The sequence below is a fragment of the Streptomyces sp. NPDC058880 genome, from assembly GCF_042742535.1.
Lineage (GTDB): Bacteria > Actinomycetota > Actinomycetes > Streptomycetales > Streptomycetaceae > Streptomyces.
In genome coordinates, this window is sequence record NZ_JBHYMC010000003.1 from 113,251 (window position 1) to 170,921 (window position 57,671).

Sequence of the window (57,671 nt, forward strand, 5' to 3'; positions counted from 1 at the left end):
GACCAGGAGCGCGTGGACAAGGGTGTGGGCTACGTCCACGCCGAGATCCAGAAGCTGCTCGGCAAGGGCCGCATCAACCAGGACAAGGCCAACCGCCTGACCGCCCTGGTGACCGGTGTCCTGGACAAGGCCGAGGGCTTCGCGGACGCGGACTTCATCATCGAGGCCGTGTTCGAGGAGATGTCCGTCAAGCAGAAAGTGTTCGCGGAGGTCGAGGCGGTCGCCCCGGCGCACGCCATCCTCGCCACCAACACCTCCTCGCTGTCGGTCTCGGAGATGGCCTCCAAGCTCCAGCACCCGGAGCGCGTAGTCGGCTTCCACTTCTTCAACCCGGTCGCGATCCTCCCGCTGCTGGAGATCGTCCGCGGTGAGCAGACCGACGACGCCGCGCTGGCCACGGCCTTCGGCGTCGCCAAGAAGCTGAAGAAGACCGCGGTCCTGACGAAGGACGCCCCGGCGTTCGTCGTGAACCGCATCCTGACCCGCTTCATGGGCGAGATCCAGAACGTCATCGACGAAGGCACCCCGGTCGCCACCGCGGAGAAGGCCATCGAGCCGCTCGGCCTTCCGATGTCCCCGCTGGTGCTGCTGGAACTGGTGGGCCCGGCGATCGGCCTGCACGTGTCCGAGACCCTGAACCGCTCCTTCCCGGAGCGCTTCACCGTCTCCCCGAACCTCAAGCGGGTCGTCGAGGCCGGCAAGCGGGGCTTCTACGTCTACGACTCCGGCAAGCCGGAGCTGGACCCCGAGGTCGCCGCGCTCCTGGTCCAGGGCGACTCCGTCCTGACCGAGGAGCAGGTCCGGGTGCGCGTCCTGGACGCGGTGGCGCAGGAGATCGGCCTGATGCTGGAGGAGGGTGTCGTGGCCGAGGCCCAGGACATCGACCTCTGCCTCATCACCGGTGCCGGCTGGCCCTTCCACCTGGGCGGCATCACGCCGTACCTGGACCGTGAGGGCGTCTCGGAGCGCGTGAACGGCAAGAAGTTCCTCGCCCCCGGCATCGCGAGCGTCCCGGCCTAGTCCGGGTCGCGGACGGTCGTTCGACGGCCGGGCCCGTCCCCCACGGGGGGCGGGCACCGGCCATTCGAATACCTGTCTAAGATTCACCCCCATGACGGAAAAGCACGTGCGGCCCAGGCGCCGCCGACGCCGCGTTCTGCGGATCACCCTGCTGCTGGTCGCCGTGCTGATCCTGGGCGCGGCCGGGGCGGGCTGGTGGACGTACAGCCACCTCAACAACAACATCGACAGCGTCGACCTCGATCAGGCGATCGGGGACAACCGACCCGCCAAGGTGGTCGCGAACGCGCAGAACATCCTGGTGCTCGGCTCCGACTCGCGGGCCGGGGCCAACGGGGACCTCGACCACGGCGATGTCAGCGGGGCCCGTTCGGACACCGCGATGCTGGTCCACATACCCGAGGGCCGGGCCAAGGCCACCGCGGTGAGCATCCCCCGCGACACCCTGATCACCCGGCCCGAGTGCAAGGACCGCGACGGCACGTCCGTGCCGTCCGCGAAGCGGGTCATGTTCAACTCCGTCTACTCGCTGGCCGGCCCGGCCTGTGTGGTCAACACCGTCGAGCAGATGTCCGGTGTGCGCGTGGACCACTTCGTCGAGGTGGACTTCGCCGGCTTCAAGGGCCTGGTGGACGCGCTGGGCGGGGTCACCGTCACCCTCGACAAGCCGATGAGCGGTGCCAAGGGCGGTCTGAAACTGGACGCGGGCACGCACCGGCTGAACGGCACCGACTCGCTGAAGTTCGTCCGTACCCGGTACGGCTACGGCGACGGCAGCGACCTCGGACGCATAGGCCTGCAGCAGCAGTTCATGCTGGCGATGCTGGCGGAGATCAAGAAGCAGGATGCCCTCGGCAACCCGGCACGGCTCTACAAGCTCGCGGACGCCGGCACCAAGTCCCTGACCACCGACTCCGATCTGGCCTCGCTCACCGCGCTGTCCGACTTCGCGCGGAGCATGAAGGGCGTGAACCCGGAGACGATGGAGACCATCATGCTGCCGGTCGCCTACGACAAGGTGGACCCCAACCGCGTGGTCGTGGCCGAACCGCAGGCCACCCAGCTGTGGGACGCCCTGCGCAAGGACGAGAAGGTCCCCGCCTCGGCGAAGGACTCCCCCGCCAAGGGCTGACCGGATCCGCACAACGGAGCCGGCCGTACGGGTGACCCGTACGGCCGGCTCCGGCGTTCGCGCGTCCGAACCCTTCGGTCGTTCAGTACTTGGCGTCCGCGCCGACCTTGCCCAGACGGCTGTTGCGGCGTCCGTAGGCGAAGTAGACGATGACACCGATGACCATCCAGACGCCGAAGCGCAGCCAGGTCTCGGCCGGCAGGTTGAGCATCAGCCAGAGCGAGGCCGCGATCGACAGGATCGGCACCAGCGGCACCCACGGGGTGCGGAAGGACCGGTGCAGGTCGGGACGGGTCTTGCGCAGGACGATGACACCGAGCGCGACCACCACGAAGGCGAACAGGGTGCCGATGTTGACCAGTTCGGCGAGGCTCTCCAGGCTGGTGAAGCCCGCGAGGACGGCGATGATCCCGCCGAGCAGCATGGTCGCCCGGTAGGGGGTGCGGTACTTCGGGTGCGTCACGGAGAAGACCCGGGGCAGCAGCCCGTCACGGCTCATCGCGAAGAACACGCGGGTCTGGCCGAGCAGCAGGATCATGCACACGGTGATCAGGCCGACGGACGCGCCGAGGCTGATGGCGCCCGAGAAGAACGGCTGGTTCACCGATTTGAAGGCCTCGGCGAGCGGCGCGGTCGCGGACATCTCCGAGTACTTCTGCATGCCGGTCACCACCAGGGTCACCGCGACGTACAGCACCGTGCAGATGAGCAGGGAGCCGAGGATGCCGCGCGGCATGTCCCGCTGGGGGTTCCTGGTCTCCTCGGCCGCGGTGGCCACCACGTCGAAGCCGATGAAGGCGAAGAAGATGAGCGAGGCCGCCGTGAAGATGCCCATGACGCCGAAGTTGGTGGGCTCGTAGCCGAAGAGCAGCTGGACGAGCGGGGAGTGCCAGCCGCTGACGCCCTCGGCCTGGGGCTGGGCCGGCGGGATGAACGGCGAGTAGTTGTCGGCCTTGATGAAGAACAGGCCCGCGACGATGACCAGCAGCACGACGGTGACCTTGATGGCGACGACGACCGCCGTGATGCGGGCCGAGAGCTTCGTACCGACGACCAGGATCCACGTCAGCACCAGGACCAGCAGGAAGGCCAGCAGGTCGAAGTGGCCGCCGGCGTCGGGGCCGGACAGGGAGGTCGGCAGGGTCCAGCCGAGGTTGGTGTCCATGAGGTGGCGCACGTAGCCGGACCAACCGACCGCGACCACCGCCGTGCCGAGCGCGAACTCGAGCACCAGGTCCCAGCCGATGATCCAGGCGGGCAACTCGCCGATGGAGGCGTAGCTGAAGGTGTACGCCGATCCGGCCACCGGCACGGTGGACGCGAACTCGGCGTAGCAGAGCGCCGCGAGGGCGCAGACGATGCCCGCTGCCACGAAGGCGAGGGCGGTGGCAGGTCCGGCGTTGTTCCGGGCCGCGATGCCCGTCAGGACGAAGATGCCGGTGCCGATGATGACACCGACACCGAACACCGTCAGGTCCCAGGCGGAGAGCGACTTGCGGAGCGCGTGTTCCGGCTCCTCCGTGTCGCGGATGGACTGCTCCACCGTCTTGGTGCGGAAGGGGCTGTTCGTATCCCTACTCACCGACGCACCTCCGAACAGGTGTCGACGCACGCGAGCGGGCCGGGAGGCCCACTCCTCAAGAGTGATCTCCCGGCCCGTGACGTGCAACCGCGCGGCGATCTAGCGCTGTGGGCGCCGCCCGTCCTAGTCGACGGTGGCGGCCGACTCGCTGTCGTAGCGGCCGTCCAGCTTGGCCACCAGCCCCGTGACGTGCCGGGCGATGTCCGGGGCGGTCAGCCCGATCTCGGCCATGACCTCCTTGCGGGAGGCGTGGTCGAGGAAGCGCTGCGGGATGCCGAAGTCGCGCAGGGGTACGTCGACCCCCGCGTCCCGGAGCGCCTGCGAGACGGCGGAGCCCACGCCGCCGGCGCGGCCGTTGTCCTCGACGGTCACGACGACGCGGTGGCGGTCGGCCAGCGGGGCCAGGGCCTCGTCCACGGGCTTGACCCAGCGCGGGTCGACCACCGTCGAGGTGATGCCCTGCTTGTCCAGCAGGTCAGCGATCTCCAGGCACATCGGGGCGAGCGCGCCGACCGAGACGAGCAGTACGTCCGTGGGGGCACTGCCCAGGTTCGAGGAGTCGAGGGACAGGGTGGCGTCGGCGGCCGGTGCGCGCAGCACGTCCATGCCGCCGATCCGGCCGACGGCCGGGACGGCCGGGCCGACGACGCCCTTGGAGAAGCGCACCACGGTCGGCGCGTCCTTGACCTCGACGGCCTCGCGCAGCTGCGCCCGCAGCTGCTCGGCGTCGCGCGGGGCGGCCAGGCGCAGACCCGGGACCACCTGGAGGATGGACATGTCCCACATGCCGTTGTGGGAGGCGCCGTCGGTGCCGGTGACACCGGCGCGGTCCAGGACGAAGGTGACTCCGCACTTGTGCAGCGCGACGTCCATCAGGACCTGGTCGAAGGCGCGGTTGAGGAAGGTGGCGTACACCGCGAAGACCGGGTGGGCGCCGCCGGTGGCGAGGCCCGCCGCGGAGGTGGCGCCGTGCTGCTCGGCGATGCCGACGTCGTAGATGCGGTCCGGGAAGGCGTCCGCGAACTTCTTCAGACCGACCGGCTGGAGCATGGCCGCGGTGATGCCGACGATGTCCTTGCGCTCCTTGCCGAGCCGGACCATCTCGTCGGCGAAGACGGAGGTCCAGCTGGCGGCGTCGGTGGAGACGGGCAGGCCGGTGTCGGGGTGGATGGGACCGATGCCGTGGAAGCGGTCGGCCTCGTCCTGCTCCGCGTGGGTGTAGCCGCGGCCCTTCTGGGTGAGGCAGTGCACGATGACCGGGCCGCTGAAGCGCTTGGCGCGCTGCAGGGCCGACTCCAGGGCCTCGATGTCGTGGCCGTCGATGGGGCCGATGTACTTCAGGCCCAGGTCCTCGAACATGCCCTGCGGGGCGATGAAGTCCTTGAGGCCCTTCTTGGCGCCGTGCAGGGTCTCGAAGAGCGGCTTCCCGACGACGGGGGTGCGCTCCAGGATCTCCTTGCCGCGGGCCAGGAAGCGCTCGTAGCCGTCGGTGGTGCGCAGGGTCGCCAGGTGGTTGGCGAGGCCGCCGATGGTCGGGCCGTAGGAGCGCTCGTTGTCGTTGACGACGATGACGAGCGGGCGGTCCTTGGCGGCGGCGATGTTGTTCAGCGCCTCCCAGGCCATGCCGCCGGTCAGGGCGCCGTCGCCGATGACGGCGGCGACGTGGTGGTCCTCGCGGCCCAGCACCTCGTTGGCCTTGGCGAGTCCGTCGGCCCAGCCCAGGACGGTGGAGGCGTGCGAGTTCTCGATCACGTCGTGGTCGGACTCGGCGCGCGAGGGGTAGCCGGACAGGCCGCCCTTGGAGCGCAGCCCCGCGAAGTCCTGGCGGCCCGTGAGCAGCTTGTGGACGTAGGCCTGGTGGCCGGTGTCGAAGAGGACCTTGTCCTTGGGCGATTCGAAGACCCGGTGCAGGGCGATCGTCAGTTCGACCACGCCGAGGTTGGGGCCGAGGTGCCCGCCGGTCTTGGAGACGGCGTCGACGAGGAAGGACCTGATCTCTGCGGCGAGCTGAATCAGCTCCTCCTGGCTGAGCAGGTCCAGATCGCGCGGTCCCTTGATGCGGGTCAGCAGCACCCGTGCCTCCTTGCAGTTGCTTGCTGGTCTGTCGAGTCTAATGTTCCGTTCGCGGGCGCGGTCATCGGGCCGTCCCGGCGGAGTCACAGCTTTGTCATACATGTACACACCGCCGCACGGCCACACATCACAAACGGGCGTATACCCGCACGGGAGTGCCTGCATTTGTACGCACGGATGCCCGGCGCCACGCGGAGTGGCGCCGGGCACTGTGACGGTTCTTACCGCCGCGGTCCGCCGCGGCGGACCGGTCGGGCGCGCGGTCAGGCGCGTCCGGCCGTCTTCTGGGTCTTGCGGGTGACCGAGTCGATCACCACGGTGGCCAGCAGGACCGCGCCGGTGATCATGTACTGGACCGGCGTCGCGATGCCCTCCAGGGCCAGACCGTACTGGATCGAGACGATGACCATGACGCCGAGGAGGGCGTTCCAGGTCCGGCCGCGGCCACCGAAGAGGCTGGTGCCGCCGATGACGGCCGCCGCGATCACGTTCATCAGCAGGTCGCCGGCGCCGGCGCTCTGGTTGGCCGCCGCGATCTTGGAGGCCCAGAACAGGCCGCCGATGGCGGCGAACGTGCTGGAGATGGCGAAGACCGTGATCCGGATCCGGGTGACCCCGATGCCCGCACGGCGGGAGGCCTCGACGCTGCCGCCCAGCGCGAAAACGTTTCGCCCGAAGGTCGTACGGCGCAGCAGGAAGTCCGTGACGACCAGGGCCAGCAGGAAGAGCACCACCGCCAGCGGCAGGCCCTTGTACTGGTTGAACAGCGCGGCGGGACCGAAGGTGCACACCGCGAGCAGGCCGGTGCGCAGCAGGATCTCGGTGAGCGGCCGGGAGGGCATCCCGGCGGCCTCACGACGCCGGGCGTCGAAGAAGGCCGCGAGGAAGTAGCCGGCCACCGCGAGCGCGGCCAGCCCGTAGGCGACAGCCACGTCCGAGAAGAAGTACGTGGTCAGCTGGCCGACCACGCCGTCGGAGTCGATGTTGATCGTGCCGTTGCTGCCGAGGATCTGCAGCATCGCGCCCAGCCAGAACAGCAGGCCCGACAGGGTCACGGCGAAGGCGGGGGCCCCGACCCTGGCGAAGAAGAAGCCGTGGATGGAGCCGATCAGGGCGCCGCCGACGATGGCGGCGAGGATGGCCAGCCATTCGTTCACGCCGTGGGTGACGGCGAGGACGGCAACGATCGCGCCCGACACACCGCTCACCGAGCCGACCGAGAGGTCGATCTCGCCGAGGAGCAGCACGAAGATGATGCCGATGGCGATCATCCCGGTGCCGGTCATCGTGATCGCGATGTTGGTGAGGTTCTCCGGGGTGAGGAAGTTGGAGTTCAGCCCCTGGAAGATGGACCAGATGACGATCAGGCCGATGACGACCGGGAGGGAGCCCAGGTCGCCGGCTTTCATCTTGTGCTTGAACTCGCCCCAGTAGCCGGCGAGCCCCTCCTCCCTGACGAGCAGGCGGGGGTCCACGGCCGGGATCGCGTCGTGTGCGGCCGCCGGGTTGACCGGGTCGATGTGCTCGTGCGCGACGGGGCCCTTGTCCAGTGGATCGGTGGCGGGGTTCTGGGTGCTCACTTGCCGGCCTCCGAGGTGCGGGCCGCCCGGCGGGTCACGGCGTTGTCCGTGGCACCGGTGATGGCGGAGATGATCTCTTCCTGCGAGGTGTCGGCGACGTTGAAGACACCGTTGTTGCGGCCCAGCCGCAGGACCGCCACCTTGTCGGCGACGGCCTTCACATCGGCCATGTTGTGGCTGATGAGGATGACCGCGTGGCCGCGCTCGCGCAGCCGCTCCACCAGGTCGAGCACCTGTGCGGTCTGCTCGACGCCGAGGGCCGCGGTGGGCTCGTCGAGGATGACGAGCTGGGGCTCGCCCAGCATCGAACGGGCGATCGCCACGGTCTGGCGCTGACCGCCCGACAGCGAGGCGATGGGGATCCGGACACTGGGGATCCGGATGGACAGGGTGGTCAGGAGTTCGCGGGCGCGCCGCTCCATCTCCACCTCGTCCAGGACGCCGAACCTCTTGAGCTCGCGGCCGAGGAAGAGATTGCCGACGACATCGATGTTGTCGCACAGCGCCAGGTCCTGGTAGACCGTCGCGATGCCCAGGTTCTGGGCGTCGTGGGGCTTTCCGATGGCGACCGGGCGCCCCTCCCATTCGATGACGCCTTCATCGATGGGGTGCACGCCGGCGATCGTCTTGACCAGCGTGGACTTTCCGGCACCGTTGTCGCCGACGAGGGCGACCACTTCACCGGAGTGGATCTCGAGTTCTACGTCGGTGAGGGCCTGAACGGCACCGAACCGCTTCGAGACCCCTCGCAACGCCAGCACGGGCGCAGCGGACACATGAACCATCTCCTTCGCCGCCTGACCGGCGGGGATGTCGTGCAAAAGAGCAGGAGCGGGACGAATGGGGGAGGAACGTTTCTGCCCGGCGCCCCGCCCGGTGGCGGGGATGAGGAGGGAGGGGCGCCGGTCAGGCACGGGGGCCGCCTCGCGCAGAGGCGGCGGGGGCCGCTACTTCAGGCCGGCGGCGGCGCAGGCCGCCGCGTACTTGTCGGTGCAGATCTCGTCGACCGAGTAGACGCCGTCCTTGACGACGGTGTCCTTGATGTTGGCCTTGGTCAGCGAGATGACCGGGATCAGCACGGAGGGGACGCCCTTGGTGGTGGGGCTGTCGACCGTGGACGTGGTGCCCTCGGGCTTCCCGCCCTTGGCGAGGGCGACGGCCATCTTGGCGGCGGCCTCGGCCTCAGGGGCGTACGGCTTGTAGACGCTCATGAACTGCTCGCCCGCGACGATGCGCTGGACGCCGGCGAGTTCGGCGTCCTGGCCGGTGACCGGGGGCAGCGGGGAGACGCCGGCGGCCTTGAGGGCGGTGATGATGCCGCCGGCCATGCCGTCATTGGCGGAGTAGACGCCGATGACCTTGTCCTTGCCGAGCGCGGAGAGCGCGGCCGCCATGTTGGTGTTGGCGTTCTCCGGCTTCCACTCGACGGTGTCGTACTCCTTGCCGACGTTCACCTTGCCGTCGAGCTCGGAGTGCGCGCCGGACTTGAAGAGCTTGGCGTTCGGGTCGGTGACCGAACCGTTCATCATGACGATCTGGCCGTCCTTGGCCTTGTCGCCCAGCGCCTCAAGCAGGGCCTTGCCCTGGACCTTGCCGACCTCTTCGTTGTCGAAGGAGGTGTACGCGTCGATCGGGCCCTCGGCCAGGCGGTCGTAGGCCACGACCGGGATGCCCGCGTCCTTGGCCTTCTTGACCGAGCCGGCGATGGCCTTGGAGTCCACCGCGTCGATGATCAGGACGTCCACCTTGTTGGTGATCATCGTGTCGACCTGGGAGTTCTGCGTGGTCGCGTCCTGCTTGGCGTTGGCGTAGACGACCTCGCCCTTGCCGCCGGTGAGCTCGGCGACCTTCTTCTCGATCAGCGGCTTGTCGAACTTCTCGTACCGCGCGGTCTGGTTCTCCGGCAGGAGCAGGCCGATCTTGATCGCGTCGCCCTTGGCGGCGCCGGACGACTCCTTCGCCTTGTCGCCGGCCTCCTTGGCGCTGCCACAGGCGGCAAGGGAAACGGCCATGGCGCCGGCGGCAACGGCTACGGCGGCTCTGCGCATACGCGTGTTCATTACTTGAACCTCCCTGACGAGGCCGCTACGCCGCGGCCGAGGTGGATGTGAGTCAACCCCGGCCGCGTTTTGCCGTCAAGGAGTGAATTCTTAACGAGATGACAACGGTGCCATTCGTTATCTACCTGAAGGCAAGACGGCTGGAGCTCGCACTCCACTTCCATGATCTGACAAAAGTGTCGAATCGCCCATCTCGCTCAGCACGAGAGCCAGTGCGCCCAGCACCTCGGCACGGCCGCCCAGGGACCCCGTCAGCACCGACAGCTGCCGGGCCGCGCTGGGGATCGCATACCTCCCCACTGATTCACGGATGGGGGCCAGGACCAGTTCACCCGCCTCCGCCAGCGAGCCGCCCAGCACCACCCGGCTGGGGTTCAGGAGGTTGCACAGGCTGGCCACGCCGCTGCCGATGTGGCGGCCGACATCGGTGATCACCCGACGGCAGCCGGGGTCCCCGTCGCGGGCCAGCTCGACCACCCGCTCCATCGTCAACTCCGGCCCGTGCGTGCCCTGGAGCAGCGGCAGGACGTACCGGGCCGCGGCGAAGGTCTCCAGGCAGCCGCGGTTGCCGCAGCGGCAGACCGGGCCCGATTCGTCCAGCGTGATGTGCCCGATCTCGCCCGCCGTGCCACCCGGGCCGCGGTAGATCTGGCCGTTGATCACCAGGCCGGCGCCGACGCCGCTGGCCACCTTGATGTAGGCCAGGTCCTTCACCCCGCGGCCACTGCCCCAAACGAGTTCGCCGAGCGCGCCGAGGTTGGCGTCGTTGTCCACGTAGACGGGCACTCCGAGGCGCTGCGAGAGCTCCTGGCGCGGATTGATCCCCGCCCAGCCCGGCAGGATCGCGGTGGAGCCCAGGGTCCCGGACTCCACGTCGATCGGGCCGGGGACGCCGAGCCCGACCCCGATGACCTTGTCCAGCCCGACCCCGATGCCCTCGATCAGGCGCCCGACCAGTGCTTCCGCCCGGTCGAAGCCGTCCGCCCAGGAGGCGTCCACGTCCAGCGGCTCGGTCTCCTCGGCCAGCACCTGGTGGGCGAGGTTACCGACGGCCACCCGGAGGTGGGTGTGGCCGAAGTCGACGCCGATCACGATGCCCGCGTCACCGCTGAGCGACACGCTCCGTGCCCGCCGGCCTCCGGCCGAGGTGTCGGTGACCTCGACGGTCCCGCCGTCCTTGAGCTCCCGGACGATGTTGGAGACCGTGGCCGCCGACAGTCCGGTGGTACGGGCGATCTCCGCCTGGGTCAGCGACCCCGCGAGCCGCACCGCCCGTACGACCCGTTCGAGATTCGCGCGGTGCAGCGACGACTGCGATCCGGGAGTCTGCACGACTCATCCACTCCTGCCCTGTAGCGACGGCCAGCCGTCGCCCCCCGGCCGGGTCACCTCGCGGCTGCGCGCTCCGAGTCCCCGGCTTCTCTCCAACTTGTGAACCTTAAGTCGAGCCTTTGCGCATCCGCACGTCAAGAGGCTGACATGACACGAAACGGGCCTACCGGCCGAAAGGGGGAGGGAGTAGCCCCGCCGATCGTGTTATGGTCGCTGGGGCGCCGGTCCTCTGCGGCCCTTCCGGCCGGACCGGGCGCCCGTCATGTCAGCGCGAGGCGAGGAGGTGTTCGGGATGAGTCCCGATCGAAGTCCTCGCAGCGCTCTGTGCGGCTGACCCGCCGAACGGCCCTTCGGCCGAACGGCTGAGCAGCCGGCCTTTCCCTGAGTGCGCGCGGCGGTGCACCACCGCGCCCGTGCGCTGCTGCGTGCATCCCGCGTCCCCCTTTTCCGCATGACCAGACGGCCTCGTCCGGCGTGCGTCACCCCAGTCCGTCGGCGTCCGGCCGGCCCGCAAGGCCGCCGCACACCGACTGTCGATCACTCCACGTGACCGTGTGGCTTCGCGCTGCCCGGAACCGTGGAAGGAGGTTATGTGCCATGACCATGCTCACCCCCCGTACGCCGGCCAAGCTCGCGCCGCCGGGCCGGTCCCGCCGCGAGCGCAAGGCCGCCGAGCTGGAGTCCCGTACCCGGCTCGTCGGCGAGCGCCTCGCCCGGATCAGCGCCGGACCCGGCGTAGGAGCCCTGCAGTCCGTGGACGCGTCCGCGGCGGGCCTCACCCACGCCGAGGCCGCCCTGCGCCTGGAGCGCCACGGCGCCAACGTCGTCGCCCACGAGCGCACCCCGCGCTGGTACGTCCAGCTGGTGAAGGCCTTCTGGAACCCCTTCATCGCGGTCCTGGTCTTCCTGGCCGCCGTCATGTACTGGCAGGACCCCGCGGACCCGGGCGTCGTCATCCTCACCGTGATGGTGGTGATCAGCGGGCTGCTGCGCTTCTGGCAGGAGTACCGCTCCGGTCGCGCCGCCGACGCGCTCAGGCAACTGGTCACCACCACGTGCGCGGTCCGGCGCCGTTCCCACAGCGGGTCCGCCGCCACCACCTTCGAAGTGCCCATGGACCAGGTGGTTCCGGGCGATGTGGTGAGGCTGGCCGCGGGCGACCTGATCCCTGCCGACCTGCGCCTGCTCACCGCCAAGGACCTGATGGTCGGCCAGGCCGCACTCTCCGGCGAGTCCCTGCCGGTGGCCAAGGCGGACACCCGCGCGGAGGACCTGGGTCAGCAGGACACGACCGACCCGGTCGAGGCCGACAACCTGGCCCTGATGGGCACCTCGGTCACCTCCGGCACCGCCACCGGGGTCGTCGTCGCCACCGGAGCGGACACCTACTTCGGCTCGATGGCCGGCTCCCTGGTCGGCGAGCGCCCGCAGACCGCCTTCGACACCGGTGTGCGCAAGGTCAGCTTCCTGCTGATCCGGTTCATGCTGGTCATGGTCCCGGTGGTCTTCATGATCAACGGCCTGACCAAGGGTGACTGGGACGAGGCCTTCCTCTTCGGTGTCGCGGTCGCCGTCGGCCTGACCCCCGAGATGCTCCCGATGGTGGTCTCCGCCAACCTGGCGCGCGGTGCCGTCGCTCTGTCCAAGCGCAAGGTGGTCGTCAAGCGGCTGGGCGCCATCCAGAACCTGGGCGCGATGGACGTGCTCTGCACCGACAAGACCGGCACCCTCACCGAGGACCGGATCGTCCTGGACCGGTACCTGGACGTGCACGGCAACGAGGACGGCGAGGTCCTGGAGTACGGCTACCTCAACGCGCACTTCCAGACCGGGCTGCGCAACCTCATGGACCAGGCGGTCATCGACCGCGTCAACGAGGCCGAGGAGGTTGTCGTCGACGCACGGTTCTCGATGGTCGACGAGATCCCCTTCGACTTCGCCCGGCGCCGGATGTCCGTGGTCCTGGCCCGCAACGCGCTCGTAGGGGGCTCCGGACCGGTCGAGCACGTCATGATCACCAAGGGTGCGGTCGAAGAGGTCCTCGCTCTCTGCACGCATGTCACCGACCGCGGCGAGACGGTGGAGCTGACCGAGCAGCTCCGGTGGCACGTCACCCGGATCGCCGAGGACCACAACCGGCGGGGCCTGCGGGTCCTCGCCGTCGCCACCCGCGGCTTCGACACCCCGCGCAACACCTACTCCGTCGCCGACGAGGACCGGCTGACCCTGGTCGGCTTCCTCGCCTTCCTCGACCCCGCCAAGGCGGACGCCGCCCGCGCCCTGGAAGGACTCGCCGACAAGGGCATCGCGGTGAAGGTCGTCACCGGCGACAACGAGCTCGTCGCCGCGCGGGTCTGCGCGGACGTCGGCATCGACGTGGGGACCGTGGTCCTGGGCGCCATGACCGACGACCTCGACGACGCCGAACTGCGCGCGCTGGCAGCCCGTACGACGGTCTTCGCCAAGGTCAACCCGGTCCAGAAGGCCAGGATCGTCCGGGCCCTCCAGGCGGACGGGCACACCGTCGGCTTCCTCGGCGACGGCATCAACGACGCGGCCGCGCTGCGCGACGCCGACGTCGGCATCTCGGTCGACACCGCCGTCGACATCGCCAAGGAGTCGGCGGACATCATCCTGCTGGAGAAGGACCTGACCGTCCTGGAGCAGGGCGTCCTCCAGGGCCGGACCACCTTCGGCAACACGATCAAGTACATCAAGATGACTGCGTCGTCGAACTTCGGCAACGTCTTCTCGGTCCTGGTCGCGAGCGCCTTCATCCCCTTCCAGCCGATGCTCGCGATCATGCTGCTGGTCCAGAACCTGGTCTACGACATCGCCCAGCTCGCGACCCCGTGGGACCGGATGGACGAGGAGTACCTGCGCCGGCCCCGCACCTGGGACGCCAGGGGCATCGGCCGCTTCATGGTCACCATCGGCCCGATCAGCTCGATCTTCGACATCGCGATGTTCCTGATCATGTGGCACGTCTTCGCCGCCGACAGCGAGGCGAGCCAGTCCCTCTTCCAGTCCGGCTGGTTCGTCGAGGGCCTGCTCTCGCAGACCCTGATCGTCCACATGATCCGTACCCGGAAGATCCCCTTCATCCAGTCCCGCGCCTCCTGGCCGGTCATGGTGATGACCGTCCTCGCCGTACTGACCGGGCTCTGGCTGCCCTTCTCGCCGCTGGCCTCCTCGCTGGGCTTCGTCGCCCTGCCGGCGAGCTACTTCCCGTGGCTGATCGGTGTGCTGCTCGCGTACTGCACGCTCACCCAGCTCGTGAAGACCTGGTACATCCGCCGCTTCGGCACCTGGCTGTAGCAGGAGGGGGTCCGATGCCGCCCACCGTGCGGCGGACGGCCGCGCACCCGGCCGCCGCGTTCGGACGCGGAGCGGTCATCGGACCCCGCCCCACGCGGGGCCGCTACTTCAGGGTCGCCGAGGTGAGGCCCGCCTGGATCTGGCGCTGGAAGGAGAGGTAGACCACCAGCATCGGGATCATCGCGATGGTCACGCCGGCGAAGAGCACGGGCAGGTCGGTCTCGTAGCCCTGCTGTTGCTGGAGCTGGATCAGGCCCTGGGTGAGCAGATAGCGCTCGGGGTCCGATCCGGTCTGGGGCTGCATCAGCACGGAGGGCAGGATGTACTGGTTCCACTGGCCCAGGACGTTGAAGATCCCGACGCTGATCAGGCCGGGCTTCGCCATCGGCACCATCACCTGGAAGAAGATCCGGGTGTCGGAGGCGCCGTCGATCACCGCGGCCTCATGCACCGCAGTCGGCAGGGTGCGGAAGAACGAGTGCATGAAGAAGACGGTGAACGGCATCGAGTACGCCACGTACACGAGGATCAGGCCCTGGTACGTGTTGAGCATGTCGAACCGCTTGACCATGAAGAACAGCGGGACGAGTGCCAGGAAGACGGGGAACATCGCCCCGCTGACGAAGAAGTAGTAGATGAACCGGTTGCCCGGGAAGGGGTAGCGGGCCAGGACGTAGGCCGCCATCGAGCCGAGCAGCATCGTCAGCGGGACCGAGAACACCATCACGATGAGGGTGTGGGCGAAGTAGTCGCCGATGCCCTTGTCCCAGGCCCGCCCGAAGGCGTCGAGGTTCCAGTTGGTGGGCCAGCTGAGGGCCGAGCCGCCGATCTGCGCGTCGGTCTTGAAGGAGCCGAGCGCCAGCCAGATCAGGGGCAGCACGATCAGTACGGCCCACAGGACGAGGAAGCCGTGGGAGAAGACGTTGAGGACCATGCCCTCGGAGCGCCCCGCACCCCGTTCCCCGCCGGGGGCGGCTCCCCCGGACCGCTCCGCAGCGGATTCGCCCGGGGCCTTGATCACTGTGGTCATGACGGTCTCCCGCTCAGAACTCGATGCGCTCGCGGCGGGTGGCGCGCAGCGTGATGACGGAAAGGATCATGGTGAGGACGAGCATGACCACGCCCATGGCGCAGGCGTAGCCGCTCTTGCCGAAGTAGAGGAAGTTCCTCATGAGCACCGTGGCCATGACCTCGCTGTGGTGGTCGGGGCCGCCGCCGAACTGGCCGGAGGTCATGGTCGACACCAGGACGAACATGTCCATCGCGGCGATGCCCAGGTAGACCGCGGAGGTCTGCACGGAGTCCCACAGCAGGGGCAGGGTGACCCTGAAGAACGTCTGGGCGCGGCCGGCGCCGTCGAGGAGGGCCGCCTCGTAGATGTCCTTGGGGACGGACTGCATGGCCGCGGAGAACAGGACCAGGTAGAAGCCCACTCCGTGCCAGACCACCACCAGGAGCAGGCACCACAGGACGAGCCTGGGCTCGTTCAACCATTCGATCGGGTGCATCCGGTCGACGATGCCGAGCCGGATGAGGACGCCGTTGAGGAGGCCGCCCTCGTCGGTGCGGTACACGGCGCCGAAGAGCACCGCGAGGATGGCGAGGGAGAGGACCTGCGGGAAGAAGTAGACGACCTTGTAGAGGCGTGAGCCCGCCACGCCCTGCACACCGCCGGCCCCGCCCCGCCCGCCCGCGTTCACCATGAAGGCGAAGAAGAGGGCGAGCAGGATGGTGACCACCGGCACGAACACCAGGAGCAGCAGGTTGTTCCAGAGGGCCCCGCGGAAGACCTCGTCCTTCATCAGGGCGGAGTAGTTGTCGATGCCGACGAAGTCGAACGTCGGCGACTGGCCCGTCCAGTTGGTGAAGGAGTAGCCGAACGTCTGTACGTACGGCCAGATGACGAAGGTCAGATAGAGCGCGAGGGGTGCGATGAGGAAGCCGGCGATGAAGCCGGTCCGCCCCCTGCCCTGGACTACTTGGCTCATGGTGTCCGTCCCTGGTGTGCCGGTGACCGGTGGGGCCTGCTGTCAGCTGCGACGGTTGTTCTTGGCGTTGGGATCCTGCGCCGCCTTGTCGACCGCCGCCTGGGCCCGCTTGATCCACTCCTTCGGCTGAATCCGCTTGGCCATCAGCTCGTTGGACGCGTCCTGGATCGCCGTGTCCATCTCGCTGTACCAGTCGGGGTAAAGGTAATTGAAGGTGTTCGTTCCCGCCGCCTTGAGGGCGGCCACCGCCGACTGGGTGCCGGGCCGCAGCGTGACGCCCGGGTCCACGCCGTCCTTGACGACGGTGAGCGAGTTGGCCTGCTGGGCGAAGATGGTCGACCATTCCCGGGACAGCATCGAACGGATGAACTCCAGGCCGCCCGGCTTGTTGGCCGCCTTCTCGGGGACGATGAACGGCTCGCCGGCACCGGCCCGGATGGCCTCGAAGGGCAGCTTGCTGTCCGCGAGCAGCGGGACCGGGAGGAACTGCATGTCGAAGTCGTCGGGCGTCTGCTTGAGCTGCTCGTTCTCCAGCCAGGAGCCGGACGGGATGAAGGCGGCCTTGTACTGGTTCCAGGCGGTCTGGGACTCGGTGTGGGTCAGGCCGTTCGTCCCCGGAAGGAGCAGGTCTTTCTCGACCACCTCGTAGACCGCCTCGACGGCGGCGAGGGCGGCCGTGCTGCCCTCGAAGGCGTTGGGCTCCAGGTTGTCGATCGCCTTCATGGCGTCCAGGCCGCCCTTCTTGGCGATCAGGTCCATGATGACGACGTTGATGTAGTACGGGTACTTGCCCTGGTGGGCGAGGCCGCCGAGGCCGGCCTCCTTCGCCTTGGCGCAGATCGCGAGGAACTCGTCCCAGGTCCGGGGCGGCGTCCAGCCCTTCTCCTTGAAGAGCTTCCCGGAGTACCAGAATCCGTAGACCGTGTAGACGTAGTTCAGCGAGACGAACTTGCCGCCCTGCGTGCCCTGTTCGATGGTGCCCGCGATGAGCGTGTCCCGGACCTTCTTGCTCGGGTCGTCGAGGGAGGGGGCATCCAGCACCGGCGTGAGGTCCGCGAGCTGGTTGCTCTTGAAGAGCACGTCCAGCTTGATCTTCTGGGCTCCGGAGTTGTCGACCACGTCCGGCGGATTGCCGCCGTTGAAGCGGGTCTGCAGCTTTCCGGTGATCTCCTGGGTGCCGAGGTGGGAGCTGGTCGTGCCCCACTTCTTGTCGAAGGCGGCCTCCCAGGCCTTCGCGTAGTCGTCGCCGAAGCCGCCCTTGAAGACGACGACGTCCATCGTGCCGCCCTTCGCGACACCGAAGGGGTTCTCCTTGGACACGACCCCCTTGTCGGGACCCTTCGTCGTGTCCTCACCGCCGGAGGCGCAGGCGGACAGGAAGCTCATCGTCGGCACGCTGATCAGTCCGAGCGCTGCGGAACGCTTGATCAGATCACGGCGGCCGAGGCCCTCACCAGTGGATCCCATGCTCATGTCCTCGCCTTCGTCAGGAGTGTGAAGGAGGCCGGAAAACGCGGCAGTTACCGTGCATGCGGGCATCACCGCAGGTCCCCCGGCATCCCCCGGCCCGGAGCCGCTCGTCACGCGGCGGCCCGGACGGGCACAGGTATAGTCCACTTCCGCTCGGCTGAGCAAGATCGTGCACAAGGATCGTTCCCGGCTTTTCCGAGTTGAGACCTGTCCGTCACCTGAGGCCGTCGCCGCCGCCGCACGGAACGACAAGGGCCGTACCCCCTCGTCGGGGGTACGGCCCTATGGTGCCGACAGACGGCGGATCGCTCCGCCTGGCGCGCCCTTAGCCGCGGATGAGGTTCCGCAGGACGTACTGCATGATGCCGCCGTTGCGGTAGTAGTCGGCCTCACCCGGCGTGTCGATGCGGACGACCGCGTCGAACTCCACACCGGTGTCGGTGGCGACCTTGACCGTGCGCGGGGTGGTGCCGTTGTTCAGCTCCTCCACACCGGTGAAGGAGAAGGTCTCCTCGCCGGTGAGGCCCAGGGAGGCCGCGGTGGCGCCCTCGGGGAACTGCAGGGGCAGGACGCCCATGCCGATCAGGTTGGAGCGGTGGATGCGCTCGTAGGACTCGGCGATGACGGCCTTGACGCCGAGCAGCGCGGTGCCCTTGGCCGCCCAGTCGCGGGACGAGCCGGAACCGTACTCCTTGCCGGCCAGGATGACCAGCGGGATGCCGGCGGCCTGGTAGTTCTGCGAGGCGTCGTAGATGAAGGAGACCGGGCCGCCCTCGACGGTGAAGTCGCGGGTGAAGCCGCCCTCGGTGCCCGGCGCGATCTGGTTGCGCAGGCGGATGTTGGCGAACGTACCGCGGATCATGACCTCGTGGTTGCCGCGGCGGGAACCGTACGAGTTGAAGTCGCGGCGCTCGACACCGTGCTCGGTGAGGTACTTGCCGGCCGGGGTGTCGGCCTTGATCGCACCGGCCGGGGAGATGTGGTCGGTGGTGACCGAGTCGCCCAGCTTCGCCAGGACTCGGGCGCCGGCGATGTCGGAGACCGGGGTGGTCTCCATCGTCATGCCCTCGAAGTAGGGGGGCTTGCGGACGTAGGTGGACTGCGGGTCCCACTCGAAGGTGTTGCCGGTCGGGATCGACAGCGCCTGCCACTGGGCGTCGCCCGCGAAGACGTCGCTGTAGGACTTGCTGAACATGTCCTCGCCGATGGCGTTCGCCACGACGTCGTTGACCTCGGCCTCGGAGGGCCAGATGTCCTTCAGGAAGACCGGGTTGCCCTCGGTGTCGGTGCCGATGGCGTCCTGGGTGATGTCCACCTTCATGGAGCCCGCGATGGCGTACGCGACGACCAGCGGCGGGGAGGCCAGGTAGTTCATCTTGACGTCGGGGTTGATCCGGCCCTCGAAGTTGCGGTTGCCGGAGAGCACCGAGGTGACCGCGAGGTCGTGCTCGTTGATCGCCTTCGAGATCTCCTCGTCCAGCGGACCGGAGTTGCCGATGCAGGTGGTGCAGCCGTACCCGACGAGGTTGAAGCCCATCTTGTCGAGGTACGGGGTCAGGCCGGCCTTGTCGAAGTAGTCGGTGACGACCTTCGAACCGGGGGCCAGGGTGGTCTTGACCCACGGCTTGCGGGTCAGGCCCTTCTCGACCGCCTTCTTGGCCACGAGGGCGGCGGCCACCATGACGTAGGGGTTCGAGGTGTTGGTGCAGGAGGTGATCGCGGCGACGGTGACGGCGCCGTGGTCGATCTCGAAGGAGGTGCCGTCGGCCAGGGTGACCTGGGTCGGGCGGGTCGGCACGCCGTTGGTGGCGGCCGGGGCGTCGGAGGCCGGGAAGGACTCCTTGCCCGCCTCGTCGGCGTCGTCGACGTAGTTCAGGACGTCGACCGCGAACTGCTGGGAGGCGTTCGCCAGGACGATGCGGTCCTGCGGGCGCTTCGGGCCGGCGATGGAGGGGACGACCGTGGAGAGGTCGAGCTCCAGCTTCTCGGAGAAGTCCGGCTCGGCGGCCGGGTCGAGCCACAGGCCCTGCTCCTTGGCGTACGCCTCGACGAGCGCGACCTGCTGCTCGGAGCGGCCGGTCAGGCGCAGGTACTTCAGGGTCTCGCCGTCGATCGGGAAGATCGCGGCGGTGGAGCCGAACTCCGGCGACATGTTGCCGATGGTGGCGCGGTTCGCGAGGGAGGTGGCGGCGACGCCCTCACCGTAGAACTCCACGAACTTGCCGACGACACCGTGCTTGCGCAGCATCTCGGTGATGGTCAGCACCAGGTCGGTGGCGGTGGTACCGGTCGGCAGCTCGCCGGTCAGCTTGAAGCCGACGACGCGCGGGATCAGCATGGAGACCGGCTGGCCGAGCATCGCGGCCTCGGCCTCGATGCCGCCGACGCCCCAACCCAGCACGCCGAGGCCGTTGACCATGGTGGTGTGCGAGTCGGTGCCGACGAGGGTGTCGGGGTAGGCCTGGCCGTTACGGACCATGACGGTGCGGGCCAGGTGCTCGATGTTGACCTGGTGGACGATGCCGGTGCCCGGGGGGACGACCTTGAAGTCGTCGAAGGCGGTCTGGCCCCAACGCAGGAACTGGTAGCGCTCCTTGTTGCGGCCGTACTCCAGCTCGACGTTCTGCGCGAAGGCGTCCTTCGTGCCGAACTTGTCGGCGATGACCGAGTGGTCGATGACCATCTCGGCGGGCGAAAGCGGGTTGATCTTCGCCGGGTCGCCGCCGAGGGCCTTCACGGCCTCACGCATCGTGGCGAGGTCCACGACACAGGGGACGCCGGTGAAGTCCTGCATGATCACGCGGGCCGGCGTGAACTGGATCTCCTGGCTGGGCTGGGCCTGGGAGTCCCAGCCGCCGAGCGCCCGGATGTGGTCGGCGGTGATGTTCGCGCCGTCCTCGGTGCGGAGCAGGTTCTCCAGCAGCACCTTCAGGCTGTAGGGCAGGCGGGCGGAGCCCTCGACCTTGTCCAGCCGGAAGATCTCGTACGACTCGTCGCCCACCTGCAGCGTGCTGCGGGCGTCGAAGCTGTTCGCCGACACGACAGTCTCCTTCATGCATGAATTCGCGCGTATTACCGCATCCTGCCGCCACGCCCCTTGGCCAATCCGCTAAGGTAAGGCTAAGTTAGGTAGTCCTTACCAGCGGGGGCGGCTGCGGTACGCCTTGGGCAGATATCTCGATGTCGAGATAACTCTAGTACATGTCCGGGCGCGACGACGAGGCACGCCCCCGTGCCGTCTCGTCGAGGGTCGAGCGTTCCGGGCGGAGGCCGGTGGCGACTGGGCGACTGGGCGACTGGGCGACTGGGCGACTGGGCGGCGCCAACGAGACTCACAGCGTCGCGGAGCAGGAAGGGCCTGCGGTCGATCCGCCACTCCCTCTGCTGCATCACCCGTATCCGGACGCGCAACCACCGCGGCGACGGCACGTGGACCGAAGCGGACCGCACGCACCTGCGCCGCGGGCCGTCCCCCCCTCGGCGAGCCGGCCCGCCCTCACGCCGTGGGCTGCCGGAGGGCGCCGGGGGCGGCATACCCCCGCATCGACTCGCCGGGCGGCGCAGCGCCAGTCGGCGTGTCGCCCACCAGGCCCGCACCGCGCCGCCCCTTCCGGCCGAGGAAACGGGCGGGGCCGTGTTGCGTCGTCGCGGTTCAGCGGCCTGGACGGACCAGGCGTCAGAGATGCCTGGCAGGTGCGGTGGCTTCCGCTCGCCCGTCGGCCCGGCTTCGCCGAACCCACCAGCTCCACGCCGTGTGCCCGATGAGAGCCCCGGCCACGACACATGCTGCGACGCGCGTCACGTTCCAGGTCGCAGAGAAAGCCGGCCCCTGCACGTCCGCCTCCACGCTCAACCGCCGGGTCGCCTCGAAGAAGGCGATGAACGGAACGAGCAGACGGAACAGAAGGCCGCCGACTCCGGGCGTCCGCGCCATGTTCCCGACGAACCCCAAAGGCGCACCGAACACGAAAGCCGCTGTTCCCCACACGAGAATCCGCCCGTCCTTGAAGGCGCCGGATTCCCACTGCACTCCAGCAGGGACGGGGGTGGCAGCTTCCATTCCGGCTGGAATGGCGGGATTCATGCCCTTGAAAAGGTAGTAGGCGACCACACCCACGGCCAGGCCCGAGGATGCCAGCAACGCAGACTCGATGGTGGACCGACGGGAGCAACCCACCAGTAACGCATAGCAGGCCCAGGGCCAGCCACTGGAAAAGACCGTACTCATGACCACGCAAACGGCATTGCCCCCTTTCCCGGCAAAGGGGCCTACCAGGCCTAGCAGCAAACCCGCCCCGAGAGACACCGAGACCGGCACCACGTGAGCACGTATGAATCGTCGTGTGATGGCTCTTCCCCTGTTCCATGGACGCGTACGGGCAGGCCCGACCCACGCGATCGTAGGCGGAGCAGGCGCCTGGGCGAGACCCGCCGCACCACCGACGGCGACGGATCCGCCGACCGTTTTCGCGACCTTCCGCACCCCGCTCACCTGCGCGGAACGGGAGAGATCCGTCACACGCCCGGGCGGCCGGTGCCGGTGCCGGTGCCGGTGCCGGTGCCGGTGCCGGACACGATCGTCTGCGACCGCGGCCAGGTCTCCGACCCGAACACCTTCCGCGCATCCCGCTGCTCCTCGGGCACCAGCAGTCGGCTCCGGGGCAGGGCGGCGCCCTTCGAGGAAGGCCGCGACCACCGCGCAGGCCGGAGGGGGAAGCGGTCGTTCGCCTCCGTGACGGCCCTTGACCGGGACGACATCACTCCGTCGAGGCCAGAATGCGGTCGAGGGTCCGGCGCCCCGTGCCGCTCATCACCGGGTTGCTCTCGGCGTAGTACCAGACGAGGCCCATCGCCTGTTCAAAGGCCCACGCCGTGCCGCGCGCCCACTCCAGATCGTCGCAGGCCAGTGTCCGCCGAAGCACTTCCCGTGGACCGGGCTCCAGCAGGTGCCAGGCACTGACCAGATCCAGCGCGGGGTCGGCCGGGCCGAAGCCGCCGGTGTCGAGGACGCCACTGAGCCGGCCTCCCGCGACCAGTACGTTGCCGGGAATCAGGTCGCCGTGGCTCATCACGTCGGCGCCCGTGCGCGGCAACTCCCGGAAGCGGCTCCACAGCCGGCGCAGCCGGGGTACGTCGAGCAGCCCCTCGCTCTCCTCGAAGCACTGCGCCATCCACTCGTCGTGGTGGGCGAGAACGCCGCCCCGGTTGTCGCCGCTGAAACGCCGCCCCCGCGTCTCGGCGTTCCGCAGGGCCGCGATGAAGGCGGCGAGGTCCTCGGCGAATGCGTCCGACCCGCTCGGATCGGCATCGAGGGCGACCGTTCCCGGCAGCCATGTCTGGACCGACCACGGCATGGGGTAGCCCGCTCCGGGCTGTCCCGTGGCGACGGGTTCCGGGACGGGGAACCGGGACACCTGCGCCAGCTCCGCGCTCGCCCGTGCCTCCTGTTCCAGAACGGCCAGCGCCTCGGCGGCGTCGGTCGGGCGCAGCGGGAAACGCGCGGAGAGGCCCTCCCCGACGCGGAAGATGGCGTTGACCGTTCCGGTCGATGGCAGGGGCCGGATCGCCTCGCCGCTCCACTGGGGGAACTGTTCTTGAACCAGGGCCGCCACGATGTCGGTGGTCACGTCCACTTGGTCGACGTGCATGGTCAATCCCGCAGGCCCTTCCACTGGTCCGGTTCGACACGACGTGAGCGGTTCCGATCGACCGGCACACAGCCAGTATTCAGGCGCCAGGTTCCGGATCAACCGGGTTTCCTTCGGCCGACAGGCGCCTCGGACGTTCCGGCCGCCGCGGGCCGCATCCGCGGCTTCGGGGCACGGGATGCGGGATGCGGGATGCGGGATGCGGGATGCGGGATGCCGAGCGGTCGTCCGCGGTCACCCGGGCCGTGCCCTGACGGGCGGGCGCGTCCCCGGTGCACCCTCCGCGGCGCGACTCACCGGGCAAGCGCGTGGCGGACGGCCCAGGCGTTGACGGCCGCGGCGATCTCCGCAGGCCGGTCCTCCGGGCAGAGGTGGGCCGCGGAACCGCAGTACTCGCTCTCCAGCGCCGAGATGTTCCGCTCGCACCAGGCGGCGGCCTCGGCTCCGGTCATCAGGGCGGGCGAGCCGTCGAAGGTGAGCAGGAGCTTGGGCACCTCGGGGCTGTCGGCCAGCCAGGCGTCGTACCGCTCGACGACGGCGACGACGTCGGCCGGCTCTCCTCCGATGGGCAGCGAGCGGGCCCACTGCAACAGGGGCCGCCGGCTCTCGCGGGTGGGGTAGGGGGCACCGTAGACGGCGCGGTCCTCCTCGGCCATCGGGTGGAGCACCGTCTGCAGAATGCTGTCCTCGATGAAGATGTTCCGGTCGAGGACCATCTCCTCCCCCAGCCCCGGGGTGCGTATCGCCTCGAACCGGACGCGTGCGGCGGGCGGGTACTCGTCCCACTCCATCGGGCGCACGATCGTCTCCATGAAGGCGATCCCGCGGACCCGCCCGGGGTGGCGGGCGGCCCGGTCGAGGGCGAGCGCCCCGCCCCAGTCCTGGCCGACGAGCACCGCCTCGTCGAGTCCGAGCGCGTCGAACCACGCGTCCAGGTAGCGCGCGTGGTCGGCGAAGCGGTACTCGCCGTCCGGCTTTCCGGAGCGCCCCATGCCGATGAGGTCGGGCGCCAGGACGCGGACCGGGCCCTCAATGCGGGGCAGCACTCCCCGCCAGAGGTGGGAGGAGGTGGGGTTGCCGTGGAGGAAGACGAAGGGCACGCCCTCGCCGCGGTCCTCGTAGTACATCGTCGAGTCGAGTACGTCGATCGTGGGCACGGGAGCCCCTTCCGCAATCGTTGGCGTGACTAACGTTAGCAACACGAACGAAACTATACCGTTGGTGTCACTAACGCAAGCGGTAGCATCACCCCATGACCACCAGGGAGAACGGGGGCGCGGCCGTACCCGCGCGACTGCGCGAACTACCCAGCCGCCTGCTGGGACTGGCCTCCACGCATGCACAGCGACTGGTGGCCGAGACCCTCGGTCGGGCAGATGCCCACAAATGGCACTATGCAGCGATGGTCGCCTTGGAGGAGTACGGACCGGCGAGCCAGGCCGCGCTGAGCGACCGCACCGGCATCCACCGCAGCGACCTGGTCGCCGTCATCAACGAACTCGCCGAGCGCGAACTGGTCGAGCGGGCACCGGACCCCGAGGACCGCAGGCGCAACGTCATCACCCTCACCACGCCCGGTCGGCGGCGGCTGCGCCGACTGGAGCAGCTCCTCGACGCGGCCCAGGACGAACTCTTGAGCCCACTGTCGGCCGCGGAGCGCGAGCAGCTCACCCACCTGCTGGGCCGGATCGTCGAGCACCACACGCACGGCGGCCACGCCGCGGAACCTGACGGCCGGTAACGCGCGCGGGGCGCGAGGGCACCACCCCCAACACATTCCGAAATAGCCCATAACGCCGCCCCGACGCACACTCGACGCATGACCGCCACGGCGTTCGATTCACCCATCTGCCACACCCGACGCAGGAGTCATCTCATATCTGAGATACGGTGCCCCCATGGCAGACGACTACCTCGTACGCATCGGCAAGCTCATCCGTGACGCCCGGCAGCACCGGGGCTGGACACAGAGTCAGCTCGCCGAAGCCCTCGGCACCAGCCAGAGCGCGGTCAACCGGATCGAGCGCGGCAACCAGAACATCAGCCTTGAGATGATCGCCCGAATCGGTGAAGCTCTCGACAGCGAGATCGTCTCCCTGGGCTATGCCGGCCCGATGCACCTGCGCGTGGTCGGAGGCCGCCGCCTGTCCGGCGCCATCGACGTCAAGACGAGCAAGAACGCCTGCGTCGCGCTGCTCTGCGCCTCACTGCTCAACAAGGGCCGTACGGTCCTGCGGCGGGTGGCCCGCATCGAGGAGGTCTACCGCCTCCTGGAAGTCCTGAACTCCATCGGCGTCCGCAGCCGCTGGATCAACGACGGCGTGGACCTGGAGTTGGTCCCGCCGGCCCGCCTCGACATGGAGGCCATGGACGCGGACGCGGCCCGCCGGACCCGGAGCATCATCATGTTCCTGGGCCCCCTGCTGCACCGCATGGAGACCTTCCGCCTGCCGTACGCCGGCGGATGCGACCTCGGCACCCGCACCATCGAGCCGCACATGATCGCCCTGCGCCGCTTCGGCCTGGACATCACCGCGACCGAGGGCATCTACCACGCGAAGGTCGCGGCCGGCGTCATTCCCGACCGCCCGATCGTGCTGACCGAGCGCGGGGACACGGTCACCGAGAACGCGCTGCTGGCGGCCGCCCGGCACGACGGCGTCACCGTCATCCGCAACGCCTCCTCCAACTACATGGTCCAGGACCTGTGCTTCTTCCTGGAGGCGCTGGGCGTCAAGGTCGAAGGCGTCGGCACCACCACGCTCACCGTCCACGGCGTCCAGAACATCGACGTGGACGTGGACTACTCCCCCTCCGAGGACCCCGTCGAGGCGATGAGCCTGCTGGCCGCCGCGGTCGTCACGGAGTCGGAACTGACGATCCGCCGGGTGCCGATCGAGTTCATGGAGATCGAACTCGCGGTGCTGGAGGAGATGGGACTCGACCACGACCGCTCGGCGGAGTACTCGGCGGACAACGGCCGCACCCGGCTCGTCGACCTCACGGTCCGCCCCTCGAAGCTCGAGGCTCCGATCGACAAGATCCACCCGATGCCCTTCCCCGGGCTGAACATCGACAACGTCCCCTTCTTCGCGGCCATCGCGGCCGTAGCCCAGGGCCAGACCCTCATCCACGACTGGGTGTACGACAACCGCGCCATCTACCTGACGGACCTGAACCGCCTCGGCGGCCGCCTCCAGCTCCTGGACCCCCACCGGGTCCTGGTCGAGGGCCCCACCCGCTGGCGCGCCGCGGAGATGATGTGCCCGCCGGCCCTCCGCCCGGCGGTGGTCGTCCTGCTGGCGATGATGGCGGCCGAGGGCACCTCGGTCCTGCGCAACGTCTACGTGATCAACCGCGGCTACGAGGAACTGGCCGAGCGCCTCAACTCGGTGGGCGCCCAGATCGAGATCTTCCGCGACATCTGAGCCGCCCGCGCCCCGGGGCCCGGCGGACCGTCGGGCGCGGGTTGACGATCGTCACCGCCTTGGCGTGGATCGACCCGTCGTCAGTGCCCCGGAGTTCGGGCTGTGGCCGCCCGTCGAACCCGCCGGACGCCCCATCGCGGCCCGTCCGGGGATCTGCCGACCGGGGCTCAACGGTGATACGGGTGGAGGGGGTGGGTTAGCGTGGCGCGGTGGTGCGCATACGGGAGATGGACGAGGGGGACATCGAGGCCGTTTCGGCGGTCCGGGTCCGGGGTTGGCAGGCGGCGTACGCCGGTATCGTGCCGCAGGCTCACCTGGACGCGATGACGGTCGAGGACGATGCCGACCAGCGGCGTCAGTGGTTCGGCCGCCCCGGACGCCGCTCCAGGGACCTGGTGGCGGTCGGCGACCGCGGTCCGGTGGGGTGGGTCTGCTTCGGGCCCTCCCGCAGTGAGGTGTCCGGCGTGACGGGGCCGGTGGGCGAGGTCCACGCCCTGTACGTGGCTCCGGACCTCATCGGCACGGGCGTCGGCCGCACACTCCTCCGCGCGGCGCACGCCGCGATGAGGGAGCAGGGCTTCGAGAGCTCGGCCCTGTGGGTGCTCCAGGACAACCACCGGGCCCGGCGCTTCTACGCGCGGGCCGGCTACCGGGCGGACGGTGCGGCGCAGGACGACGTCTATGGCGACGTCACGCTGTGCGAGCTGCGCTACCGGCGGTCGTTCTGACGGCGTGTTTCGTGCACCACCGCGGAATCAACGTCCAGGAGAGCACCGAGGGCCGAAAGGCCGCGGGCGGGTCCGCGCTCCGACCGCGGGTGGTCGTGGCGTTACCGGCGGCAGGTGGCCGCATGCCGCGTCGCGGGACCGGCCGGACGCGGTCGCGGCCCAGGGCCGGCCCCTGCAACGGTTCCCCGTCGCCGCGCACCTGCCTAATCCGTACGAGCAGGGTGCCGGGCGGCCGGCCTCGCCGAAGGAATTCGGGTGCACCGGTCACCGAGCCCGTCGCCGCCCGCGCGGCCGCACGCGCTCTCGCCAGGAGCGGACGCGGACGGCAGAATCGGGCTCCGGCAGCAGGGGACCGGGGACGGGCGGGCGTCGGCATGACATTGGGCAGGAACGCGGGCAGCGCAGGTGCGGGTACGAGTGCGGGTACGGGGGTTCCGGTGCTTCCCGGGGCGCCGCTGCTCGGATCGCTCCACGACCTGAAGTCGGACTCCCTCGGCACCTATCTGCGGGCTCGGCAGTGGCTCGGTGACGTCGTGCGGGTCTCGGCCGGGCCGCCCGGGATGCGGGCCGACCTGTACTGCGTGTTCTCGCCCGAGGGCGTCCAGCAGGTGCTCGCCTCCCAGTCGGCCAACTTCCGCAAGGACAACCCCTTCTACCAGGAGGTCCGCGACTCCTTCGGCAACGGACTGCTGACCAGCCAGGACGAGGACTACCTGCGTCAGCGCCGGCTCGTGCAGCCGCTGTTCACGCGGCGCCGGGTGGACGGGTACGCCGGGGCCGTCGCCGCCGAGACGGCGTCGGTCGTCACCGCCTGGCAGGAGGCCCCGGACGGCGTCGTGGACCTCTCCGACGAGATGACGCACCTCGCGCTGCGTGCCGTCGCCCGGATCCTCTTCGGCACCGACGTCGAGGCCACCGCCGACGTCGTGGCGCGCTGCTTCCCGGTGATCACCGACTACGTGCTGCGCCGCGGGTACTCCCCCGCCACCGTCCCGCGCCACTGGCCCACCCCGGCGAACCGGCGGGCGGCCGCCGCGATGGACGAGCTGTACGGGGTCTGCGACCAGATCATCGGGCAGCGGCGGCGGGACCGCGCCCCCGCCCCCGCCCCGGATGGGCAGGCCCCGGCCGCCGGCGCCACCGGTGGGCAGGCCGCCGACGAGGACCTGCTGACGCTGCTGGCCGCCGCCCGGAGCTCGCAGGACGGCGCGTTCGACGCCGCCGAGCTGCGCGACCAGGTTCTGATCTTCCTGCTCGCCGGGCACGAGACGACCGCCACCTCCCTCTGCTTCGCCCTGCACCTGCTGGCCCGCCACCCCGAGCAGCAGGACCGGGCCCGCACGGAGATCACCCGGGTGTTGGGCGACCGTACGCCGCAGGCCCGCGACCTGGACCGGCTCCCGTACCTCTCGCAGGTGGTCAAGGAGGCCATGCGGCTGTACCCGGCCGCGCCGGTCATCGGCCGCAGGGCCGTCGCCGCCACCCGGATCGGGGAGCACACCATCCCCGCGGGCGCCGACGTGATCCTGGCCCCCTGGGTGACGCACCGCCATCCGGAGTACTGGCCGGACCCGGACCGCTTCGACCCGGAGCGCTTCACGCCGGAGGCGGAGGCCGGACGGCCGCGCTACGCGTGGTTCCCCTTCGGCGGCGGCCCGCGCGCCTGCATCGGGCAGCACTTCTCGATGCTGGAGTCGGTGGTCGCGCTGGCGATGATCCTGCGGACGTACGCGTTCGAGGCGGTGGACACCCGGATCCCGGTCGGGGCGGGAATCACCCTGCGGACGGAGGGTCCGGCGCGCTGCCGGGTCCGTCGCGTGGACCGCTAGCGGCCGCCCGGCCATCATGGCCGGATGGACGAGGAGATTGCGGGCCGGCTGTCGCCGTACGTACGCAGGCCGAAGCGCGCGTTGCTGCCCGGCTCGCCCGCCCCGCTGCCGCTGCGGCGCCGGATCGGCGACTTCTTCCTCTTCCGCTTCCTCACCGCGCTGCCCGACGACCTCGCCGACGCCGTGGCCGCGCTCCTCGACCCCTTCCAGCGGACCGCCCGCCTGGCCGGGCGGCTCCTGCACGGACCGGCCCTGCGCGGCGGCTGGGCGAGCCGGGCCGGGCGCTTCGCCCTGGCCCTGCACGGCTTCCACTGGGCGCACTGGCAGGCCGAGACCGAGGGGCCCGGCGGCCTGTTCACCGCGCGGCGCATCGACGGCCCGGTGGCCGCGGGCACGGTGACGGCGCGGCCGCCCTGGGGCCGCGGCGACCCGGCCCGCGGGGCGCACACCGCCGTCTGCTCGCTGCGCCGCGTCCCCCGGCTGCGCCGCCGGCCGGCCCGGGTGGACCTGGTGTTCACCGACGGCTCGTGGCTGGCCCTGCGGATGGGCAGCCGGGCGGACGCGGCCCGGCTGCGCGCCGCGCTCGGGCCCGCACGCAGCACGGAGGCACCGGGTGCGACGCCGCCGCCGTCCGCGCCGGCGGGTGCGCGCGGGGCCGGCCCCGGGCCGGAAATCGGGGTGCGGGCCGGCCGGGACACACCATAGGGTCGATGCCCGTGGAACCACTCAGCGAGAAACAGATCCGCACATCCTTCGTGAACTGCACCAAGGGCGAGGCGGCGCGCCTGCGCCTGCCCCTGGACTTCTCCGAACTTCCCTGGGAGGACCTGGACTTCCTGGGCTGGGTCGACCCGGGCGCTCCGCTGCGGGCCCACCTCGTGCTGCCCCGGGAGGAGGGCCCGCTGGGGATCTCGCTGCGCGTGCCGTCGGTGGGCCGCACCAGCGCGGTGAAGTCCAGCCTGTGCCAGATCTGCCTGACAGGTCACGCCTCCTCCGGGGTCACCCTGCTCGCCGCGCCGCTGGCGGGCGCCCGCGGCCGCGAGGGGAACACGGTCGGCACCTACGTCTGCGCGGACCTGGCCTGCCCCCTGTACGTCCGCGGGAAGCGGCAGCCGAAGCTGCGCGGCGGGCGGCAGGAGGAGTCGCTGACCGTGGGCGAGCGCCTCGCCCGCATGGAGGCCAACCTGAACGGCTTCGTCTCCCGCGTCACCGGGGTCACGGTCGGCTGAGCCGCCCGCGCCCGAACCTGCCGGATGTGGCCGTCAGATGCGGTCGGCCGCCGGTTTGTGGTTGCCCTGGAGGCGTTCGAGGTCGGAAGGGCGTACCTGGATGACGAACACCGCGATCGCCGCACCGACCAGGGTGAAGAGGGCCGCCACGACGAAGGCCGCGCTGATGCCGGAGGTGAGCACCTGGTCGCCCCACGGCTTCGGGAGCTGGCCGGTGCGCTCGAAGAAGGCCTTCTGTACGGGGCCGGCCGTGGCGAGGAAGTCCGGCACCAGTTCCTTGGCCTCGTTGCGACTGGCCGTGCCGTACACGGTCACCAGGATCGACAGGCCGAGGGAGCCGCCCACCTGCTGCATCGTGTTCAGCAGCCCGGATGCCGCTCCCGACTCTCGGTCGGGGACGTTGGACAGGGCCATCAGCGTCAGCGAGACGAACTGCAGGCCCATACCGAGGGCGAAGAGCAGCATCGGGCCGAGGATGCTGCCGAGGTAGGTGGAGTGGACGTCGGTTTGCGTCAGCCAGGCGAGACCGGCCGCCGAGGACAGTGCGCCGCCGACCATGAATGGTTTGGGCCCGAACTTCGGCAGGAGCTTGGCGGTGAGGCCCGCACCCACCGCGATCACCGCGCTGACGGGCAGGAAGGCGAGGCCGGCCTGGATCGGGCTGAAGCCGAGCACGATCTGGACGAAGAGGGTCAGGAAGAAGAACATGCCGAAGATCGCGCAGGCGAGCATGAGCATGATCCCGTAGGTTCCGGCCCGGTTGCGGTCGGCGAACATGTGCAGCGGGGTGATGGGCTGTGGCGACCGCCGCTCGTTGAGGACGAAGAGCGTCAGCAGGACCACGGCGGCTCCGAAGGAGCCGAGCGTCACCGGGTCGCGCCAGCCTTCCTGGGAGGCCCGGATGAAGCCGTAGACGAGCGCGACCATGCCGAGGGTGGACAGCAGCGCGCCGGCGAAGTCGAAGTGGCCGGGGTGGCGTTCGGACTCGCGCAGGACCTTGGAGGCCAGTACGGCGATCACCAGCGCGATGGGGACGTTGACGAAGAGGACCCAGCGCCAGTCGAGCCACTCGACGAGGACACCGCCCGCGAGGAGTCCGATCGCGCCGCCGGCCGCCGAGACGCCGGCGAACACCCCGAACGCCTTGTTGCGGTCGGGTCCTTCGCGGAAGGTGGTGGTGATCAGCGCGAGGGCCGTCGGCGAGGCGATGGCGCCGCCGACGCCCTGGAGGGCACGTGCGGCCATCAACTGTCCCTCGTTCTGGGCGAGTCCACCAAGGAGCGAGGCCAGGCCGAAGAGCAGCACGCCGAAGATGAAAACGCGCTTGCGGCCGAGGATGTCGCCGGTGCGTCCGCCGAGGAGGAGCAGGCCGCCGAAGGCGAGGGTGTAGGCGTTGACGACCCAGGAGAGGCTTTCGGTCGAGAAGTTCAGCGCAGTCTGGATGTGCGGCAGCGCGATGTTCACGATGGTGATGTCGAGAACCACCATGAGCTGGCAGGACGCGATGACGACCAGGGCGAGTGTGCTGCCGCCTCCCCGGACCGCGCCGTCCTTGCCGTCGGTCCGTCTGCTGCTCGGCGTTGCGTTCGGGTCCACCCTCCCGACGCTAAGCCCGCACCCCTGGGGCCACCACTCGAACGGCCTAGTGGTGGTGACATTTCACATGTCACACTACGATCATGGATGACTTTCTCAGGCTCTCCGCGAGCACGGCCCGATTCACCCACGGCGCCCCGCGGGCACTGTCTTTCGGGGACGACGGCCGCCTCCTCTGGTTCCTCCGGTCGACCGGACCCACCGACGCCTTCGACAGCCTCTGGGTGCTCGACACCGCCACCGGCGCCGAGATCCGGCTTGCCGATCCGCGCGACCTGTGCCCCGAGCCCGGCACCCTCCCCACCGCCGAACGCCGGCTGCGCGAGCGGACCCGCCTCGTCGCCGCCGGGATCGGCTCCTACGCCCTCTCCGGCGACGGGCGCCGCGCCGCCTTCGCGCTGTACGGCAGGCTCTACGAGGTCACCGCCGCGGGCGCTGGATCCGGGACCGTCAGGGAGATCCCCGCCGCCGGACCCGCGCTGGACCCGCGCCCCAACTCCGACGGCTCGCGCACCGCCTACGTCGCCGACGACGCCCTGTACGTCGCCCCGGGCGGCCGGGTCAGCCCCGACGACGGAGCCCGCTGGGGCCTGGCCGAATTCGCCGCCGCCGAGGAGCTCGGCCGCTCCCGGGGCCACTGGTGGTCGCCCGACGGAGTCACGCTGCTCGCCGCACGCGTCGACGAATCCGCCCTCCAGCGACGGTGGTTCGCCGACCCCGCCCACCCCGAGCTGCCGGCCGAGGACTTCGCCTACCCGGAGGCGGGCGGCCCCAACGCCGAGGTGCAGCTCTGGGTGCTCGGCGAGACCCGGGTACGGATCGAGTGGGACTGCGAGACCTACCCCTACGTCTCCGACGCGGGCTGGGAGTCGGCCTCGGAGATCCTGCTGACGGTCCAGGACCGGCTCCAGCGCACCGTGCTGCTGCTCTCCGCCGACCCGGCCACCGGCCGCACCCGGGAGCTGTCCCGCACCACGCACCCCCAGTGGGTGGACCCGCTGGTCCCCGGCACTCCGGCCCGCCTGCCCGACGGGCGGATGTTGACCGCGGCCGACACCCCCGACGGGGCCGCCCGGGCCCTCGCCGTGGACGGAGCACTCCTCACCGGGGACGACGTCCAGGTCCGCGGGGTGGCCGGGGTCCACGAAGGCCGGCTGCTGGTCGAGGCCGGACTGCGCGATCCGGCCGAACAGCAGGTGCTGCTGCTGGACACCGCCACCGGGGAGGTGACCCCGCTCGCCGACGGTCCCGGCGTCCACAGCGCGACCGCCTCGGCCGGCTTCCTGCTGCTGACCTCCGCCGACGCCGACGGCGTGCGGCGCGTCGTACGGACCCCCGACGGGCGGGAACTGGTCCCGGCCGACCTGTCGCAGCCACTGCCGTACCGGGTGGCCCCGGTCCTGGAGCGGGTCACCGAGTACGGCGTGCCCACCGCGCTCGTACTGCCCCGCGGGCACGTCCCCGGGCGGAAGCTGCCCGTCCTGATGGACAGTTACGGCGGTCCCGGTGCGCAGGACATCACCGCCGACCCGCGCCGCTGGCAGCACCGGCAGTGGTGGGCCGACCAGGGCTTCGCGGTGGTGACCGTCGACAACCGCGGCACCGCGTACGTCTCGCCCTCCCACACCCACGCCATGTACCGCGGCTTCTCCGAGGTCACCCTGGACGACCAGGTCGCGGCACTGCACGCGCTGGCTGCGCGCCACGGCGAGCTCGACCTGGGCCGGGTCGGCGTCCGCGGCTGGTCCTACGGCGGCTACCTGTCGGCGATGGCCGTACTGCGCCGCCCCGACGTCTTCCACGCCGCGGCCGCCGGGGCCGCGCCGACCGACTTCCGGCACTACGACACCGCCTACACCGAGCGCTACCTGGGCCTGCCCCAGGACCACCCGGAGGTCTACGACCGGGACTCGCTCCTGCCCGACGCCCCGAAACTGACCCGCCCGCTGCTGCTGGTCACCGGCCTGGCCGACGACAACGTCCACCCGTCGCACACCCTGCGCCTGTCGCAGGCCCTGACGGACGCGGGCCGCCCCCACCAGCTGCTGGCCCTCCCCGGCGTGACCCACATGACCCCGGGGGGCACCCGCGAGAAGATCATGGCGTTGGAACTCGACTTCTTCCGGCGCGCACTCGCCTGACGGTCCTGCGGCGGGGCGGCCGTGGCCGCAAGTCCGGGGTGCCCCGCCGCGGTGCCGCCTCCACCGGAGCGGTCGGGGGACCCGGGGGGCGATCGTGTCGGCCCCCGGGTCCCCCGCTTCCCGTGATCCCCGTCAGTCACCCGGGAAGTGGCACGCCACCTCTCGCGAGGCGGCAGGACGCAGCAACGGGCGCTCCGTCCGGCAGATCTCCTGGGCCTTGGGGCAACGCGGGTGGAAGGTGCAGCCCGGAGGGGGAGCGGCCGGGCTCGGCGGATCGCCGAGCAGCACGATCCGCTCCCGTCGCCGCTCCGCCGCCGGGTCGGGCAGCGGCACGGCGGACAACAGCGCCCGGGTGTAGGGGTGCTGGGGGGTCTCGTAGAGGGACGCCTTGTCCCCGATCTCGACGATCCGGCCGAGGTACATGACGGCGACCCGGTCGCTGACCCGCTTGACCACCGACAGGTCGTGCGCGATGAACACGTAGGCCAGGCCCAGTTCGGCGCGCAGGCGCTCCATCAGGTTGACGATCTGCGCCTGGACGGAGACGTCGAGCGCGGAGACCGGTTCGTCGGCGACGATCAGCCGGGGGCTGGTCGCCAGCGAGCGGGCGATGCCGATGCGCTGGGCCTGGCCGCCGGAGAACTCGTGCGGGTAGCGGTCGATGTGCTCGGGGATCAGCCCGACGAGTTCCATCAGGTCGGCGGCGCGGCGCCGGGCGTCACCCGCGCTCCAGCCCTGCACCAGCAGTGGTTCGGAGATGATCCGGGCCACGGTCTGCCGGGGGTTCAGCGAGGAGTGCGGATCCTGGAAGACCATCTGGATGTTCTTGCGCAGCGGGCGCAGGGAGCCCTGTGAGAGGCGGCTGATGTCCTCGCCCTCGAAGACGATCCGGCCCGAGGTGGGCTCCAGCAGCCGCACGAGCATCCGCCCGGTGGTGGACTTCCCACAGCCCGACTCCCCCACCAGGCCCAGGGTCCGACCGGCCGCCAGGTCGAAGGAGACCCCGTCGACGGCGCGCACGGGCGCCCCCCGGCGCCCGGTCGCGGACCGCCGGCCGGGAAAGGTCATGGTGAGGTCCCGTACGGACAGCAGTGGTGCGCCCGTCGGGCCGCTCGCCCCGGTCGTGGTACCGGTCGTGGTACCGGTCGTGGCGTCCATCGTGCTGCCGTTCGCGGTGCCGGTCATCGGGCCGCCTCCTGTGTTGGTGCGGCGGGGGCCCCGGCGAAGTGGCAGGCCACGGTCCGTCCGGGCCCGTCCCCGTACGCAGCCGGATCCGGCCGCTCGCCGGTGCAGCGTTCGGCCGCCCGGGGGCAGCGCGGCGCGAAGGCGCAGCCGGGCGCGGGTGCGAGGAGGGACGGCGGGGACCCGGGGATGAAGGGGAGCGGTTCGTCGTCGGCGGTGTCGAGGCGGGGCAGCGAGTCGAGCAGCCCCCGGGTGTAGGGGTGGGCGGGATCGGTGAAGAGCGCCTCGACGGGGGCCTGTTCGACGGCGCGTCCGCCGTACATGACCAGGACCTCGTGGGCGACGCGGGCGACGACGCCCAGGTCGTGGGTGATCATCACGACGCCGAGTCCGCGCTCCTGCTGGAGCCTCGCGATCAGTTCGAGGATCTGCGCCTGCACGGTGACGTCCAGGGCTGTGGTCGGCTCGTCGGCGATCAACAGGTCGGGTTCGCAGGCCAGGGCCATGGCGATCATCGCGCGCTGGCGCATGCCGCCGGAGTACTGGTGCGGGTACTCCCCCGCCCGGCGCGCCGGTTCGGGGATGCCGACCTCGCCGAGCATGTCGACGGCTCGTCTGCGCGCGGCGGCCCGTCCAGCCTTGAAGTGCACCCGGAAGTGTTCGGCGATCTGCTCGCCGACGGTGTAATAGGGGTGCAGGCTGGAGAGCGGGTCCTGGAAGATCATGGCCATCCGGCGGCCGCGCACGGTGCCGAGCTCGCGCTCGCTCAGGCCGATCAGCGGCCGTCCGGCGAGCGTGACGGAGCCGCCGACCTCGACGGAGCCGCGGTGCAGGCCCATGACGGCGAGCGAGGTGACGGACTTGCCGGAGCCGGATTCGCCGACGATGCCGAGGGTGCGTCCGGCCTCGACGGTGAAGCCGACGGAGTCGACGGCCCGGACGGTCCCCCGAGGGGTGGTGAAGGTGACGCGCAGGTCGCGTACTTCGAGGAGCGGATCGGCCATCAGTACCTCACTCTCGGGTCGATGACGGCGTACAGGAGGTCGACGACGAGGTTGGCGACGACGATGAAGAAGGCCGCCAGCAGGGTGACGCCGAGGACCACGGGCTGGTCGGAGCTGACGAGGGCGCCGTAGAAGAGCCGTCCGATGCCGGGGAGTCCGAAGATCGACTCGGTGATCACGGCGCCGGCGAGCAGCCCGCCGAGGTCGATGCCGAAGAGGGTCAGGATCGGCGTCATCCCGGAGCGCAGGCCGTGTTTGACGACGACCGTCCGCTCGGGCAGGCCCTTGGCGCGGGCGGTGCGGATGTAGGGCTCGGCCATCGCCTCGATCATCGAGCCCCGGCTCTGGCGCGCGTACATGGCGGCGTAGAGCAGCGCGAGCGCGGTCCAGGGCAGGAGCAGGTTCGAGGCCCATCCGAGCGGGTTGTCGGTGAAGGGTTGGTAGGCGGGGTAGGGCAGCAGTCCGGCGATGCGGATGACGCCGTGGATGAGCATCACCGCGGTGAAGTACACGGGCAGCGAGGCGGCGGCCACGGCACCGACCATCAGGGCCTTGTCGGTGGCGGTGTCCTTGCGCAGGGCGGCGGTGACCCCGGCACCGAGGCCGAGGAGGAGCCACAGCACGGCGGCGCCGAGGGCCAGGGAGGCGGAGACGGGGAGCCGGTCCATGAGCAGGTCCCACACGGGCAGGGAGCTCTCGTACGAGTAGCCCAGGCAGGGGAAGTCGCAGGTGACGGCGTACTGGCCGGTGCCGAGGGTGCGGCCGGTGAAGATGCCGGTCAGGAAGTCGGCGAACTGCTTGACCAGGGGCTGGTCGAGGCCCAGGTGGACGCGTACGTCGGCCAGCCGCTCGGCGCTGCAGGTCTTGCCGCAGGCGGCCGCGGCCGGGTCCGCGGGCAGGACGTAGAAGATGAGGAAGGTGACGGCCGTGATGGCGAGGAGCACTCCGGCGAGGGCGAGCAGCCGGCGGGCGAGGTAGAGGATCACGTGCGCCCTCCCCTCGGGTCGAGGATGTCGCGCAGCGCGTCGCCGAGCAGGGTGAAGGCGAGCACGGCGAGGAAGAGGAAGACGCTGGGGATGACGAAGTACATGGGGTCGGTCTCGTAGTAGGCGACGGACTCGGCGATCATCTGGCCCCAGGAGGGGGTGGGCGGGCGGACGCCGACGCCGAGATAGCTGAGAGCCGCCTCGGTGCTGATCATCCCGGGGATGAGCAGGGTGGTGTAGGCGATGACGGGGCCCGCCACGCCCGGCAGGACCTCGCGGGTGAGGATGCGCCAGGGGCCGGCGCCGCCGACGCGGGCGGCGTCGACGTACTCGCGGTGTCTGAGGGAGAGGGCCTGGCCGCGGACCACCCGGGCGATGCCGGGCCAGCCGAAGAGGCCGATGACCACGGTCATGAGGACGAGCCGGTTGACGTCCTTGGCCACGGACAGCATGGCGATCATGAAGATCAGGGAGGGGAAGGACATGGTCAGGTCCATGAGCCGGGACAGGGCCGCGTCGGTGCGGCCGCCGAAGTAGCCGGCGGCGATCCCGGCGGCGGTGCCGGCGAGGACCACGATCGTGGTGGCCGCGAAAGCGATCAGGAGGGAGACCTGCGCGCCGTGGACGACCCGGGCGAACAGGTCGCGGCCGGTGACGGGTTCCACGCCGAGCCAGTGCTCGGTTCCGATCCCGCCGAAGGCGCCGATCGGCTGGCCCCCGAGATAGGGGTCGACGGCATTCTTGTCGAACTCGTGCGGGGACCAGCCGCCGAGCGCGCCCAGCCAGGGCGCGGTGGCGGCCATCAGGACGAAGAGCCCGACGATGGCGAGGCTGACGCGGACGGCGGGGCGGCGGCGGAGCTCCTGGCGGGCGAGCTGCCAGGGACTGCTGCCGGGCGCCGCCGCGGGCCGGTCCGGGGCGGCGGCGCGGGCCGCTGCTGTGGTGGTCATGGGGTCGGGGGCTCCGGATTCCTCAGCCCTGGCTCTTCGCGGGGTCCTTGAGGCCGACCGTGGCGTAGTCGATGGTGCCGGTCCACACGGGGTGGCCGAAGGCGCCCGCGATGTTCGTGCCGACGAGGAGGGGCTTGCGCTCCAGCAGGATCGGGACGTTGGGGGACTTGGCCATCAGGGTCGCGTCGAGGTCGATCCAGGCTTGGTTGGCCTGCTGGGCGTCGGCCATGGCGCTGATTTCGTCGATGCGCTTGATGACCTCCTCGTCGCGGAACTGGCTGTAGTTGCCCTGGTTGCCCTTGGGCTTGATGGTGCGTCCGTCGAAGACGAAGGGGATCCAGGTGGAGCCGGAGGGGTAGTCCGGGCACCAGCCGGTGAGGGTCATGTCGGGGGTGGTGGACAGGTCTCCGATGACGTCGTAGTAGGCGCCGGGGTCGACGGTGTCGATGACGACCTCGATGCCCGCGCGGGACAGGCCCTGCTGGATGGCCTCGGCCTTGCCCTTGTCGCCGGTGGAGACGGAGAGGGAGACCTTCAGGGTCTCCTTGCCCGCGGCCTTGAGCAGTTCCTTGGCCTTGGCGGGGTCGCCGGCCGGGGGGATCTTCAGGGTGTCGGCCTGCTTGCCGCCGGAGAGGGCCGGGGGCAGGTAGGCAGTGGCGATCTCGTTGAGGGCGGGTCCGCCGCCCGCCGTGACGACGGCCTCCTTGTCGACGGCGTACTGCATGGCCTGGCGGACCTTGGGGTCGTCGAAGGGGGCGCGTGAGTTGTTGAGGTGCAGCATCTCGGTGCAGCCTTGGGACTCGGCGAGCAGCCGGGCCTTGACGTCGGGCTTGGGCAGCACCTTGGGGGCGCTCTCGGGGCGCATGTCGGCGTACTGCACGGTGGAGGCGTCGGCCCCCTCGCCGGCGATGATCCGGTCGTCGATCTGGCCGCCCTTGAGGCCCATGACGACCACGAACTTGTCCGGATAGGCCTTGCGGACGGTGTCGGTGCCCGGGTCCCAGTGCTCGTTGCGGACGAGGACGAGCTTCTTGTCGCGGTCGTACGACTCGATCTTGTAGGGGCCCGACGAGAACGGGCGGGCGTCGTACTGGGTGCCCTTCTCCTGGGACTGGGGCACCGGGGCGAAGGTCGGCAGGGTGGCGGTCGCGGAGAACTCGGCCACGGGGCGCTTGAGTTCGAAGACGATCGTGCGGTCGTCCGGGGTCTTGACGGAGTCGAGGTGCTGCCCCTGGAGGGGCCCCTTGTAGCCGTCGGTGCCGGCCAGGTACTGGGCGGCGTAGTCGGGGCCGCCGGTGAGGTCGGGGGCGAAGGAGCGCTCGACGTTGTACTTGACGTCCTGGGCCCTGACCGGGCTGCCGTCCTCGTACTTCACGCCCTCCTTGAGGGTGAAGGTCCAGGTGCGGCCGCCGTTGGAGGGGGTTCCGAGGTCGGTGGCGAGGTCGGGGACCAGCTCGCTGCCCGCCTTGCCGGGCTCGGCCTTGAACGTGACGAGCGTGCGGTAGAGCAGGCGGGTGCCGAAGTCCATGGTCGGCATGACCCAGTTGCGGGCGGGGTCGAGGTGGGCGAAGTCCTGGTTGGACAGGACGGTGAGGGTGCCGCCCCTGACCGGGGTACCGCCGAGGATCTTGCCGTCGTTGGCGGCGGCCGGGTTCGAGGCACCGGATCCCGCCGAGCCCTTCCCGCTGCCGGAGCAGCCCGAGGCACCGAGTGCGAGTGCGGCCACCAGGGCGGTGGCGAGGGCGAGTTGGGTGCGCTTGGTCATGGGTCACTCCAGGGAAGGGCACGCTCAGCGGCTCTACGATGTGACCGGTAACATAGTAATGTGAAATTGCACTGACAAGGGGTTGGGCCTGCCGTTATGCAGCCGTGTCCGAGCTCCGCCAGTCCGTTGCGGCCGATAGGCCCGCGTGCGCCTGCCGTTGGTGAGGGTGGCGGCCGACGTCAGGCCGTCCGGGCCGTGGCGGGCTGCCGGGGTCGCGTGCTGCGCGAAGAGGCGGCGGACGGGTGGGACCACCGGTCGGGTCGGTGGTCGGTGGGGCCGGGGGGCGGCGGTCCGGGTGCCCCCCGGCCCGCCCCCTCGACGCCGGCGCCGTGGACTTCGCGGCCACCGCACTCAGCCCGGGGTCAAGCCGGTGTGCGGGCCCTCCGTGCACAGCCGCAGGCCGAGGCGGGACCGCAGGGCCCGGGCGGTGGTCCGCACCTCGTCGTCCATCGCGCCGTCCGCGACGACGTCGAGCACGGCGAGGGCGAGGTCGGCCTCGGCCCGGGTGAGGAGGGGGAGTCGTTCGGGTTCGGCCGTGGATTCGATCTCCTCGGCCACGATGCTGGTGTACAGGTCGTCGAGCGTCACGTGGGGGCAAACGCTTCGGCCGGAGCCCGGTCACGGGCGGGGAGAGGGACTTTGCCGCCCGATGACCGACCCGGCCGGATGCGCCGGGCGGCTCCGGTCGGCGCTGGGGAACGGCCCTTCTCGCGCATCCGCCCGATCGGGTCGACCGTCCCGGCGGCGTACCTCGTGAACATCGGAGCCCGCTCGGACCGGTCGGCCGTGGCGGCCTCCGCGGGCCGCCGCGGCCGATCTGGTCGAGGGCCGACCGCCCCGATGGCCGGCTGCCGCCTTTCGGACCTCGAAGCGGCCGTCGGCCTCGCGGCACGTTACCGGATCACGGCGTCAGCGCACCGGGCCCAGGCCACCCAAAGTGCGTCCCACCGGTTCGTCGCGGCCCTGGGCCCACAGGGAGCGGACGTGGCCCAGGTGGCGCAGCATGCAGGCCTCCGCCGCCTTCGCGTCTCCATTGATCATCAGATCCAGCAGTTCCAGGTGCTCCTCGGCGGAGGAGACCAGCTTGCCCGCCTCGTCCAGTCCGGTCAGCCCGTAGAGGCGGGAGCGCTTGCGCAGGTCGCCGACGGTCTCCACGAGCCGTTCGTTGCCCGCGAGGCCCAGCAGCGTCAGGTGGAAGCGGCGGTCGGCCTCCAGGTAGCCGATGAGGTTGTGTTCGCGGGCGCTGGTGACGATCTCCTCCGCGACGGGGCGCAGTTCCTCCAGTTGTTCGGCCGTGGCCGTCTTGGTGATCCGGCCGATGGTCGGCACCTCGATCATGGTGCGCAGCTCGGTGTACTGGTCGAGGTCGCGCTCGCTGACCTCGGTGATCCGGAAGCCCTTGTTGCGGACCGGTTCGACCAGGCCCTCCCGTGCCAGGTCGAGCATGGCCTCGCGCACCGGGGTTGCCGACACGCCGAGTTCGGCCGCGAGGCCGGGGGCGGAGTAGACACTGCCGGGGCGCAGCTCGCCCGCTATCAGAGCGGCTCGGAGGGCGTGCCCGACCTGGTCGCGGAGTCGTTCCTGGGCCTTGATGAGACTGTGCTGCTTCAGGTCACCCATTGCGTTTCCTCCGAGACCCTTTCACCTGCCGATGAGCAGGGCAACAGCGTACAATGTCACGTTGCGCTGCTCACACTCCAGCGGCCTCGTAGAGCGCGACCGCCACGGCAAGATCTTCCCAGGCCATGCCCACACTCTTGAAGAGCTGTGGACAACCCCGCTCCCCGCCGACCGGCAGCTGTCCGGCGACCAGGTCCGCGAGCGTGCCGGTGATGTGCCCCGGCCCGATGGCCCCCTCCGCCTCCGGGACGAGCAAATCACCCGCCTCTCGCAGCGCGGCCGCCCGCGACTCCACGTACACCGCCGCGCGTCGCACGAGGGCGGTGTCGGTCTCCCGGGCGGTCGGCTCGTGCGACCCGACCGCCACGACCACCGCGTCCGGCCGCACGAGCCGCCCATCGAAGAGCGGTTCGCGGGCCGTGGTGCAGCAGACGACGAGGTCGGCGTCGGCCACGTCCCCGGGGGTGCCGGTCCGGGCGGGCGGACCCAGAGTGCGGGCGTGCGCCGCAAGCCGTTCGGCCCGCTCCCCGTTCCGAGCGACCACCACCACGCACTCCACCACCCGCTCGGCGAGGACGGCTTCGAGGTGGCCGTACGCCTGCGGGCCGGAGCCGAACAGCACCACGCGCAGCGGGCGCCCGGCCGGCGCCAGGTGGCGCAGCGCGAGCGCCGAGACCGCCGGTGTGCGCAGGGCGGTCAGGGCCGCGCCGTCGAGCAGGGCCAGCGGGCGCAGGGTGGGACCGTCCAGCAGGAAGTAGGAGCCGGTGATGCGGGGCAGCCCGCGGGCCGGGTTCCCGGGCGCGACACCGGCGATCTTCACCCCGGCGTAGGCGCCGGACGCGGCCGGCATCAGCAGCAGTTCACCGTCGCCGGGGACGGCGATCGCGGAGCGCGGGGGGGCAGCTCTCCGGGTCGAGGCCGCCGCGCAGGGCGGCGGCCAGGGCGTCGGCCGCCGCGGCCGGGCCGAGCAGCGCGGCCATGGCCCCGGCGTCCAGCTGGGGTGTCCCGGCTTCCCCCGTCACAGCAGGAACCCGGCGCCGAGGGCGTCGTGCGGGTCGACGCAGAAGGCGTGTTCACCCGTGCGGTAGGCGCTGCCGGTCACCTCGGTGACCCCGCCGTCCAGCATCCGGCCGGTGAACACGGTGCCGGTGACGGACTCGCTCAACAGGTCCTCGCCCGGGCCGAGCCGTCCGTCCTCGGCGAGCAGGGCGACCCGCGTCGAGGTGCCGGAGCCGCAGGGCGAGCGGTCGACCTGCCCGTCGGCGAAGACGGTCACGTTGCGCTGGTGCGGCCCGAACGGTGTGTCGGGCAGGTCCTCGTGGAGGATCACGCCGTAGACCCCGGACAGCAGCGGGCCGTCGGGGTGCCAGGTGGCGGGATGGCCGGCGAGGGCGGCCCGGATCTCCTGCCCGGCGCGCACCAGCGCGGGCAGCGCGGCGCGCGAGACCTCCAGGCCGAGATCGCGCGCCCGGACGGAGGCGTAGCAGGCGCCGGCGTGCGCGATGTCCGCCTCCGCCAGTCCCACCGAGGTCGCCACGGGCACCTTCCGGGCGCTCACCCGGGCCGGGACGTTGCGGAAGGTGACCCCGGTGGTGCGTCCCCCGCCGCGGTGGACGGTGGCGGTCACCCGCCCGGACGGTACGTCGATCCGCACCGGGGCGTCCCCGTCGTCCGGGGCGGGGACCCGGCCGCTGTCCACCGCCCAGGCCCCGAGGGCCATGGTGCCGTGGCCGCATGCCGTGGAGTAGCCGTCCTTGTGCCAGAACAGGACACCGAAGTGGGCCCCGTCGTCGTCGGCGGGAACCACGAACCCGCCGTACATCCCGGCGTGGCCGCGCGGCTCCTGGACCAGCAGCCGCCGTACGTCGTCCAGCGCGCCCCGGCGCGGCGCGGTGCCCGATCCGCCGGGGCCGATGGCGGTGGCACAGCGCTCGGCGACGGTGTCCCCCGGCACGGGCGGCATGCCCTCGCCTGCGGTGTCGACGATCCGGAAGGGCTCGCCGGCGGTGTGGTAGTCCACCGTTCGGACGCTGATCACAGCAGGAAGCCTCCGGGGAAGGGGTCGGACGGGTCGAGGAAGTACTGGGCGGTACCGGTGATCCAGGCCCGACCGGTCACGGTCGGCACCACGGCGGGCAGTCCGCCGACGGTGGTGTCCGCGACCAGCCGGCCGGTGAACTCGGTGCCGATGAAGGACTCGTTGACGAAGTCGGAACCGAGCGCGAGGAGTCCCCGGGCGTGCAGCTGGGCCATCCTCGCGCTGGTGCCCGTACCGCAAGGCGAGCGGTCGAACCATCCCGGATGGATGGCCATGGCGTGCCGGGAGCGGCGGGCGTCGGAGCCGGGAGCGGCGAGGTAGACGTGCTTGACGCCGGCGATGGAGGGGTTCTCGGGGTGGGCGGGCCGGTCGGGGCCCGCGTTGATGGCGTCCATGACGGCCAGCCCGGCGGCGAGCAGGTCGTCCTTGCGGGTGCGGTCGAAGGGCAGCCCGAGGGAGTCGAGTTCGACGAAGGCGTAGAAGTTGCCGCCGTAGGCGAGGTCGTAGGTGACCGTGCCGTGGCCGGGCACGTCGGCCTTGAGGTCGAGTCCGACACTGAAGGAGGGGACGTTGGTGAGGGTGACGGCGGTGGCCGCGCCGTCCTCCACCCGCACGTCGACGCTCACCAGTCCGGCCGGGGTGTCGAGCCGGACGGTGGTGACCGGTTCGACGACGGGCACCATGCCGGTCTCGACCAGGACGGTGGCCACTCCGATGGTGGCGTGCCCGCACATGGGCAGCAGGCCCGACACCTCGATGTAGAGCACGCCGTAGTCGGCGTCGGGGCGGGTCGGGGGCTGCAGGATGGCGCCGCTCATGGCGGAGTGCCCGCGCGGCTCGTACATCAGCAGGGTCCGTACGTGGTCCATGTGCTCGATGAAGTGGAGCCGCTTCTCCGCCATGGTGGCGCCGGGGACCACTCCGACTCCCCCGGTGACGACCCGGGTCGGCATGCCCTCGGTGTGTGAGTCCACCGCGTGGTAGACGTGGCGCGTGCGCATCAGGGGTCCCCTCCTGCTGGTTAGTTCAGTCCCTCGGCGAGGGCCTTCTCGGTGGCGGCGCGGACGGCGGCCTCGGTGTCGCCGGTGAGCGGGAAGCGCGGCGGGCGGGTGGCGCCGCCGGGGCGGCCTGCCAGGTCCATGGAGAGCTTGATGGCCTGGACGAACTCGGTCTTGGAGTCCCAGCGCAGCAGGGAGTGCAGGGACTTGTAGAGCGGCAGGGCGGTCTCCAGGTCTCCGGCGACGGCGGCCCGGTAGAGGGTGGCGCAGGAGCGCGGCAGGGCGTTGGGGTAGCCGGCGATCCAGCCGACCGCGCCCGCGAGCGCGAGTTCGAGGAGGACGTCGTCGGCGCCGATGAGCAGGTCGAGGCCCGGGGCGAGTTCCGCGATCTCGTAGGCGCGGCGCACGTCACCGCTGAACTCCTTGACGGCGACGATGGATCCGTCGGCGTGCAACCGCGCGAGCAGGGAGGGGACCAGGTCCACCTTGGTGTCGATGGGGTTGTTGTACGCGACCACGGGCAGCCCGGCGCGGGCGACCTCGGCGTAGTGGGCGCGTACGGTCTCCTCGTCCGCGCGGAAGGCGTTGGGCGGCAGCAGGAGCACGGAGCCGGCGCCGACCTCGGCGGCCTGCTCGGCCCAGCGGCGGGCCTCGGCGCTGCCGTAGGCGGCGACGCCGGGCATCACGCGGGCGCCGTCGCCGGCGGCCTCGACGGCGGTACGCACGACGCGCGCCCGCTCCTCGTCGGTGAGGGTCTGGTACTCCCCGAGGGAGCCGTTGGGGACCACGCCGTCGCAGCCTCCCTCGATCAGCCAGGCCACGTGCTCGGCGTAGGCGTCGTAGTCGACGGTGAGGTCCTCGCGCAGGGGGAGCGCGGTAGCGACCATGATTCCGTGCCAGGGACGGGTGCGGGGCGCGGGGGTGTGCGCGTGGGTCATGAGAGGCTCCCTCGTGTGGTGTGTGACATTTTACTAGTGGGTGCGGTGCGGCCACAAGGGCCACGCCACCCCCGATCAGCGGTCGGTGGCGGGAAGTCCGGCGAGGTCGCGCAGCGGGACCGGACAGGAGAGGGGACGGCGGTCCGCGGCGGGTTCCGCTCCGGCCAGGGCGGCGACGGCCGGACCGCACATGCGGCCCTGGCACCAACCCATGCCGGCCCGGGTGAGGAGTTTGACCGTACGGGCGTCCCGCGCCCCGAGGTCACCGGCCGCCTCGCGGATCCGGCCGGCCGGGACCTCCTCGCAGCGGCACACCACGGCATCGTCCCGGAGCCAGCCGGTCCAGCCCGCGCCCGGCCGGTGGGCCGCGGCCATCGCGTCGGCGAAGGCGCGCAGCCGGTCGCGGCGGCGGGCGAGGCGGGTCAGGCGGGCCCCGTCGCCCGGGGCCGGCCGCCCCGGGCGCAGCGCCGCCGCGACGGAGTGCGCGGCCAGCTCGCCTTCGGCCAGGGCCAGCTGGGCACCGCCGATGCCGCCGGTCTCCCCCGCGGACCAGATGCCGGGGACCGAGGTGCGCTGCCCGGCGTCGACCTCCAGGGCGACGGTGCCGTCGAGGCCGGTCCGGGTGGCGCACCCGAGTCCGGTGGCGAGTTCGAGCTGGGGCACGAGCCCGTGGCCGACGGCGAGCGCGTCACAGGGGATCCGGCGGGCGGTGCCGGGCAGCGGACGCCAGTCGCGGTCGAGTCGGGACACGGTGACGGCCTCGATCCGGCCGGTGCCGTGGGCCTGCGTGACGGCGTGCCGGGTCAGCAGCCGGACGTGGCCACGGGCCAGGGCTCCCCCGTAGGCGGCGGCCTCGACGAGCTTGCCGGGATTGCGCAGCAGCGCGGGCACCTGACCCGCGTACGCGGTGTAGGCGGCGGCCTCCACCACGGCGGGCACGGCGGCTCCGGCGGCGGCGAGGGACCCGGCCACCGCGAGCAGGAGCGGACCACTGCCGGCGACCACCACGCGCCGGCCCGGCAGCACCAGTCCGCCCTTGAGCATGGCCTGCGCCCCACCGGCCCCGACCACTCCGGGCAGCGTCCAGCCGGGGAAGGGCAGTTGGCGCTCGTAGGCGCCGGTGGCGACGAGCACGGCGCGGGCCGCGACCGCCGCGGCCCGCTCGTCGGGGGCGTGGCCGGCGACGGCGTGCAGGGTCCAGCCGTCCTCTCGCGGTGCCACCGTCCACACGTGATGGAGCGGCAGGTAGACGATCCGGCCGGCCGACTCGTGGGCGCGCAGGGCGGCCGCGCGGGCCGCGAACTCGGCCCAGCCGTGGTGCAGGGCCTCGGGGCGGGCGGCACCGAGGCCCGGTGCGGGGTGGCGGTAGTACTGCCCGCCGGGGGCGTCGCCCGCGTCGAGGAGGGCCACTCGGAGTCCGAGCCCGGCGGCGGTGACGGCCGCGGCCAGTCCGGCCGGCCCGGCCCCGACCACGGCCAGGTCGACCTGCTCGGCACCGCCCGGCGCGCCGGACGCGGCGGACCCGGCGGACCCGGCGGACCCGGCGGACGCAGACGGCTGTGCGGACGGCTCCGGGGGCCGGGACGGACCGGCGGACGCAGACGGCTGTGCGGATCCGGGCCGGCCCACGGCGCGGGGCGGCTCGGCGGGGTCAGACGGCGAGGTCGGCATGGCCGGTTCCCTCCTGGGTGGTGACGGCGTCGCCGGGCCGGGCGGGGACCAGGCAGGCGCGCTGGTTCGGGCGGCCGTTGACGGTGACGAGGCAGTCGTAGCAGCTGCCGATCCCACAGAAGGCGCCGCGCGGCGCGCCGCCCTCCCGGGTGGTGCGCCAGGCGAGGATCCCGGCGGCCCAGAGCACCGCGGCGACGCTCTGGCCGGGCAGGGCGGGCAGTTCACGGCCGTCGAAGGTGATCTCGTACGCGGCCGCCGGGCTGCCGCCGACCAGCGAGCGGGGGCTGCGCATCAGGAGTGCTCCTCGGGGGTGTCGGCGGGGATCGGGCCGGCGCCGAAGCGGTCCGGGCGGAAGGGGTGGGCGGGCAGCGGGGGTTCGGCCCCCGTCAGCGCGGCGGCGATCATCAGCCCGGTGGCCGGGGCCAGGCCGATGCCGGCGCCCTCGTGGCCGCAGGCGTGCAGCAGTCCGGGGCGGCGGGGGTCCGGGCCGATCGCCGGGAGGTGGTCGGGCAGGTAGGGGCGGAAGCCGTGGTAGGTGCGCAGGACCCGCACGCCGGACAGGACGGGGAAGAGCTCCGCGGCCTGGGAGGCCAGCCGGCGCAGCGCCTCGGTCGACAGGCTCCGGTCGAAGCCGACCCGCTCACGGGTGGCGCCGATCAGGACCGGTCCCGAGGGGGTGCCCTCCACCACGGCCGAGGACTGCAGGGCGGCGGAGCCGCTGGCGACGTCCGCGATGTAGTCGGCCGCGTAGACCTTGTGCCGGACCACTCGCGGCAGCGGTTCGGTCACCAGGACGAAGCCGCGGCGCGGGAGGACGGGCAGGTCGGTGCCGGCCAGCGAGGCGATGTGCCCGCCCCAGGTGCCGGCCGCATTCACCACGGCGGGGGCCCGGAGTTCGCGGCGGGGGGTGCGGACGCCTCGCACGACGCCCCGGTCCAGCAGGACCTCCGTCACCTCCTCGCCGAGGTACGCCGCGGCGCCCGAGGCGGCCAGCAGCCGGGCCGCGGCCTGCGCCGGCTGGACCTGCGCGTCCTGCGGGTAGTGGAATCCCCCTGCCAGGTCCGGGGCCAGGTGGGGCTCCAGGTCGTGCAGGGCGTGCGCGGGGACCTCGACCGCGTCGACCCCGGCCGCGCGCTGGCCCTCGGCGAAGCTCCGCAGGGCCTTCACGGTGGCCTCGTCCGGGGCGACGACGAGCCCGCCCTTGGGCTCGTACTCGACCTCCCGCGGGAGGACCTCGGCCAGTTGCGTCCACAACCGCGCGGAGAGCAGGGCGAGGTCGCGTTCGGGGCCCGCCTCCTTGTCGGAGACGAGCAGGTTGCCTTCGCCGGCGCCGGTGGTGCCGCCCGCGACGGGACCGCGGTCGACGACGGCCACGGAGAGTCCGGCGCGGGCCGCGTAATAGGCGCAGGCCGCTCCGACGACGCCGGCACCGATGATCACGACGTCCAGAGGATGTCTCTTGAGCACGACAGTAATATGTCACATTCTTTAGTGCCTGCCCAGACCGCCCCGCGCCCTCCTCGGGCGCGGGACCGGTCCGGTACCCGTCAGCTGCGCAGCGGCCCCTCACAGCTGTAGCTCGACGTCGCGGCGACCTTGTTGCTCCAGATCTCCGGCGGACCGAAGGAGCAGTTCATGTCGGCGAGGTTGTTGGAGGCGGCGCCCGCCCGGTCGAGGATGAAGTAGTCGACCGTCTCCGACATGTCCTTGAAGTTCTGGTCGTCGCTGCGCCAGTTCTTCAGGTTCGCGGTGATCCGGCCCGTGCAGGTGAAGCGGCGCTTGCCCGGGTCGCCGTTCTCCACGCAGTCCGGGGTGTTGTAGGTGGCCGCGGCGAAGGACGACTTCACCGAGGCGAGCGCCGAGTCGCGCAGCTGATCGTTGGGGGTGAAGGAGGTGTTCGGCACGAAGAGCTGATCGACCTTGGCGATCTGTGCGTCCAGGAAGCGGTCGTAGTCGCGCTGGAGGTAGGTGTCGGCCCCCATCCGGTGGCGCCAGGCGTCGTACGCCGCGACGTCGTCGGCGCGCAGGTGGGTGTACATCTCGCGCAACAGCGAGGGCTTCTCGGTCCACAGGAACTCGAAGAAGGTGCCGGCGTAGCTGTAGAAGCGGAAGCCGTCGCCGGCGTAGGTGGCGTTCAGCAGCTGCTCGACGGTCATGCGCGGGCCACCGCCGGCCGTGTCGCTGATGATGCTCTTCACCAGGGACTTGCGGACGGCGATGCCGTTGTCGCGGGTGGCGCCGTCGAAGAACTCGGCCGTGCCCTCGTCCATGGCGGTCGTGCGGTCGCTCTCGTACCAGGGGCCCTGGCCGAAGAAGCCGGGGACGGCGAAGCGGCCGTTGAGGTAGTGCGTGTACTCGTGGCGGAAGAGCTCCTCAAGGGTGAGGGAGGAGTCCTGCGGGACGCGGCGCTGGTAGGTGTAGAAGGTGGCGCCGTTCTCGATGTAGATGCCGCCGTTGTTGGTGTCGTAGCCGGTCAGGATCGGGTGGTAGTTCACGTAGTCGGCGCGGGAGCCGTAGAGCACGATGTTCAGGGTGGCGTTGGGGTCGCCCGCGAGCGGCTGGTCGGTCCCCAGGACGCGGTGGTACTGGGCCTTGACCTGCTTGCTGGCGTAGTAGAGCTGGTCGACGGTGGCCCGGTCGAGGCCGGTGCGGACCTTGATGGCGCCGTTGTCGTAGGTGTAGGTGTAGGGGAACAGCTGCTTCTCGATGTCCTCCCGGCACACCCCGTACGGCGTGCATGCCTCGTAGAAGTTGAGCCAGGAGACGACCTTGGCCCACGGCTCGCTGCCGTCGCCGAAGCCGGCCTTCAGGGAGCCGAGCATCGCGCCGAGGTCGGCGACGATCGGGTCGCGCAGGCCCTCGACCTGGCCGAAGCGGGCGTACTCGCTGAGCGCGTCGCGCACCACCCAGGCGTTGGCCGTGCCCTTGAGGTGCGTGTAGCCGGAGAAGGCCTTGAAGGCGGCACGGTAGGCGGGGTCGGCGGCCACGGCCGCGTGGAAGGCGGTGTCCTGGTTGCCCGGGTAGACGCCGAGGTAGTTGGTGGAGAGCGCGGCGAGCACGGCGCCCGCCCACGCGGGGTCCAGGTGGGTGGCCGGGTGGGCCGGGTCCATGGTGGCCAGGACCTTTCGCACCAGGCCGAGCTGGTGCTGGCGCAGGCCGGGGCCGGCGGCATAGAGGGCCTCGCGCAGGGTGCGGGCGTTGGTGGGAGTGACGTCGAAGGTCCGCGCCGCGCCTCCGAAGGCGTCGATGGCCTCGCGTATCGCGGCGACCGTCGGGGCGTCGGTGATATCGATCTCGTCGCGTGAGAAGTCGTGGTAGGCGACGGCGTGCAGGTACGTGAACATCTCCTCCAGGTGGGAGGAGTTGCGGCCGTCGTGGGCGGCGGCCAGGGCGGATATCCGGCGGGACACGGCCTGGACGTGCGCGTCCGACATGACCGGGGCCAGGCGGGCGTCCCAGGTCCAGATCAGTCCGCGCAGGCAGCCGTCGGCCAGGACCGCCTGGTCGGCGAGGAAGTCGGCGAACTGCTCGGGCGTGAGGTTCGTGATCCCGTCGAGGGTGCAGGGGACGCCTGCGGCGACGCTCTTCGCGGTGGGTGACAACGCGGCCGCCTTGCCCCGCTTCTCCAGCTCCTGGACCGACCCGCCGGCGGGGGCCGCGCCGGGCACCTGGCCGGAGAGGTTCAGCCCGCCCGGGGCCGGGGCGGGGGCGGGGGCGTTGTCCTTGGCCTCGGCGAAGCGGTCGACCTCGTCGAAGGGGTTCCCCGTGGGGCCGGGGGCCGCGGCGGCGGTTGCGGCGGCCTGAGCGCCCGTGAAGGCGGCGGGGGCCGCGGACTCGGCGGCCTGCGTGGTGCCCTGCGCCGCGGTGGCGAGGAGGGTCACCGCAATGGCGGAGGCGAGGAGGGAAGAGCGCACAGCTCTGTGCTTGAGCACCGAGAACTCCTGTTCGGAGAGGGTGAGGTGGGGGGTGGTGCGTGAACTGCCCTGCGTCACGCGGCGTTTGACGGGGATTAACGTGCCGCGGTGTGAGCTGTAACATAGTAATGTGAAATTGCACTGACAAGACCTATGCGCCCACCAGTTCGCGTCTTCCATGAAGGAGCCCCCGTGACCGAATCCCCCGCCCACCTCAACACGGGCAGCCACGACCGTCCGGTGTCACCGGAGTTGTCCCGGTTCATGGCGGGCGGCTGGGCACCCTCCCCACTCCCTCCCTCCGCGCGGGTCGCGGCACACGACGTCACCCCGGCCCGCCGGGCGCGGCTTTCGGCCCGCTTCCCGGGCGAGCGGCTGATCGTCCCCGCGGGCGAGCTGACGGTCCGCTCCAACGACTGCGACCACCGCTTCCGCCCGCACAGCGCGTACGCCTGGCTGACCGGCCTCACCGGGGAGGACCAGGCGGGGCACGTACTGGTCATGGAGCCGTCGGGTCCACACGCGCACGAGGCCGTGCTCCACCTGCGACCTCGCTCGCCGCGAGCCGACGGGGACGGGGAGTTCTACCGGGACCGCCGGTACGGGGAGTTCTGGGTGGGGCGCCGTCCGGACCTCGCCGAGGCGGAGCGCCTGACCGGGATCCGCTGCACACGCCTCGATCCGCTCGGCCCGCCGGAAGGCCGCAACGCGGCCACCGACCCGGAACTCGCCGCGGCACTGTCGGAACTGCGCCTGGTCAAGGACGCTTGGGAGGTAGAGCAGCTGCAACTGGCCGTCGACCACACGACGGCGGGATTCGAGGACGTCGTACGGTCCCTGCCGCAGGCCCTGGCGCACCCGCGCGGGGAACGGTGGATCGAGGGGGTCTTCGGCCTGCGCGCCCGGGCCGAGGGCAACGGCACCGGCTACGAGACGATCGCCGCGTCGGGCGCCCACGCGTGCACCCTGCACTGGATCCGCAACGACGGCCGGCTGGACGGGAGCGAACTGCTCCTCCTGGACGCGGGCGTGGAGACGGACACCCTCTACACCGCGGACATCACCCGCACCCTCCCGCTGTCGGGCCGCTTCTCACCCGTCCAGCGGCAGGTCTACGAACTGGTGCTGGCCGCCCAGGAGGCGGGCATCGCGGCACTGCGCCCCGGGGCGCGCTTCGGGGACTTCCACCGCGCCGGGATGCGGGTGATCGCCGAAGGCCTGGCCGAGTGGGGCGTCCTGAAGAACGCCGAGGGCGACCTCCACCGGCGGTACACCCTGTGCAGCAGCGGCCACATGCTGGGGCTCGACGTGCACGACTGCGCGAAGGCCCGGGCCGAGACGTACCTGGACGGAGTCCTGGAGGAGGGCCAGGTCCTGACGGTCGAGCCGGGCCTGTACCTCCAGCCCGACGACGAGACCCTCCCCGCACCGCTGCGGGGCATCGGCGTCCGCATCGAGGACGACCTGGTGATCACGGCGGACGGCGCCCGGCTGATGTCGGGCGCACTGCCGCGCACGGTCGCCGGCATCGAGGAGTGGATGTCCGGCCTCCTGGAGGACGGCCACGCCTGAACCAGCTGGGCCCACCGACCGTCACCTCGATGGCCCGTCGACAGCCGGCGCCGAGCGATTCGGTGCCGTTCCCGGCGGGACGTGCGGCATGCGGGGCTGGACCGCCGGGCCGGGGCGGCCGACGGCAGAGCACCGTCCCGTCGTCCCGCCGCCGCGTCCCCGCACCCCGCAGGGACACGATCGGGAACGCCGCTACGGGAGGACCGCCGTGCCGTCGAGTTCGACCAGGGCCTGGTCGTCCCAGAGGCGGACCACGCCGATGACGGCCATCGCCGGATAGTCACGGCCCGCCGCCCGCCGCCAGATGCGGCCCAGTTCGGCCGCGTGGCTGCGGTACGCGGCCACGTCGACCGCGTACACCGTCACCCGGGCCAGGTCCGCCGGGGCTCCGCCGGCCGCGGCCAGGGCCGACAGGAGGTTGGCCAGCGCCGTCTCGAACTGCTCCGGAAGGGTCTCCCCCACCACCTTGCCCGCGCCGTCCAGCGCGGTCTGCCCCGCCAGAAACACCAGCCGCGAGCCCGTGGCCGCCACCGCGTGGGAGAAGCCCGTGGCCGGCGAGAGTTCCGCCGGGTTGATCCGGTCGAGGCTCATCGCCCGGCCACCTCCGCGCCCAGCGCCCCGTACAGCTCCTTCGCGATGATCGTGCGCTGCACCTCGCTCGCCCCCTCGTAGATCCGCGGTGCCCGCACCTCCCGGTAGAGGTGTTCCAGCAGGTGCCCCCGACGCAGGGCGACCGCGCCGTGCAGCTGGACCGCGTGGTCCACGACGTACTGCGCCGTCTCCGTGGCCAGCAGCTTCGCCATCGCCACCTGCCGCGGCACGTCCGCCCCGCCCCGGTCGCAGGCACCGGCCGCCGCGTAGACAAGCAGCCGGGCCGCCTCGGTGCGGGTGGCCATCTCGGCCACCCGGTGCGCCACCGCCTGGAGGTCGCTCAGCGTTCCGCCGAACGCGGTCCGCCCGGCCGTGTGTGCGAGGGTCGCGTCCAGCGCGGCCCGGGCCATGCCCACCGCGAACGCGCCGACGCTGGGCCGGAAGAGGTTCAGGGTGTCCATGGCGACGCGGAAACCCCGCCCCGGCTCGCCGAGCAGGTCCTGCCGTCCCACCGGAACCCCGTCGAAGCTCAGGGACCCGATGGGATGCGGGGAGAGCATGTCCAGCGGCTCCCCGCCGAGACCCTCGCGGTCCGCGGGGACCAGGAAGGCCGACACCCCCTTCGCCCCCGGCCCTTCACCCGTCCGGGCGAACACGGTGTAGAAATCCGCTTCGGGGGCGTTGGAGATCCAGCACTTCTCACCGGTCAGCCGCCAGCCGCCGCGCCCGGCCGCCGCGTCCGGAACCGCGGCCAGCGCCAGCGCCGCCGCGTCCGAACCCGCCCCCGGCTCGCTCAGCGCGAAGGCCGCCACGGCCCGCCCGGCCCGTACCGCGGGCAGCCACCGCTCCTTCTGCGCCTCGGTGCCCGACCGCAGGACCGGGTGCGCCCCCAGGCCCTGGAGGGCCAGCGCGGTCTCTGCCTCCGTACAGCCGTAGGCGAGGGACTCCCGCAGCAGGCACAGCTCCAGCGCACCCGCGGAGAACACCCGCTCCAGCAGGCCCAGCTCACCCAGCGCCGCCAGCAGGGGCCGGTTGACCCTGCCCGGCTCCCCCTTCTCCGCCAGCGGCCTCAGTCGCTCCGCCGCCAGTGCGCGCCACCGCGCGCACCACTCCTCCTGGTCCGCCCCGAGCGCGAATCCGGTCATCCGAATGCCCCCGCTTCTATCGCGTCCTGTTGACTGCCGTCACCATCACGATACGCTCCTTGGAGTACCTCCCGGCGGTCGCCGGGAGAAACGACCGCACGGCCGGCCCCACCCCACTCCGGACCGCTGCAAGGGGGGCGAACCCGCCTTGGACCTCAAGCCTTCCGCTCACGTCGACACCTTCGCGCGCGACCATCTGCCACCCGCGCAGGCCTGGCCGGAGCTCCTCTTCGATCTGCCCGAACTGGCCTATCCGGACCGGCTGAACTGCGGGGCCGAGCTGCTCGACGCGACCATCGCCCGGTTCGGCCCCGAGGGCGCCGACCGTCCGGCCCTCCGCGACGGCGCCGGCGAGGTGTGGACGTACGGCGGGCTGCGCGACCGCGTGGACGGCCTCGCCCACGTGCTGACCTGCGACCTCGGCGTCGTCCCCGGCAACCGGGTGCTCCTGCGCGGCCCCACCGGCCCCTGGCTCGCCGCCTGCTGGCTCGCGGTCATGAAGGCGGGCGCGGTGGCCGTCACCGTGCTGCCCCAGCAGCGCGCGCAGGAGCTGGCTACCGTGTGCGAGATGGCCCAGGTGCGGCACGCCCTGTGCCACGCGGACGTCCTGGACGACCTCGTGAAGGCCGAGGTGCCGGGGCTGCGGATCACCGCCTACGGCGGCGGCGCCGAGGACGACCTGCTCCGCCTGGCGCGGGCGCACCGGGGCAAGCCCTTCCCCGCCGCCGCGACCTCCGCCGACGACGTCGCCCTGATCGCTTTCACCTCCGGCACCACCGGGCGGCCCAAGGGCTGCATGCACTTCCACCGCGACCTGCTCGCCGTCGCCGACACCTTCTCCCGCCATGTGCTGCGGCCCCGCCCCGACGACGTGTTCGCGGGCAGCCCGCCCCTCGGCTTCACCTTCGGCCTGGGCGGACTCGTCGTCTTCCCGCTGCGCGCCGGCGCCTGCGCGCTGCTGCTGGAGGACGCGGTGCCGCGCCGGCTGCTGCCCGCGCTCGCGGAGCACCGGGTGACGGTGCTGTTCACCGCGCCCACCGCCTACCGGACGATGCTGGACGCCCTCGGCCCGTACGACGTGGGCATGTACGACCTGTCCGCACTGCGCCGCTGCGTCTCGGCCGGGGAGAACCTGCCCGCGGCCACCTGGAAGGCCTGGTACGAGCGCACCGGTCTGCGCGTGATCAACGGCATCGGGGCGACCGAGCTGCTGCACATCTTCATCTCCGCCGCCGACGAGGACATCCGCCCCGGCACGACCGGCCGGGTGGTGCCCGGCTGGCAGGCGCGCGTCGTGGACCGGTCCGGACGTCCGGTCCCGGACGGCGAGCCGGGGCTGCTGGCCGTGCGCGGCCCGGTGGGCTGCCGCTATCTGGCCGATCCCCGGCAGGCGGAGTACGTGCGGGACGGCTGGAACCTGACCGGCGACACCTACGTGCGCGACCCGGACGGCTACTTCCGCTACGTCGCCCGGGCCGACGACATGATCATCTCCGCGGGCTACAACATCGCCGGCCCGGAGGTGGAGGAGGCCCTGCTGCGCCACCCGGACGTGGTGGAGGCCGCGGTCGTGGGCCGCCCGGACGAACGACGCGGGCAGATCGTCGTGGCGTACACCGTCCCCCGTGAAGGGGCCGTCCTGACGGAGGACGCCCTGCGCACCTTCATGCGGGCGGAACTGGCCCCGCACAAGTGCCCGCGCTCCTTCGTCTTCCTGCCCGCGCTCCCCCGGACCGCCACGGGCAAGCTCCAGCGCTTCCGGCTGCGCGATCAAGGATCCGGGCCCGACCGCCGGGACACCCCCTAGAGTGAAGCCGTGGTCGAGCAGCACACTCCGCGATCCCTGATCGTCACGTTCTACGGAGCCTACGGGCGGGCCTTCGAGGGCCCGGTCCCGGTGTCCGCGCTGGTACGCCTGCTGGGCGCGGCCGGAGTCGACGCCCCGTCGGTCCGCTCCTCGGTGTCCCGGCTCAAGCGGCGCGGCTTCCTGCTGCCGGCGCGCGCCGCGGACGGCTCGGCGGCGTACGGGCTCTCCGCAGAGGCGCGCCGGCTGCTGGACGACGGCGACCGCCGCATCTACGGCGGCCCGCAGCCGTCGGACGCATGGCTGGTGGCGGTCTTCTCCGTACCCGAGCAGGAGCGGGCCAAGCGGCACCTGCTGCGCTCCCGGCTGGCCGGCCTCGGCTTCGGGGCGGTGGCGCCGGGCGTGTGGATCGCCCCCGCCCGGCTGGCGGAGGAGACCGCGCACACGCTGGAGCGGCTGCGCCTGACGCCGTACGTGGAGCTGTTCCGCGGCAGTCACCTCGGCTTCGCCCCGGCCGCCGAGGCGGTGGCCCGCTGGTGGGACCTGGCCTCGCTGGCCAAGCAGCACGAGGAGTTCCTCGATCTGCACGAACCGGCCCTGCGCGCCCTCCAGTCGGGCCCGCGGCCGACACCGGAGGATGCCTACCGCGGCTACCTCCTCGCACTGGACAGCTGGCGCCGCCTGCCGTACGCCGACCCGGGCCTGCCGCGCGAGCTGCTCCCGGCGGGCTGGCCGGGCGACCGGTCGGCGGCCGTCTTCGCCGAACTCCACGCCCGGCTGCGGGACATCGGGGCGGAGTTCGTGGAGCTGTAGGCCGGACCGCGTGCTCCGAGCGCCGCTGCCGGGCGCGCTGCTCACGGGAAATGCCGGTGCGCGCGGCGGCACGGCCGCGGCAGGATGAGCCATGACCTGGACCTTCACTTCCGACCTGGCCGCCTACCGGACCGCGGCCGGCCCGGCCGTGGCCGCGCGGCCCGTGCCCAACACCCTGCTGCTGAGCGTGGCCGACGCGCTGGAGCGGCGCGGGCTGCACGCCTTCGGCCCCGAGGCCCCCGTCTTCGGCTGGTGGACCGGTCCCGACGGCGCCGTCTCCGGCGCTCTGGTGTGCACCCCGCCGCATCCGCTGCAGCTCGGCGCGCTGCCCGAGGAGGCGGTGCGCGCGCTGGGCGACGCACTCACCGCCGAGCCGCTGCTGGCCGGGCTCCGGGGGATCACCGCCCGCCGTCCGGACGCGGAGGCCCTGGCACAGGCCTGGGGCCGGTCCACGGTCATCGCCGAGGAGCAGCGGCTCTACCGGCTGGCCGGGCTGGTCGCCCCGCAGCCCTCCCCGGACGGCCGG

Annotated in this window: 47 protein-coding genes (2 of these 47 only partly in view); 14 read left to right on the plus strand and 33 right to left on the minus strand. The window is 71.5% G+C overall.

Annotated elements, in window-relative coordinates:
• Together ACFW2G_RS03360 and ACFW2G_RS03365 are read left to right on the plus strand one after the other, a co-directional pair.
• Positions 1–1,020, plus strand: the 3' portion of a protein-coding gene (locus ACFW2G_RS03360) for a 3-hydroxyacyl-CoA dehydrogenase NAD-binding domain-containing protein (RefSeq protein WP_384580304.1). Its footprint begins 1,110 nt before the window's first position; only the last 1,020 of its 2,130 coding nucleotides appear in the window; its start codon lies beyond the left edge, outside the window; its stop codon occupies positions 1,018–1,020.
• A 91-nt stretch (positions 1,021–1,111) separates the two neighbouring features.
• Complete coding sequence (locus ACFW2G_RS03365) at positions 1,112–2,152, plus strand: LCP family protein (RefSeq protein WP_037915273.1); 1,041 nt, start codon at positions 1,112–1,114, stop codon at positions 2,150–2,152.
• Positions 2,153–2,234: 82 nt separating this feature from the next.
• Here the strand turns inward: ACFW2G_RS03365 and ACFW2G_RS03370 are convergent, their stop codons facing one another.
• The 6 genes from ACFW2G_RS03370 to ACFW2G_RS03395 form a co-directional block, all read right to left on the minus strand.
• Entirely contained in the window at positions 2,235–3,734 is a 1,500-nt protein-coding gene (locus ACFW2G_RS03370) for an amino acid permease (RefSeq protein WP_384580302.1), read from the minus strand.
• A gap of 123 nt (positions 3,735–3,857) precedes the next feature.
• Positions 3,858–5,807, minus strand: coding sequence for a 1-deoxy-D-xylulose-5-phosphate synthase (gene dxs, locus ACFW2G_RS03375; RefSeq protein ID WP_384446610.1), 1,950 nt, complete (start codon positions 5,805–5,807; stop codon positions 3,858–3,860).
• Between the two features lie 263 nt (positions 5,808–6,070).
• On the minus strand, positions 6,071–7,357 hold the full coding sequence (locus ACFW2G_RS03380; RefSeq protein ID WP_037917716.1) for an ABC transporter permease: 1,287 nt from the start codon (positions 7,355–7,357) through the stop codon (positions 6,071–6,073).
• 26 nt (positions 7,358–7,383) lie between these two features.
• Positions 7,384–8,172, minus strand: a complete 789-nt coding sequence (locus ACFW2G_RS03385) for an ATP-binding cassette domain-containing protein (protein WP_384446612.1) — start codon at positions 8,170–8,172, stop codon at positions 7,384–7,386.
• A gap of 162 nt (positions 8,173–8,334) precedes the next feature.
• Positions 8,335–9,447: a sugar ABC transporter substrate-binding protein gene (locus ACFW2G_RS03390; protein WP_384446614.1), complete on the minus strand. Its 1,113-nt coding sequence runs from the start codon at positions 9,445–9,447 to the stop codon at positions 8,335–8,337.
• A 117-nt stretch (positions 9,448–9,564) separates the two neighbouring features.
• A complete protein-coding gene (locus tag ACFW2G_RS03395; protein ID WP_037915259.1) occupies positions 9,565–10,779 on the minus strand; it encodes an ROK family transcriptional regulator in 1,215 nt (404 codons plus the stop codon).
• Positions 10,780–11,376: 597 nt separating this feature from the next.
• Here ACFW2G_RS03395 and mgtA point away from each other — a divergent pair.
• Complete coding sequence (gene mgtA / locus ACFW2G_RS03400) at positions 11,377–14,097, plus strand: magnesium-translocating P-type ATPase (RefSeq protein ID WP_384580299.1); 2,721 nt, start codon at positions 11,377–11,379, stop codon at positions 14,095–14,097.
• Between the two features lie 103 nt (positions 14,098–14,200).
• Here mgtA and ACFW2G_RS03405 read toward each other — a convergent pair whose 3' ends face one another.
• The 8 genes from ACFW2G_RS03405 to ACFW2G_RS03440 all read right to left on the minus strand — a co-directional run bounded on the left by ACFW2G_RS03405 (position 14,201) and on the right by ACFW2G_RS03440 (position 24,360).
• Complete coding sequence (locus ACFW2G_RS03405; protein WP_037915256.1) at positions 14,201–15,127, minus strand: carbohydrate ABC transporter permease; 927 nt, start codon at positions 15,125–15,127, stop codon at positions 14,201–14,203.
• Positions 15,128–15,140: 13 nt separating this feature from the next.
• Positions 15,141–16,085 (minus strand): carbohydrate ABC transporter permease, encoded by a 945-nt coding sequence (locus tag ACFW2G_RS03410; protein ID WP_037915254.1) that lies wholly within the window; start codon positions 16,083–16,085, stop codon positions 15,141–15,143.
• Positions 16,086–16,127: 42 nt separating this feature from the next.
• Positions 16,128–17,552, minus strand: coding sequence for an N-acetylglucosamine/diacetylchitobiose ABC transporter substrate-binding protein (gene ngcE, locus ACFW2G_RS03415; RefSeq protein WP_384446737.1), 1,425 nt, complete (start codon positions 17,550–17,552; stop codon positions 16,128–16,130).
• A gap of 328 nt (positions 17,553–17,880) precedes the next feature.
• Positions 17,881–20,595 carry an aconitate hydratase AcnA gene (gene acnA, locus ACFW2G_RS03420; protein WP_037915249.1) on the minus strand — a complete coding sequence of 905 codons (2,715 nt, stop codon included), beginning with the start codon at positions 20,593–20,595 and terminating at the stop codon, positions 17,881–17,883.
• Between the two features lie 636 nt (positions 20,596–21,231).
• Positions 21,232–21,783 carry a hypothetical protein gene (locus ACFW2G_RS03425; protein WP_384580434.1) on the minus strand — a complete coding sequence of 184 codons (552 nt, stop codon included), beginning with the start codon at positions 21,781–21,783 and terminating at the stop codon, positions 21,232–21,234.
• A gap of 287 nt (positions 21,784–22,070) precedes the next feature.
• Positions 22,071–22,313, minus strand: coding sequence for a hypothetical protein (locus ACFW2G_RS03430; RefSeq protein WP_384580297.1), 243 nt, complete (start codon positions 22,311–22,313; stop codon positions 22,071–22,073).
• The gene (locus ACFW2G_RS03435; RefSeq protein WP_037915244.1) at positions 22,313–23,203 is read right to left on the minus strand and encodes an aminoglycoside phosphotransferase family protein; all 891 of its coding nucleotides are present in this window, start codon (positions 23,201–23,203) and stop codon (positions 22,313–22,315) included. Before ACFW2G_RS03435 ends, ACFW2G_RS03430 begins: the two co-directional genes overlap by 1 nt.
• Positions 23,204–23,496: 293 nt before the next feature.
• Positions 23,497–24,360 (minus strand): haloalkane dehalogenase, encoded by an 864-nt coding sequence (locus ACFW2G_RS03440; protein ID WP_384580295.1) that lies wholly within the window; start codon positions 24,358–24,360, stop codon positions 23,497–23,499.
• 95 nt (positions 24,361–24,455) lie between these two features.
• On the opposite strand from ACFW2G_RS03440, the gene ACFW2G_RS03445 reads away from it, so the two are divergent.
• From ACFW2G_RS03445 to ACFW2G_RS03470, 6 genes are all read left to right on the plus strand, one after another.
• Positions 24,456–24,944 carry a MarR family winged helix-turn-helix transcriptional regulator gene (locus tag ACFW2G_RS03445; RefSeq protein ID WP_384580293.1) on the plus strand — a complete coding sequence of 163 codons (489 nt, stop codon included), beginning with the start codon at positions 24,456–24,458 and terminating at the stop codon, positions 24,942–24,944.
• 157 nt (positions 24,945–25,101) lie between these two features.
• Positions 25,102–26,631, plus strand: coding sequence for a UDP-N-acetylglucosamine 1-carboxyvinyltransferase (locus tag ACFW2G_RS03450; protein WP_037915238.1), 1,530 nt, complete (start codon positions 25,102–25,104; stop codon positions 26,629–26,631).
• A 209-nt stretch (positions 26,632–26,840) separates the two neighbouring features.
• Positions 26,841–27,359: a GNAT family N-acetyltransferase gene (locus ACFW2G_RS03455; RefSeq protein WP_384446627.1), complete on the plus strand. Its 519-nt coding sequence runs from the start codon at positions 26,841–26,843 to the stop codon at positions 27,357–27,359.
• A gap of 374 nt (positions 27,360–27,733) precedes the next feature.
• Entirely contained in the window at positions 27,734–29,188 is a 1,455-nt protein-coding gene (locus ACFW2G_RS03460) for a cytochrome P450 (protein ID WP_384446629.1), read from the plus strand.
• 24 nt (positions 29,189–29,212) lie between these two features.
• Positions 29,213–29,893 (plus strand): hypothetical protein, encoded by a 681-nt coding sequence (locus ACFW2G_RS03465; RefSeq protein ID WP_384446631.1) that lies wholly within the window; start codon positions 29,213–29,215, stop codon positions 29,891–29,893.
• A gap of 11 nt (positions 29,894–29,904) precedes the next feature.
• On the plus strand, positions 29,905–30,417 hold the full coding sequence (locus ACFW2G_RS03470) for an FBP domain-containing protein (RefSeq protein ID WP_384446741.1): 513 nt from the start codon (positions 29,905–29,907) through the stop codon (positions 30,415–30,417).
• A 33-nt stretch (positions 30,418–30,450) separates the two neighbouring features.
• Here the strand turns inward: ACFW2G_RS03470 and ACFW2G_RS03475 are convergent, their stop codons facing one another.
• Positions 30,451–32,013, minus strand: a complete 1,563-nt coding sequence (locus tag ACFW2G_RS03475; RefSeq protein ID WP_384446633.1) for an MFS transporter — start codon at positions 32,011–32,013, stop codon at positions 30,451–30,453.
• 83 nt (positions 32,014–32,096) lie between these two features.
• Between ACFW2G_RS03475 and ACFW2G_RS03480 the strand changes: the two genes are divergently transcribed.
• Positions 32,097–34,154, plus strand: coding sequence for an alpha/beta fold hydrolase (locus tag ACFW2G_RS03480; protein WP_384580291.1), 2,058 nt, complete (start codon positions 32,097–32,099; stop codon positions 34,152–34,154).
• 132 nt (positions 34,155–34,286) lie between these two features.
• Here the strand turns inward: ACFW2G_RS03480 and ACFW2G_RS03485 are convergent, their stop codons facing one another.
• The 16 genes from ACFW2G_RS03485 to ACFW2G_RS03560 all read right to left on the minus strand — a co-directional run bounded on the left by ACFW2G_RS03485 (position 34,287) and on the right by ACFW2G_RS03560 (position 51,238).
• Positions 34,287–35,312, minus strand: a complete 1,026-nt coding sequence (locus ACFW2G_RS03485; RefSeq protein ID WP_384580432.1) for an ABC transporter ATP-binding protein — start codon at positions 35,310–35,312, stop codon at positions 34,287–34,289.
• A 23-nt stretch (positions 35,313–35,335) separates the two neighbouring features.
• Positions 35,336–36,340, minus strand: a complete 1,005-nt coding sequence (locus ACFW2G_RS03490; RefSeq protein WP_384580289.1) for an ABC transporter ATP-binding protein — start codon at positions 36,338–36,340, stop codon at positions 35,336–35,338.
• Positions 36,340–37,326 (minus strand): ABC transporter permease, encoded by a 987-nt coding sequence (locus ACFW2G_RS03495; RefSeq protein WP_384446639.1) that lies wholly within the window; start codon positions 37,324–37,326, stop codon positions 36,340–36,342. The genes ACFW2G_RS03490 and ACFW2G_RS03495 overlap by 1 nt, the downstream gene beginning before the upstream one ends.
• Positions 37,323–38,276 carry an ABC transporter permease gene (locus tag ACFW2G_RS03500; RefSeq protein ID WP_384580287.1) on the minus strand — a complete coding sequence of 318 codons (954 nt, stop codon included), beginning with the start codon at positions 38,274–38,276 and terminating at the stop codon, positions 37,323–37,325. Before ACFW2G_RS03500 ends, ACFW2G_RS03495 begins: the two co-directional genes overlap by 4 nt.
• Positions 38,277–38,298: 22 nt before the next feature.
• Positions 38,299–40,041, minus strand: coding sequence for an ABC transporter substrate-binding protein (locus ACFW2G_RS03505; RefSeq protein WP_384580285.1), 1,743 nt, complete (start codon positions 40,039–40,041; stop codon positions 38,299–38,301).
• A 351-nt stretch (positions 40,042–40,392) separates the two neighbouring features.
• Positions 40,393–40,629 (minus strand): hypothetical protein, encoded by a 237-nt coding sequence (locus ACFW2G_RS03510; RefSeq protein ID WP_037915220.1) that lies wholly within the window; start codon positions 40,627–40,629, stop codon positions 40,393–40,395.
• A 321-nt stretch (positions 40,630–40,950) separates the two neighbouring features.
• Positions 40,951–41,661 carry a GntR family transcriptional regulator gene (locus ACFW2G_RS03515; RefSeq protein WP_384446645.1) on the minus strand — a complete coding sequence of 237 codons (711 nt, stop codon included), beginning with the start codon at positions 41,659–41,661 and terminating at the stop codon, positions 40,951–40,953.
• A gap of 70 nt (positions 41,662–41,731) precedes the next feature.
• Positions 41,732–42,511 carry an ornithine cyclodeaminase family protein gene (locus ACFW2G_RS03520; protein ID WP_384580283.1) on the minus strand — a complete coding sequence of 260 codons (780 nt, stop codon included), beginning with the start codon at positions 42,509–42,511 and terminating at the stop codon, positions 41,732–41,734.
• A gap of 10 nt (positions 42,512–42,521) precedes the next feature.
• Positions 42,522–42,683: a hypothetical protein gene (locus ACFW2G_RS03525; protein WP_384580281.1), complete on the minus strand. Its 162-nt coding sequence runs from the start codon at positions 42,681–42,683 to the stop codon at positions 42,522–42,524.
• Positions 42,680–43,699, minus strand: coding sequence for a proline racemase family protein (locus tag ACFW2G_RS03530; RefSeq protein ID WP_384580279.1), 1,020 nt, complete (start codon positions 43,697–43,699; stop codon positions 42,680–42,682). Before ACFW2G_RS03530 ends, ACFW2G_RS03525 begins: the two co-directional genes overlap by 4 nt.
• Positions 43,696–44,700, minus strand: coding sequence for a proline racemase family protein (locus ACFW2G_RS03535; protein WP_384446649.1), 1,005 nt, complete (start codon positions 44,698–44,700; stop codon positions 43,696–43,698). The genes ACFW2G_RS03530 and ACFW2G_RS03535 overlap by 4 nt, the downstream gene beginning before the upstream one ends.
• 20 nt (positions 44,701–44,720) lie before the next feature.
• A complete protein-coding gene (locus ACFW2G_RS03540; protein ID WP_384446651.1) occupies positions 44,721–45,635 on the minus strand; it encodes a dihydrodipicolinate synthase family protein in 915 nt (304 codons plus the stop codon).
• 75 nt (positions 45,636–45,710) lie between these two features.
• The gene (locus ACFW2G_RS03545; RefSeq protein ID WP_384580277.1) at positions 45,711–47,306 is read right to left on the minus strand and encodes an NAD(P)/FAD-dependent oxidoreductase; all 1,596 of its coding nucleotides are present in this window, start codon (positions 47,304–47,306) and stop codon (positions 45,711–45,713) included.
• Entirely contained in the window at positions 47,287–47,598 is a 312-nt protein-coding gene (locus ACFW2G_RS03550) for a (2Fe-2S)-binding protein (RefSeq protein WP_037915203.1), read from the minus strand. Before ACFW2G_RS03550 ends, ACFW2G_RS03545 begins: the two co-directional genes overlap by 20 nt.
• Positions 47,598–48,773 carry an NAD(P)/FAD-dependent oxidoreductase gene (locus ACFW2G_RS03555; protein ID WP_384446656.1) on the minus strand — a complete coding sequence of 392 codons (1,176 nt, stop codon included), beginning with the start codon at positions 48,771–48,773 and terminating at the stop codon, positions 47,598–47,600. Before ACFW2G_RS03555 ends, ACFW2G_RS03550 begins: the two co-directional genes overlap by 1 nt.
• Positions 48,774–48,853: 80 nt before the next feature.
• Entirely contained in the window at positions 48,854–51,238 is a 2,385-nt protein-coding gene (locus ACFW2G_RS03560) for a collagenase (protein WP_384580430.1), read from the minus strand.
• Between the two features lie 135 nt (positions 51,239–51,373).
• Here ACFW2G_RS03560 and ACFW2G_RS03565 point away from each other — a divergent pair, with 135 nt between their 5' ends.
• Positions 51,374–52,792: an aminopeptidase P family protein gene (locus ACFW2G_RS03565; protein WP_384580275.1), complete on the plus strand. Its 1,419-nt coding sequence runs from the start codon at positions 51,374–51,376 to the stop codon at positions 52,790–52,792.
• A gap of 192 nt (positions 52,793–52,984) precedes the next feature.
• On the opposite strand, the gene ACFW2G_RS03570 is transcribed toward ACFW2G_RS03565, so the two are convergent.
• Positions 52,985–53,383 (minus strand): RidA family protein, encoded by a 399-nt coding sequence (locus ACFW2G_RS03570; RefSeq protein WP_037915190.1) that lies wholly within the window; start codon positions 53,381–53,383, stop codon positions 52,985–52,987.
• A complete protein-coding gene (locus ACFW2G_RS03575; protein WP_384580273.1) occupies positions 53,380–54,528 on the minus strand; it encodes an acyl-CoA dehydrogenase family protein in 1,149 nt (382 codons plus the stop codon). Before ACFW2G_RS03575 ends, ACFW2G_RS03570 begins: the two co-directional genes overlap by 4 nt.
• 148 nt (positions 54,529–54,676) lie before the next feature.
• Here ACFW2G_RS03575 and ACFW2G_RS03580 point away from each other — a divergent pair, with 148 nt between their 5' ends.
• The 3 genes from ACFW2G_RS03580 to ACFW2G_RS03590 form a co-directional block, all read left to right on the plus strand.
• On the plus strand, positions 54,677–56,335 hold the full coding sequence (locus ACFW2G_RS03580; RefSeq protein ID WP_384446662.1) for an AMP-binding protein: 1,659 nt from the start codon (positions 54,677–54,679) through the stop codon (positions 56,333–56,335).
• A gap of 9 nt (positions 56,336–56,344) precedes the next feature.
• Positions 56,345–57,145 (plus strand): PaaX family transcriptional regulator C-terminal domain-containing protein, encoded by an 801-nt coding sequence (locus tag ACFW2G_RS03585; protein ID WP_037915181.1) that lies wholly within the window; start codon positions 56,345–56,347, stop codon positions 57,143–57,145.
• A gap of 91 nt (positions 57,146–57,236) precedes the next feature.
• Positions 57,237–57,671, plus strand: partial view of a GNAT family N-acetyltransferase gene (locus tag ACFW2G_RS03590; RefSeq protein WP_384446664.1) — the 5' portion only. 405 nt of this gene lie beyond the right edge of the window; only the first 435 of its 840 coding nucleotides appear in the window; its start codon is at positions 57,237–57,239; its stop codon lies beyond the right edge, outside the window.

Bases quoted from the DNA above. Each gene is read 5' to 3' on its own strand.
- ACFW2G_RS03365 (WP_037915273.1), top strand. From the start codon at position 1,112: ATGACGGAAAAGCACGTGCGGCCCAGGCGCCGCCGACGCCGCGTTCTG.
- ACFW2G_RS03545 (WP_384580277.1), bottom strand. From the start codon at position 47,306: ATGCCGACCTCGCCGTCTGACCCCGCCGAGCCGCCCCGCGCCGTGGGC.
- ACFW2G_RS03410 (WP_037915254.1), bottom strand. From the start codon at position 16,085: ATGAGCCAAGTAGTCCAGGGCAGGGGGCGGACCGGCTTCATCGCCGGC.
- ACFW2G_RS03520 (WP_384580283.1), bottom strand. From the start codon at position 42,511: ATGCCGGCCGCGTCCGGCGCCTACGCCGGGGTGAAGATCGCCGGTGTC.
- ACFW2G_RS03430 (WP_384580297.1), bottom strand. From the start codon at position 22,313: ATGTCGTCCCGGTCAAGGGCCGTCACGGAGGCGAACGACCGCTTCCCC.
- ACFW2G_RS03570 (WP_037915190.1), bottom strand. From the start codon at position 53,383: ATGAGCCTCGACCGGATCAACCCGGCGGAACTCTCGCCGGCCACGGGC.
- ACFW2G_RS03500 (WP_384580287.1), bottom strand. From the start codon at position 38,276: ATGACCACCACAGCAGCGGCCCGCGCCGCCGCCCCGGACCGGCCCGCG.
- ACFW2G_RS03425 (WP_384580434.1), bottom strand. From the start codon at position 21,783: ATGAGTACGGTCTTTTCCAGTGGCTGGCCCTGGGCCTGCTATGCGTTA.
- mgtA (WP_384580299.1), top strand. From the start codon at position 11,377: ATGACCATGCTCACCCCCCGTACGCCGGCCAAGCTCGCGCCGCCGGGC.
- ACFW2G_RS03460 (WP_384446629.1), top strand. From the start codon at position 27,734: ATGACATTGGGCAGGAACGCGGGCAGCGCAGGTGCGGGTACGAGTGCG.
- ACFW2G_RS03485 (WP_384580432.1), bottom strand. From the start codon at position 35,312: ATGGACGCCACGACCGGTACCACGACCGGTACCACGACCGGGGCGAGC.
- ACFW2G_RS03405 (WP_037915256.1), bottom strand. From the start codon at position 15,127: ATGACCACAGTGATCAAGGCCCCGGGCGAATCCGCTGCGGAGCGGTCC.
- ACFW2G_RS03535 (WP_384446649.1), bottom strand. From the start codon at position 44,700: ATGCGCACGCGCCACGTCTACCACGCGGTGGACTCACACACCGAGGGC.
- ACFW2G_RS03385 (WP_384446612.1), bottom strand. From the start codon at position 8,172: ATGGTTCATGTGTCCGCTGCGCCCGTGCTGGCGTTGCGAGGGGTCTCG.
- ACFW2G_RS03450 (WP_037915238.1), top strand. From the start codon at position 25,102: ATGGCAGACGACTACCTCGTACGCATCGGCAAGCTCATCCGTGACGCC.
- ACFW2G_RS03480 (WP_384580291.1), top strand. From the start codon at position 32,097: ATGGATGACTTTCTCAGGCTCTCCGCGAGCACGGCCCGATTCACCCAC.
- ACFW2G_RS03490 (WP_384580289.1), bottom strand. From the start codon at position 36,340: ATGGCCGATCCGCTCCTCGAAGTACGCGACCTGCGCGTCACCTTCACC.
- ACFW2G_RS03515 (WP_384446645.1), bottom strand. From the start codon at position 41,661: ATGGGTGACCTGAAGCAGCACAGTCTCATCAAGGCCCAGGAACGACTC.
- ACFW2G_RS03435 (WP_037915244.1), bottom strand. From the start codon at position 23,203: ATGCACGTCGACCAAGTGGACGTGACCACCGACATCGTGGCGGCCCTG.
- ACFW2G_RS03575 (WP_384580273.1), bottom strand. From the start codon at position 54,528: ATGACCGGATTCGCGCTCGGGGCGGACCAGGAGGAGTGGTGCGCGCGG.
- ACFW2G_RS03505 (WP_384580285.1), bottom strand. From the start codon at position 40,041: ATGACCAAGCGCACCCAACTCGCCCTCGCCACCGCCCTGGTGGCCGCA.
- ngcE (WP_384446737.1), bottom strand. From the start codon at position 17,552: ATGGGATCCACTGGTGAGGGCCTCGGCCGCCGTGATCTGATCAAGCGT.
- ACFW2G_RS03540 (WP_384446651.1), bottom strand. From the start codon at position 45,635: ATGACCCACGCGCACACCCCCGCGCCCCGCACCCGTCCCTGGCACGGA.
- ACFW2G_RS03465 (WP_384446631.1), top strand. From the start codon at position 29,213: ATGGACGAGGAGATTGCGGGCCGGCTGTCGCCGTACGTACGCAGGCCG.
- ACFW2G_RS03565 (WP_384580275.1), top strand. From the start codon at position 51,374: ATGCGCCCACCAGTTCGCGTCTTCCATGAAGGAGCCCCCGTGACCGAA.
- ACFW2G_RS03550 (WP_037915203.1), bottom strand. From the start codon at position 47,598: ATGCGCAGCCCCCGCTCGCTGGTCGGCGGCAGCCCGGCGGCCGCGTAC.
- ACFW2G_RS03390 (WP_384446614.1), bottom strand. From the start codon at position 9,447: ATGAACACGCGTATGCGCAGAGCCGCCGTAGCCGTTGCCGCCGGCGCC.
- ACFW2G_RS03445 (WP_384580293.1), top strand. From the start codon at position 24,456: ATGACCACCAGGGAGAACGGGGGCGCGGCCGTACCCGCGCGACTGCGC.